Annotated in this window: 50 protein-coding genes and 1 pseudogene (1 of these 51 running past the window's edge); 27 read left to right on the top strand and 24 right to left on the bottom strand. The window is 65.5% G+C overall.

Annotation, left to right across the window (positions count from 1 at the left end):
• Together GOACH_RS12870 and GOACH_RS12865 are read right to left on the bottom strand one after the other, a co-directional pair.
• Positions 1-596, bottom strand: partial view of an FAD-binding oxidoreductase gene (locus GOACH_RS12870; RefSeq protein ID WP_005175252.1) — the 5' portion only. Its footprint begins 463 nt before the window's first position; the window shows 596 of its 1,059 coding nt (coding positions 1-596); its start codon is at positions 594-596; the stop codon falls past the left edge of the window.
• Positions 596-1,939 carry an aromatic ring-hydroxylating oxygenase subunit alpha gene (locus GOACH_RS12865; RefSeq protein ID WP_040518609.1) on the bottom strand — a complete coding sequence of 448 codons (1,344 nt, stop codon included), beginning with the start codon at positions 1,937-1,939 and terminating at the stop codon, positions 596-598. Before GOACH_RS12865 ends, GOACH_RS12870 begins: the two co-directional genes overlap by 1 nt.
• A 329-nt stretch (positions 1,940-2,268) precedes the next feature.
• Here GOACH_RS12865 and GOACH_RS12860 point away from each other — a divergent pair, with 329 nt between their 5' ends.
• Positions 2,269-3,993 (top strand): flavin-containing monooxygenase, encoded by a 1,725-nt coding sequence (locus GOACH_RS12860; protein WP_005175250.1) that lies wholly within the window; start codon positions 2,269-2,271, stop codon positions 3,991-3,993.
• 66 nt (positions 3,994-4,059) lie between these two features.
• Here GOACH_RS12860 and GOACH_RS12855 read toward each other — a convergent pair whose 3' ends face one another.
• The 11 genes and pseudogenes from GOACH_RS12855 to GOACH_RS12805 all read right to left on the bottom strand — a co-directional run bounded on the left by GOACH_RS12855 (position 4,060) and on the right by GOACH_RS12805 (position 15,614).
• Positions 4,060-4,857 carry an anti-sigma factor gene (locus GOACH_RS12855; RefSeq protein ID WP_005175248.1) on the bottom strand — a complete coding sequence of 266 codons (798 nt, stop codon included), beginning with the start codon at positions 4,855-4,857 and terminating at the stop codon, positions 4,060-4,062.
• Positions 4,850-5,419, bottom strand: a complete 570-nt coding sequence (gene sigK / locus GOACH_RS12850; RefSeq protein ID WP_005175246.1) for an ECF RNA polymerase sigma factor SigK — start codon at positions 5,417-5,419, stop codon at positions 4,850-4,852. Before sigK ends, GOACH_RS12855 begins: the two co-directional genes overlap by 8 nt.
• A gap of 92 nt (positions 5,420-5,511) precedes the next feature.
• Complete coding sequence (locus GOACH_RS12845) at positions 5,512-6,342, bottom strand: DUF1295 domain-containing protein (protein WP_005175244.1); 831 nt, start codon at positions 6,340-6,342, stop codon at positions 5,512-5,514.
• On the bottom strand, positions 6,339-7,706 hold the full coding sequence (locus GOACH_RS12840) for an SAM-dependent methyltransferase (protein WP_005175240.1): 1,368 nt from the start codon (positions 7,704-7,706) through the stop codon (positions 6,339-6,341). Before GOACH_RS12840 ends, GOACH_RS12845 begins: the two co-directional genes overlap by 4 nt.
• Complete coding sequence (locus tag GOACH_RS12835) at positions 7,703-8,503, bottom strand: DUF1365 domain-containing protein (RefSeq protein ID WP_005175239.1); 801 nt, start codon at positions 8,501-8,503, stop codon at positions 7,703-7,705. The genes GOACH_RS12840 and GOACH_RS12835 overlap by 4 nt, the downstream gene beginning before the upstream one ends.
• Positions 8,500-9,864 carry an NAD(P)/FAD-dependent oxidoreductase gene (locus tag GOACH_RS12830; protein ID WP_005175238.1) on the bottom strand — a complete coding sequence of 455 codons (1,365 nt, stop codon included), beginning with the start codon at positions 9,862-9,864 and terminating at the stop codon, positions 8,500-8,502. The genes GOACH_RS12835 and GOACH_RS12830 overlap by 4 nt, the downstream gene beginning before the upstream one ends.
• A 76-nt stretch (positions 9,865-9,940) precedes the next feature.
• Complete coding sequence (locus GOACH_RS12825; RefSeq protein WP_005175237.1) at positions 9,941-10,357, bottom strand: YccF domain-containing protein; 417 nt, start codon at positions 10,355-10,357, stop codon at positions 9,941-9,943.
• A gap of 40 nt (positions 10,358-10,397) precedes the next feature.
• A complete protein-coding gene (locus tag GOACH_RS12820) occupies positions 10,398-12,131 on the bottom strand; it encodes a dipeptide ABC transporter ATP-binding protein (RefSeq protein ID WP_005175233.1) in 1,734 nt (577 codons plus the stop codon).
• Positions 12,131-13,126, bottom strand: a complete 996-nt coding sequence (locus tag GOACH_RS12815) for an ABC transporter permease (RefSeq protein ID WP_005175231.1) — start codon at positions 13,124-13,126, stop codon at positions 12,131-12,133. The genes GOACH_RS12820 and GOACH_RS12815 overlap by 1 nt, the downstream gene beginning before the upstream one ends.
• Positions 13,119-14,045, bottom strand: coding sequence for an ABC transporter permease (locus GOACH_RS12810; RefSeq protein ID WP_005175228.1), 927 nt, complete (start codon positions 14,043-14,045; stop codon positions 13,119-13,121). Before GOACH_RS12810 ends, GOACH_RS12815 begins: the two co-directional genes overlap by 8 nt.
• Positions 14,046-14,049: 4 nt before the next feature.
• A pseudogene (locus tag GOACH_RS12805) lies at positions 14,050-15,614 on the bottom strand (peptide ABC transporter substrate-binding protein).
• A gap of 236 nt (positions 15,615-15,850) precedes the next feature.
• On the opposite strand from GOACH_RS12805, the gene GOACH_RS12800 reads away from it, so the two are divergent.
• From GOACH_RS12800 to GOACH_RS12780, 5 genes are all read left to right on the top strand, one after another.
• Positions 15,851-16,108, top strand: a complete 258-nt coding sequence (locus GOACH_RS12800; protein ID WP_005175224.1) for a hypothetical protein — start codon at positions 15,851-15,853, stop codon at positions 16,106-16,108.
• A 105-nt stretch (positions 16,109-16,213) separates the two neighbouring features.
• Positions 16,214-17,482 carry a helix-turn-helix domain-containing protein gene (locus GOACH_RS12795; RefSeq protein ID WP_040518608.1) on the top strand — a complete coding sequence of 423 codons (1,269 nt, stop codon included), beginning with the start codon at positions 16,214-16,216 and terminating at the stop codon, positions 17,480-17,482.
• Between the two features lie 176 nt (positions 17,483-17,658).
• Complete coding sequence (gene exaC / locus GOACH_RS12790; protein WP_005175218.1) at positions 17,659-19,182, top strand: acetaldehyde dehydrogenase ExaC; 1,524 nt, start codon at positions 17,659-17,661, stop codon at positions 19,180-19,182.
• A gap of 128 nt (positions 19,183-19,310) precedes the next feature.
• Entirely contained in the window at positions 19,311-19,760 is a 450-nt protein-coding gene (locus GOACH_RS12785; RefSeq protein WP_005175217.1) for a DUF779 domain-containing protein, read from the top strand.
• Between the two features lie 142 nt (positions 19,761-19,902).
• On the top strand, positions 19,903-20,613 hold the full coding sequence (locus tag GOACH_RS12780) for a hypothetical protein (protein ID WP_005175209.1): 711 nt from the start codon (positions 19,903-19,905) through the stop codon (positions 20,611-20,613).
• 39 nt (positions 20,614-20,652) lie between these two features.
• Here GOACH_RS12780 and GOACH_RS12775 read toward each other — a convergent pair whose 3' ends face one another.
• Positions 20,653-21,462, bottom strand: a complete 810-nt coding sequence (locus tag GOACH_RS12775; protein ID WP_040518633.1) for a PIG-L deacetylase family protein — start codon at positions 21,460-21,462, stop codon at positions 20,653-20,655.
• A gap of 192 nt (positions 21,463-21,654) precedes the next feature.
• Between GOACH_RS12775 and GOACH_RS12770 the strand changes: the two genes are divergently transcribed.
• The 3 genes from GOACH_RS12770 to GOACH_RS12765 are packed head-to-tail and all read left to right on the top strand — an operon-like array spanning position 21,655 to position 24,448.
• Positions 21,655-22,146 carry a hypothetical protein gene (locus GOACH_RS12770; RefSeq protein ID WP_005175205.1) on the top strand — a complete coding sequence of 164 codons (492 nt, stop codon included), beginning with the start codon at positions 21,655-21,657 and terminating at the stop codon, positions 22,144-22,146.
• A gap of 23 nt (positions 22,147-22,169) precedes the next feature.
• Positions 22,170-22,304, top strand: a complete 135-nt coding sequence (locus GOACH_RS24520; RefSeq protein WP_281168900.1) for a hypothetical protein — start codon at positions 22,170-22,172, stop codon at positions 22,302-22,304.
• Positions 22,301-24,448 carry a DUF2254 family protein gene (locus tag GOACH_RS12765; RefSeq protein WP_005175203.1) on the top strand — a complete coding sequence of 716 codons (2,148 nt, stop codon included), beginning with the start codon at positions 22,301-22,303 and terminating at the stop codon, positions 24,446-24,448. Before GOACH_RS24520 ends, GOACH_RS12765 begins: the two co-directional genes overlap by 4 nt.
• 17 nt (positions 24,449-24,465) lie before the next feature.
• On the opposite strand, the gene GOACH_RS12760 is transcribed toward GOACH_RS12765, so the two are convergent.
• Together GOACH_RS12760 and GOACH_RS12755 are read right to left on the bottom strand one after the other, a co-directional pair.
• Positions 24,466-25,731, bottom strand: coding sequence for a sensor histidine kinase (locus GOACH_RS12760; protein WP_005175201.1), 1,266 nt, complete (start codon positions 25,729-25,731; stop codon positions 24,466-24,468).
• On the bottom strand, positions 25,728-26,366 hold the full coding sequence (locus GOACH_RS12755) for a response regulator (RefSeq protein ID WP_040518630.1): 639 nt from the start codon (positions 26,364-26,366) through the stop codon (positions 25,728-25,730). Before GOACH_RS12755 ends, GOACH_RS12760 begins: the two co-directional genes overlap by 4 nt.
• Positions 26,367-26,730: 364 nt before the next feature.
• Between GOACH_RS12755 and gltB the strand changes: the two genes are divergently transcribed.
• Positions 26,731-31,314: a glutamate synthase large subunit gene (gene gltB / locus GOACH_RS12750; RefSeq protein ID WP_005175199.1), complete on the top strand. Its 4,584-nt coding sequence runs from the start codon at positions 26,731-26,733 to the stop codon at positions 31,312-31,314.
• Complete coding sequence (locus GOACH_RS12745; RefSeq protein ID WP_005175198.1) at positions 31,307-32,761, top strand: glutamate synthase subunit beta; 1,455 nt, start codon at positions 31,307-31,309, stop codon at positions 32,759-32,761. The genes gltB and GOACH_RS12745 overlap by 8 nt, the downstream gene beginning before the upstream one ends.
• Before the next feature lie 84 nt (positions 32,762-32,845).
• Here the strand turns inward: GOACH_RS12745 and GOACH_RS12740 are convergent, their stop codons facing one another.
• Positions 32,846-33,280: an SRPBCC family protein gene (locus GOACH_RS12740; RefSeq protein WP_005175197.1), complete on the bottom strand. Its 435-nt coding sequence runs from the start codon at positions 33,278-33,280 to the stop codon at positions 32,846-32,848.
• Positions 33,281-33,458: 178 nt separating this feature from the next.
• Here GOACH_RS12740 and GOACH_RS12735 point away from each other — a divergent pair, with 178 nt between their 5' ends.
• Together GOACH_RS12735 and GOACH_RS23995 are read left to right on the top strand one after the other, a co-directional pair.
• Positions 33,459-34,322 carry a cutinase family protein gene (locus GOACH_RS12735; RefSeq protein WP_085950608.1) on the top strand — a complete coding sequence of 288 codons (864 nt, stop codon included), beginning with the start codon at positions 33,459-33,461 and terminating at the stop codon, positions 34,320-34,322.
• Between the two features lie 131 nt (positions 34,323-34,453).
• The gene (locus GOACH_RS23995; RefSeq protein WP_005175194.1) at positions 34,454-34,609 is read left to right on the top strand and encodes a hypothetical protein; all 156 of its coding nucleotides are present in this window, start codon (positions 34,454-34,456) and stop codon (positions 34,607-34,609) included.
• 9 nt (positions 34,610-34,618) lie between these two features.
• Here GOACH_RS23995 and GOACH_RS12730 read toward each other — a convergent pair whose 3' ends face one another.
• Positions 34,619-34,843 carry an RNA-binding S4 domain-containing protein gene (locus GOACH_RS12730; RefSeq protein ID WP_005175193.1) on the bottom strand — a complete coding sequence of 75 codons (225 nt, stop codon included), beginning with the start codon at positions 34,841-34,843 and terminating at the stop codon, positions 34,619-34,621.
• A 67-nt stretch (positions 34,844-34,910) separates the two neighbouring features.
• On the opposite strand from GOACH_RS12730, the gene lysX reads away from it, so the two are divergent.
• Both lysX and GOACH_RS12720 read left to right on the top strand, forming a co-directional pair.
• Positions 34,911-38,321 (top strand): bifunctional lysylphosphatidylglycerol synthetase/lysine--tRNA ligase LysX, encoded by a 3,411-nt coding sequence (lysX, locus tag GOACH_RS12725; RefSeq protein ID WP_005175192.1) that lies wholly within the window; start codon positions 34,911-34,913, stop codon positions 38,319-38,321.
• A gap of 3 nt (positions 38,322-38,324) precedes the next feature.
• The gene (locus GOACH_RS12720; RefSeq protein WP_005175191.1) at positions 38,325-39,212 is read left to right on the top strand and encodes an alpha/beta fold hydrolase; all 888 of its coding nucleotides are present in this window, start codon (positions 38,325-38,327) and stop codon (positions 39,210-39,212) included.
• Between the two features lie 30 nt (positions 39,213-39,242).
• Here GOACH_RS12720 and GOACH_RS12715 read toward each other — a convergent pair whose 3' ends face one another.
• Positions 39,243-39,941, bottom strand: a complete 699-nt coding sequence (locus tag GOACH_RS12715; RefSeq protein WP_005175189.1) for a TetR/AcrR family transcriptional regulator — start codon at positions 39,939-39,941, stop codon at positions 39,243-39,245.
• Positions 39,942-39,994: 53 nt separating this feature from the next.
• Between GOACH_RS12715 and GOACH_RS12710 the strand changes: the two genes are divergently transcribed.
• A complete protein-coding gene (locus GOACH_RS12710; protein ID WP_245551892.1) occupies positions 39,995-41,563 on the top strand; it encodes a M28 family peptidase in 1,569 nt (522 codons plus the stop codon).
• Here the strand turns inward: GOACH_RS12710 and GOACH_RS24285 are convergent.
• Positions 41,541-41,822: a hypothetical protein gene (locus GOACH_RS24285; protein ID WP_245551891.1), complete on the bottom strand. Its 282-nt coding sequence runs from the start codon at positions 41,820-41,822 to the stop codon at positions 41,541-41,543. The two genes, GOACH_RS12710 and GOACH_RS24285, sit on opposite strands and share 23 nt — an antisense overlap.
• 130 nt (positions 41,823-41,952) lie before the next feature.
• Between GOACH_RS24285 and GOACH_RS12705 the strand changes: the two genes are divergently transcribed.
• The 5 genes from GOACH_RS12705 to GOACH_RS12685 all read left to right on the top strand — a co-directional run bounded on the left by GOACH_RS12705 (position 41,953) and on the right by GOACH_RS12685 (position 46,531).
• Entirely contained in the window at positions 41,953-42,786 is an 834-nt protein-coding gene (locus GOACH_RS12705; RefSeq protein WP_245551890.1) for a lipase family protein, read from the top strand.
• Between the two features lie 141 nt (positions 42,787-42,927).
• Positions 42,928-43,722: a DUF3137 domain-containing protein gene (locus GOACH_RS12700; protein WP_005175177.1), complete on the top strand. Its 795-nt coding sequence runs from the start codon at positions 42,928-42,930 to the stop codon at positions 43,720-43,722.
• 44 nt (positions 43,723-43,766) lie between these two features.
• Entirely contained in the window at positions 43,767-44,318 is a 552-nt protein-coding gene (locus tag GOACH_RS12695; protein ID WP_373279091.1) for a LemA family protein, read from the top strand.
• Between the two features lie 120 nt (positions 44,319-44,438).
• Complete coding sequence (gene rraA / locus GOACH_RS12690) at positions 44,439-44,933, top strand: ribonuclease E activity regulator RraA (protein ID WP_005175165.1); 495 nt, start codon at positions 44,439-44,441, stop codon at positions 44,931-44,933.
• Positions 44,934-44,977: 44 nt separating this feature from the next.
• Positions 44,978-46,531: a succinic semialdehyde dehydrogenase gene (locus GOACH_RS12685; RefSeq protein ID WP_005175163.1), complete on the top strand. Its 1,554-nt coding sequence runs from the start codon at positions 44,978-44,980 to the stop codon at positions 46,529-46,531.
• Positions 46,532-46,555: 24 nt separating this feature from the next.
• Here the strand turns inward: GOACH_RS12685 and GOACH_RS12680 are convergent, their stop codons facing one another.
• On the bottom strand, positions 46,556-47,113 hold the full coding sequence (locus tag GOACH_RS12680) for a hypothetical protein (RefSeq protein WP_005175161.1): 558 nt from the start codon (positions 47,111-47,113) through the stop codon (positions 46,556-46,558).
• Positions 47,114-47,251: 138 nt separating this feature from the next.
• Between GOACH_RS12680 and GOACH_RS12675 the strand changes: the two genes are divergently transcribed.
• From GOACH_RS12675 to GOACH_RS12660, 4 genes are all read left to right on the top strand, one after another.
• The gene (locus GOACH_RS12675; protein ID WP_157227698.1) at positions 47,252-48,556 is read left to right on the top strand and encodes a sensor histidine kinase; all 1,305 of its coding nucleotides are present in this window, start codon (positions 47,252-47,254) and stop codon (positions 48,554-48,556) included.
• Entirely contained in the window at positions 48,553-49,275 is a 723-nt protein-coding gene (locus tag GOACH_RS12670; protein ID WP_005175155.1) for a response regulator, read from the top strand. Before GOACH_RS12675 ends, GOACH_RS12670 begins: the two co-directional genes overlap by 4 nt.
• Before the next feature lie 93 nt (positions 49,276-49,368).
• Entirely contained in the window at positions 49,369-51,390 is a 2,022-nt protein-coding gene (locus GOACH_RS12665) for an ArnT family glycosyltransferase (RefSeq protein WP_005175153.1), read from the top strand.
• A 132-nt stretch (positions 51,391-51,522) separates the two neighbouring features.
• Complete coding sequence (locus GOACH_RS12660; protein WP_005175151.1) at positions 51,523-52,383, top strand: alpha/beta fold hydrolase; 861 nt, start codon at positions 51,523-51,525, stop codon at positions 52,381-52,383.
• A gap of 28 nt (positions 52,384-52,411) precedes the next feature.
• Here GOACH_RS12660 and GOACH_RS23745 read toward each other — a convergent pair whose 3' ends face one another.
• Together GOACH_RS23745 and GOACH_RS12650 are read right to left on the bottom strand one after the other, a co-directional pair.
• Entirely contained in the window at positions 52,412-53,032 is a 621-nt protein-coding gene (locus tag GOACH_RS23745; RefSeq protein WP_052003999.1) for a hypothetical protein, read from the bottom strand.
• Positions 53,033-53,129: 97 nt separating this feature from the next.
• Positions 53,130-53,822, bottom strand: coding sequence for a DUF6474 family protein (locus GOACH_RS12650; RefSeq protein WP_005175147.1), 693 nt, complete (start codon positions 53,820-53,822; stop codon positions 53,130-53,132).
• Positions 53,823-53,920: 98 nt separating this feature from the next.
• Here GOACH_RS12650 and GOACH_RS12645 point away from each other — a divergent pair, with 98 nt between their 5' ends.
• On the top strand, positions 53,921-55,666 hold the full coding sequence (locus GOACH_RS12645; RefSeq protein ID WP_005175138.1) for a TM0106 family RecB-like putative nuclease: 1,746 nt from the start codon (positions 53,921-53,923) through the stop codon (positions 55,664-55,666).
• On the opposite strand, the gene GOACH_RS23740 is transcribed toward GOACH_RS12645, so the two are convergent.
• On the bottom strand, positions 55,616-55,960 hold the full coding sequence (locus GOACH_RS23740; protein WP_005175137.1) for a hypothetical protein: 345 nt from the start codon (positions 55,958-55,960) through the stop codon (positions 55,616-55,618). The two genes, GOACH_RS12645 and GOACH_RS23740, sit on opposite strands and share 51 nt — an antisense overlap.
• A gap of 172 nt (positions 55,961-56,132) precedes the next feature.
• On the opposite strand from GOACH_RS23740, the gene GOACH_RS12635 reads away from it, so the two are divergent.
• Entirely contained in the window at positions 56,133-56,435 is a 303-nt protein-coding gene (locus GOACH_RS12635; RefSeq protein ID WP_005175136.1) for a hypothetical protein, read from the top strand.
• Positions 56,436-56,948: the final 513 nt, after the last annotated feature.

The following is a 56,948-nucleotide window of genomic DNA, read 5'->3' as shown; positions in this document are numbered from 1 at the left end:
CCACGGTGCCCCGACCACGCGGCGCTCGAGTCGTCGTCGACGAGCCTGGTGCACGCGAAGGCGACGGTCACCCCGGGATGCTGGACCGCCAGGTCGTCGAGTTCGGTGCGGAACGGGATGTCGTCGAGCGTGCGTGCACTGTGGATGAACACGATGTCGGAGACGGAGCCGCCGTGTCCGCGCACCGCTGCGTCGGAATCGGTGGCTGCTCGCAGCATCGACATCACCGGGGTGATACCACTGCCCGCGGAGATCAGCAGGAGCTTGGTGGCGGGCTTGTCGATGTAGCTGAACCGTCCGAGCGGCCCCGATGCGGTGAGCGTACGTCCGGGAGACATGTTGTCGTGCAACCAGTTCGACACATGGCCGCCAAGCTTGCGTTTGACCGAGATCGACAGGGTGTCCGGACGGGTCGGCGACGAGGAGATGGAGTAGCAACGTTCCACCGTGCGGCCGTCGATCTCGACACCAATTGAGAGGAACTGTCCCGGATTGAAGACGAAGGTGTAGGGCTCGACGGTGCGGAACGTGAAGGTGGCCATGTCGCGGGTGAGTTCGGTGCGGTCGACGCAGACGAGGAGGTGGTCGGTGCTCATCACGCACTCTCCGCGATCTGATCGGTGGCAGACTGCTGTTCGACGTCAAGCCCCAGGTTTGCGCGTAGCCGCGTGACGTACCAGTTGACGAAGGCCTCGACCTGGAACTCCGATGGCCCGTAGGGGCCCGGAATGTATGCGGGATCCGAGATCCCCCGATGCGCGAGCGCCACCAGGTCGGCGTCCTGCTGGTTGGTGATCTCCCAGACGCCGGTGAGTCGGTCGAGGTCGTAGTCGACGCCCTCGACCGCGGCACTGTTGACCAGCCAGGTGGTCCTCACCAGCGTCTCGGCTGGACTGATCGGGATAACCGAGAACAGCACGGCGTGGTCGCTGGTGATGTGCAGCCACATGTTGGGCTGCAGGTGCATCGAGAGCCGACCGAGTCGGCGGTCGGGGAGCTCGTCGGACAACGGACGTGTGCAGGCGATCGTTCCGTCGAGCGTGAATGACTCGCCCGCCAGATCCATCGCCTCCCGTTCGATGTGGAAACCCGTTGGGCGGGTGTCGAGTTGGGCGATCCGCGGATAGGGGAGGCCGAGACGTGTCCAGGTGTCGGTGAGCTCAGTCGTCGCCCGCCGGTAGCGATCGACCACGGCGGCGAGGCGCTCGGGGATGGCGTCGGAACTGTCGTATCCCCAGGTCGGGAAGAAGACGTTGAGGAGTTCGGGGTGACCGCCGCAGTGATAGCACTCGCGGTTGTTCTCCATCGCGAGCTTCCAGTTTCCGTTCTCGACGAGATCTGTCTGCTTGGCCACCCTGGCCTCGGCAAGCCGGTGCGGAGCGAGATACGGCTCGACGGTGCGTGCTACGTCGTCGATGTCTGCCGGTGGATCGTCGGCGAAACAGATGAATACGAGGCCGGCGATGGTGCGAACTGCGACCGACCGTAGTGAGTAGCACCGCTTGTCGAAGCCGGGCGTTTGGGCCTCGGCGTACATGAGTCTGCCGTCGGTGCCGTAGGTCCACGAGTGGTACGAGCACACGATGGTGCCGGTCGATCCGTTCGGCTGGGTGATCAGTCGGGCTCCGCGGTGTCGGCAGACGTTGTGGTGAGCACGGACGACGCCGTGGCTGTCACGCGTGACGATGACCGAACGTGTGCCGAACTCGACGGTCACGAAGTCGCCGGGTTCGGCGATCTCCGGTTCGGTGGCGACGAAGATCCACTGCTTGGCGAAGATCTCGTCGAGATCGAGGTCGAACCACTCCTGATCGGTGTAGCACTCGCCGACGAGGCTTTCGCCGCGGATTCGGGAGCTGATCACTGTCCGCAGCGGCGCATGACCTTGGACCGAACATGTTGCTGCAGTGCGGGACTCGCGGATTGCGTCAGAAGCCATCGGTGCTCGGGGCCTCTCTTGGGTCTGGCCGTGTCGAGTCGGTCGGGATGCGTGCCCGCGCCGAGACGGACCCGGGTACAGCTGGTAGTTGTGCAATACGCAACGCTGCGCGATAGATGCAACAAGTGTGGGACGTGTGTGGGGCGCTGTCAACACGGTGAGAATGTGATCTCTCGCGGAGTGACCGTTCTGGGCGGGTTGCGGAGATCGTGAAAGAGCTTGCTGACCAGGGGATCTCGCCGGCACATAGGCAACCAAGTGATGTTAGCCTTACCTAAATCTTGGATCGGGAGACGCGTCTGCGACCCCGCGGAGGTAAAGGAACTGCGATGAAGGTGTGTGTCGTGGGCGCAGGCCCGTGTGGGTTGACGACGATCAAACAACTGCGCGACGAGGGGCATGACGTCGTCTGCTTCGACAGGAACGTCGATCTCGGCGGCTTGTGGTTGCGTCACGACGACCCGCAAACGGACGCCGGCGAGATGAAGGCGTACGACACTCTGATGCTCACGATCTCCATGAAGCTGATGGCATACTCCGACCACCCGTTCGGCGACGGCCGCGTCTTCTACACGCGGGCACAGTATCTGGAGTACTTACGCGGATACGCTGATCGATTCGGGCTCGCCGAGTCTATTCGGTATGGCACCGAGGTCAACGACATCAGGCGCGACGGGCGGAGTTGGACCGTCGCGATCACGCGCGACGGCGCGGCGTCGTCGGAGACATTCGATGCAGTAGCCGTCTGCTCGGGACCCTTCATGACGCCCAACCGCGAGATCCCGGGGCTCGAGGGCTTCACCGGGGAGGTCGTGCACTCGTCGGAGTACCGCAACAGCGATCGGTGTGCGGGCAAGCGGGTCCTGGTGGTCGGTCTGGCCGAATCCGGCGCCGACCTGGTGCGCGAAATCGGCGACGTAGCAACGGAATGCACTCTGGCGATCCGCTCCTACACCTATCTTCTGCCGCGCGTGTTCAACAGGACGCGGACGACAGACAACGGAACCGTGCGCGCACACGCGCACGAGATGTGTCGACGATCGGCGGACCATCCGTTCGTGCTCGATACGGTGTGGGGTCGCAGCCCGCTGGGCAAGGGCGTGTTCTTGATGATGTCGGTAGTGCTGGGCATGTTCACCACCGCGGCCGGTGTGGTGCGGGCACTCGCGGGCCGGGCGCCGGGTGGCCGACGAGCCGTCGTACCTGCGGTGAATCCGTTGGGCCAGCCGATGGAGCCGGCGAAGATCGACATCGACACGCTCGACAACGCCGCCAACTGGGACATGATCCGCACGTGGAACCGACGGTCACATCCGGACGGCAGTTGGGCGCAGCGCGCCATCTTCTGCAAGAACGTCAGCTTTGTGCCGAGCATCGTCGACGGTCGGGTTGCATTGAACGACAGTGGGATCGCTGGATCGGACTGCTCGACGGTGCGCTTCCGCGACGGCAGTTCGGGGCAGTTCGACGTCGTCGTGTTGTGTACCGGCTTCACCACGGAGAAGTTGTCGATCGGAGATCTGCGGGTCAAGGACGGCAATGTGCGCAACCTCTACAAGCATTTCCTGCACCCCGAGCACGACGGTACGGCAGCGTTCATCGGATTCGTCAGGCCGTTCTCCGGTGGAATACCGATCTGTGCAGAGATGCAGGCGCGCTACTTCGCGCGGCTGTGCAGCGGAAAGCTGTTGTTGCCGTCGAACATCGACGAACGCATCGGTCGCGAGAAGGAGTGGGAGGAGTACTGGACCGCGTTGAGTCCGCGTCACACGGAAGCGATTCCCTCACAGGTGCTGTATCTGGACGCGCTTGCCCGCGAGATCGGCTGCCTGGTACCCGCGTGGCGAATGATGCTGAACCCCAAGCTGTTCATCCAGCTCTGGTTCGGCAGCTTCAACCAGTCGTGCTATCGGATCGTCGGTCCGCACAAGCTCGGAAAGGCTGCATTGGAGGATCTGTATTCCGAGACGGTCGAGAACCGGTGGCAGATGGCGGGAAAGCTGGCGTTACTGCAGTTGATGCCTGCCCGAGTGCACCCGAAGCATCTGATCTGACGAGTTGTGTGGGATCCACGGGTACATAAATGCCCCCCGTGGATCCCACTCAACTGCTCGGTCTGGTCAGCTCAGCGGCAACTCGGCGACGAAGGCCCCCGTTGGGGTGGTCGAACCACCCGGTGGTTCGACGCTGAACGCCAACGATCTGGCGCCACCGATGTGCTGGATCACCGCCGTCGTCGACGGCGCGACGTCCTTGTCGGTCATGGTCCCCGCCGACGTTGCTCCCTCCGGCCCGACCAGCCACATCTGGTAGACCGTGCCCGACTTGGGCGGCGGCACATCATTCATGACGAGCACGCCTGCGTCGGCGCTCTCGGAGTACGCGACTGTCGCCCTGCCCGATGCGACCGTCCCCGACGCGGTGCGGATGTCCTTCGCGTCGAACACCTGCTGTGCTGTGGTCTGCTGGGGTGTGTCGTCCGACGACGAGAGGTTGGCGCCGATGGCCCAGCCCACGGCTCCGATCGCGACCGCGACGATCGCGGCTGCGGCGAGGTAGACGAGACGACGCCGCGCCGGGAACGCGACGACCTCTCCGCTCGGGCCCGCCGGTGGCTTTGTCGGCTCGTCGTCGACCGGGGCGTGCTCCTGCGGTTCGTCGGCGATCAGGTGCAGCAGACGTGCGCGTAGTTCGGGTGGTGGAGCGGCCGAGGTGGCAGAGCTGACCGACGCCATCGTCTCGCGGGTCAGCTGCACGTCGCGGTCGAAGGCCGCGCGGTCGGTGTCCGACGCTGTCGCACGCCGGCGTCGAACCGAGTCGAGTTCGGCAGGGCCGAGCGCATCGAGACCGAGCATCGGAGCGAGGCTGACCAGGTTGTCGTCGGAAGACGCTGGCGCGGTTTTCTTTTCGTCAGACATCACGACTCCCGAGGCAGGAGCGGAGACGGATCATTCCATCGCGGATACGGCTCTTGATGGTGGGTAGCGCCACCGACAACCGTTCGGCGACCTCGCGATAGGTGAGCCCCTCGTAATAGGCGAGGCCGATCGATTCGCGCTGGACGTCGGTCAGGGTCTCGAGGCATCCCCGGACCTGTGAACTGGTTTCACGGGTGTCGACGGCCTCGCTGACCTCGTCGAAGGTCGACGTGTAGTCCTGTGCGCCGTAGGTTTCCTCGCGGCGTGTACCCGCGGTCTCCGACCGCACACGGTCGACGGCGCGCCGGTGCGCCAGCGTGATCAGCCAGCTCAGCGCGGAGCCGAGGTCGCGTCGGTACGTCGACGCCGAGCGCCAGACCTGCAGGTAGACCTCCTGCGTTGTCTCCTCGCTGTAGCCCGGATCGCGCAGCACGCGCAGCACCATGCCATAGACGCGATGGCTGGTGAGGTCGTAGAACTCGGCGAATGCGAGCTCGTCTCCGGAAGCGATCTTCTCCAGAAGTGTGGGCAGCCGGTCGCCGGCGTCGTGGTCAGCGGTCACCGACAGGCCTCTGCGTTCATCGCAAACAACCCTAATTGGCGACGTGCCGACCCTCAACCATGCCCGCGGTTCAGGGGCGGCGATCAGGAGGGTCACGGCGTATGACCCTGACTGCCGGCCCCCTCACGCTTCTTCGGCGGCAGCGGGAAGAAGTACGAGGTGCGCTGCTGATACCCGGGGTAACCGTCACGCTTGCTCATCGACTGCTCGAGCAGACGCGCTCCGGTTGCGTACACCAGGAAGTAGGTCATGACGACGGGTGACAGCACGGTCAGCACCCCGGGCCACGCCGACGCCGCGACGAGCCACATACCCCACCACACCGCGGAGTCGCCGAAGTAGTTGGGGTGGCGGGTCCACGCCCACAGCCCGCGATCCATGATGGTGCCCGTGGTGGACGGGTCGGCCTTGAATGCCTTCATCTGCGCGTCGCCGACGGCCTCGAACGTGATGCCGACAGCCCAGACCACCACGCCGATGATCAGCACGATCCACCAGAGCCCGTGCGTTGGATGCGCGACCGCGGAAACCTGAAGTGGCAGGGAGACGAACCACTGTGCAGCACCCTGGGTCGCGAAGATCTTGCGGATGACACGCGCCGGGGACGGATTGTCGCCGAGCACCTTCGCGTAGCGCGGATCCTCTCCCTTGCCACGGACTTTGCCGACCATGTGCCAGGTCAGTCGCAGACCCCAGATCGTGACGGCGATGGCCAGAATCCAGCGTCGGGTGATGTCGCCACCACCGAGGATCAGTGCGATCCAGCCGATACCGACGAAGCCGAAACCCCAGATGACGTCGACGACGTTGTAGTGCCCACGGCGACGCCCGACCGCATAGGTGACAGCCTGCAGGACGACGATGAACAGCAGCGACGCCCCGGTCACCACCCCGAAGCCCGCCCACCCGGTCAGCCCCGTCATGACCGTGCCTCCCGCGTGTCGTCGTCGCGGGTGAAGACGAGCTGATGGACGTCAAGGTAGCCCGCGCGAAAGCCTGCCTCGGAGTAGGCGAGGTAGAACTGCCACATCCGCATGAACGTCGAGTCGAAGCCGAGGGCTTCGACCTCGGCGCGTCGCGCGGTGAAGCGCTCACGCCACAGCCGTAGCGTCTCGGCGTAGTGGTTTCCCATGGCGAGGTTGTCGCGCAGGCGAAGTCGGGTGTGCGCTGCGGTGACCTCCTGCAGTGCCGACAGTGAGGTGAGCTGACCGCCGGGGAAGATGTATTTGTGTACCCAGGTGTAGGTGTTGCGGGAGGCGCGCATTCTGTCGTGGGGCATCGTGATGGCCTGGATGGCGACGCGGCCGCCGGGGGCGAGCACTCGATCGATTGTCGAGAAGTAGGTCGGCCAGTACTTCTCGCCGACCGCTTCGATCATCTCCACCGAGATCACCGCGTCGTAGGTACCGGTGACACTGCGATAGTCGAGCAGGTCGATCTGCACGCGGTCGGCGAAGCCGGCGTCCTCGACGCGCCGCATCGCCAGCTCGCGCTGCTCGCTCGAGAGTGTTACCGACCTCACGGTGGCGCCCCGCGCTGCCGCGCGCAGACACAATTCGCCCCAGCCCGTCCCTATCTCCAGCACACGGGAACCGGCTCTGACCCCGGCTGCATCGAGGAGTCGATCGACCTTGCGGCGCTGCGCCGCTGCGAGATCGTCGAATCCGATGTGCGGTGTGGCGCCCGGTCTCTGCCCGGAATCCGAATCGAGGGCGGGGTCGTCGAAGAGTGCGCTCGAATAGGTCATCGTCTCGTCGAGGAATGTCGCGAACAAATCATTGGAGAGGTCGTAGTGCCGCGCGATGTTGCTGCGCGTGTTGGCTGCCGTGTTCTCTTCGTCGGCGGGCTGGCGGGGCAGCACCAGCGCACGCAGCGTCTGGAGTGGCTTGGGGACGAGACGGGCGACGCGTTCGGCGAACGGTGTCAGAACACCGACGAGGTCGTCGGTGGTCCAGTCGCCCGCCATGAAGGACTCACCGAACCCGATCAGTCCGCCGGAGCCGACCCGACGCGCGAATGCAGCGGGGCGTCGGATGATCATGCGTGGCAACACCGTATCGGTCTTGCGGCCGCGGCGTGAACCGTCCGGGAACTCGATGCGGACCCCGATTCCGGTGGTCGCGTGTCGGAAGAGCCAGGCCGCGGCACGTCCGCGGACCCGTGCCGTGGTGCCGGTGGGTACTGCCGCGACGTCGGGCCAGCGACGGGCGTCGGCCGCCGAGAGGTCGGTGTCGAGTGCAGGCGACGACGTGCCCGACGAATCGGAGTCGGTGGTGGGGCTACTCATCGGTGACCTTTCTGGTTGAGGACGATCTCGGCGCGGCTGGTCGCGGACTGCTCGACCAGTGGTCGGGATGGTTGTGCCGGTGGCCGGGGAACGATGGGAAGTCGTCGGGCCCACAACCGGATTCCCTGGTAGCGGATGCGGGCCGAGACGACGAGCGGGGCGAATGGCGCGCGCAACTGGGTGGCCAGGATCGCGCGTGGGGTTGCCGGTTCGGTGCGACCCGACAGCGATGCGACAAACGGTTCGTGTCCTTCTCGTTCCAGCACGATCGAGACAGCGACGCGACCATCGGCGGGCGGCGGCATACGCAGCCGGTAGCGCCCCGAGACGTCGTTGAACGGCGAGACGTAGAACTCCTTCTCGACCTCGGCCCGTCCGTGATCGTCGAGTTCGACCACATAGCAGTGCCGTCCGCCATAGGTGTTGTGAACCTCGGCGACGGCGAACGCCGGTGAGCCGTCGACATGGTGGCACCAGTACACGCTCAGCGGATTGAAGACGTAACCCGCGACACGCGGCGAGGTGAGCACGAGGACGGTGCCGCCGGGCGGCTCGATCCCGACGCCGCGCAGGTGGGCGTCGAGCCTGTCGCGAAGTGTCTGTCCCTCGATGACCTGCTCGGGGAAGTGGTCGCCTGCGCGGAAGTGTGCGAGCACGCGCATCGGCCCGGAGAGCGTCGGCAGATGGTCGATGTCGACGAGCCACGAGACGCTCCGATATGTGAAGGCGTGTCGTATCGGCGTCAGTCGGGTATGCGTGATCCGGCTGTGTACCAGCTGCGTAGTGGACCCGGTCATGCCGACTCCCGTTCTGCGACTGCTGGTCTCGGTAGTTCTGCATCCCATGAGACGCCGAGACGTGCCGCCGCGCGTGCGCCCGACAGTGCGCCGTCCTCGTGGAAACCCCAACCGTGATACGCGCCCGCGAAGACGATCGAATCCGTGTCGATCTCGGGGAGGTGTTTCTGCGCTGCAACCGATTCCGTGGTGTAAACGGGGTGCTCGTAGGTCATCTCGGCAAGAACGGTCGATTCGTCGACGAGGTCGGTGCGGCCCAGGGTCACCAGCATGCGGGGGTGGTCGGCCCGCAGTCGCATGAGGCGGGTCATGTCGTAGGTGACCGCGACCTGCGACTCGTCGACGCTTCCCGAGCCGTCGTCGTGGATCTGGTAGTTCCACGACGCCCACGCCCGCCGTGCACGCGGCATCAATGAGACATCCGAGTGCAGCACAGCCTGTTTCGGTGCGTACTTGATCGCGGAGAGTGTTCGACGCTGCTCGGCGGTCGGGGCGTCGAGCAGCCGGAGTCCCTGGTGGGGGTGGGTGGCGATGACGACGGCGTCGAATCGCTGCGATCCGGCCGCCGTGGTGAGCTCGACTGTCCCATCGGGGTTCTCGCGAATGTGTCGGACCGGGGTGCTCACCTGAACCGACCCGCCGCGGCGACGGACGCCGTCGGCGACGGCCTGCACGTAGGTGTTGGAGCCGCCGACCACCGTGCGCCAGGTCGGTGAACCGAACACCGACAACATGCCGTGGTGGTCGAGGAAGGTGAAGAGGTAGCGCGCGGGGTAGCGGCCCGCGGTCGCGGCGTCGCACGACCACACCGCGGCGACGAGCGGCAGCATGAAGTGCTCGCGGAAGTAGGCGGAGAGGTTCTGGCGATCGAGGAAGTCCTCCAGGGATTCGTCGGACAGCGCGTCGTCGGAACCCGGTGTGTCGAGCAGTGCGCGCGCGGCGCGGTGGAAACGTGTCACCTCGCCGAGCATGCGGAGGTAACGCCACCGCGCGGCGTTACGCGCCGTGGGAAACAGCCCGGAGAAGCCGAGCGCGCCCGCGTACTCGAGGCCGGTCACGGCAGAGCTGACCGACATCGACATGTCGGTGTCCTGCGTCGGCACGCCGAGTTCGGCGAACAGTCGCAGCAGCGTCGGATAGGTGCGGTCGTTGTGGACGATGAAGCCGGAGTCGACGCCGACGGAGGCGCCGTCGGGCATGGTCACCGTGTGCGTGTGGGCGTGGCCACCGAGTCGGTCGTCGGCCTCGACGATCGTCACCGAGCTGTGTGAGGAGAGCACATGCGCGGCGGTCAGCCCCGCAACCCCGCTGCCGACGACAGCGACGTGCGATGGGGGGTCGGATCGTCGGCGGTTGGTCATATCCGGTGTTCGGATCCGGGTACCGGAGCGGATGGGTCAGGTCGAACGGAGTGTCTGGTCTGCATCTGCTTGATACTCAGACGGTTCTCGACGCGCCCATGACCGCATCGGTGCGTGTCGCGTCGCTCGGTACGATCCTCGCTCCGAGCGGGACGAGGGATATCGGGATCATCTTGAAACTCGCAAAACCCAACGGAATGCCGATGATCGTCAGACACATCGCGATCCCGGTCGTCAGATGCCCGAGAGCCAGCCACCAACCTGCGACGATGATCCAGATCACATTGCCGATCACCGACCATGCACCTGACTCGGGGTCGCGGACGACGCTGCGCCCGAACGGCCACAGCGCATAGTTGGCCATGCGGAAAGACGCGATTCCGAATGGGATCGTGATGATCAGGATGCAGCAGATGACACCTGCGACGACGTAACCGAGCGCCATCCAGAATCCACACAACACCAACCAGATGATGTTCAGCAGCGTTCTCATGCCTCCATTGTCGCCCTTTGACGACGCAGGCGGCGAGGGTTCACTGCTGGAGTTCGAGGTTTCGTCCTGGTATGGCCTCGAGCAGTTCACGTGTGTAGTCCGACGTCGGAGTGTCGAAGACGTCGTCGACGGTGCCGTCGTCGACGACCTTGCCCTTCTGCATGACCAGGACACGGTCGGCGATCTGGCGGACGACGGCGAGGTCGTGCGTGATGAACAGATAGGTCAGGTCGAGCTCACGCTGTAGGTCGTCGAGGAGGGTGAGGATCTGCTCCTGGACGAGCACATCGAGCGCGGACACCGCCTCGTCGCAGACGACGACCTCGGGGTTGAGGGCCAGTGCGCGTGCGATCGCGACGCGCTGGCGCTGGCCGCCGGAGAGTTCGTTGGGGAAGCGCTGCATCACCGACGACGGAAGTGCGACGAGGTCGAGGAGTTCGCGGACCCGCGCGATGCGGGAACTCTTGTCGCCGATCCCATGGACCACAAGCGGTTCGGAGATCGCGCGATAGATCGAATACATCGGGTCGAGTGAGCCGTAGGGGTTCTGGAATACCGGCTGCACGCGGCGTCGAAAAGCCTTGGCCCGGGCGCCGGACAGTGAGGTCACGTCGTCGCCGTCGAAATGGACGGTGCCCGAGGTGGGTTCGAGGAGCCCGAGCACCATGCGCGCGACCGTCGACTTGCCGGAACCGGATTCGCCGACGACGGCCGTGGTGGTGCCGCGGTCGAGGGTGAAGCTGACGTCGTCGACGGCGCGGAACGGCGATGCCTTGCGGAACGGCACCGAGCTGCGGATGGGAAAGTCCTTGACGAGGTTGGCCGCGACGACGACCTCGGCGGAGGAGGTTTCGACGCTGCTGCTGCCCCCGTTCTGCTCTACCTGCGCGGCCGATGACTCCGTTGGAAGCCCGCGATCGGCGCGGCGTGACGACAGTGAGGGTGCGGCCGCGACGAGCCGCTTGGTGTACTCGTGGTGCGGGTTGGTCAGGATCTCCTGTGCTGGACCGGATTCGACGACGCGTCCGCGGTACATGACGACGAGATGGCTCGCGCGCTCGGCGGCGAGTCCGAGGTCGTGTGTGATGAGCAGGACGGCGGTGCCGAGTTCGTCGGTGAGCCCCGCCAGGTGGTCGAGGATCTCGCGCTGCACCGTCACGTCGAGTGCGGAGGTGGGCTCATCGGCGATGAGCAGCTTGGGTTTTCCGGCGAGACCGATCGCTATGAGCGCGCGCTGCTTCATGCCGCCCGAGAACTCGTGGGGGTACTGACCTGCCCGCTTCTCGGGATCGCGCAGACCTGCCTGTCGGAGTACCTCGACGGCGCGAGTGCGGGCTTCGCCCCGTGAGGCGGCCCCGTTGGCCACGAGCGTCTCGCGGACCTGAAAGCCCACCCGCCACACCGGGTCGAGGTTGGTGTTGGGGTCCTGTGGAACGAGACCGATTCCGCTACCACGGATTTTCTCGAAGGTGCGACGCGACGCGTGCGCGAGATCGGTGCCGTCGAAGAGGATCGTGCCGTCGGTCACCGTGCCGTTGCCCGGGAGTAGCCCCAGCACTGCCGCAGCGGTCGTCGACTTGCCCGAGCCGGACTCGCCGACGATGGCGACCGTCTGGCCCGGGTAGACGGTCAGTCCGACGCCGCGCACCGCGGGAACATCACGGCCGCGGGAGCGGAAATCTACGCGCAGATCGGAGATCTCGAGGACCGGGGAGGGTGCGTTCGCCGGGTCGCCGGAAGGTGTCGCCGAGTCGACGGTGGTGTCGGTGGCCATCAGCGGGTCCTCGCCTTCGGGTCGAGCGCGTCGCGCAGTACGTCGCCGAGCATCATGAACACCAGCACGGTGATGGCAAGCGCCGCAGCGGGATAGAACAGGATCGGTTGACCCTCGCGCAGCAACTGCTGGCCGGCGGCGATGTCGATACCCCATGACACGGCCGTCGACGGCAGCCCGATTCCGAGGTACGACAGCGTCGCCTCGGTGACGATGAAGACGCCGAGCGAGATCGTCGAGATCACGATCACCGGCCCCAACGAGTTGGGGATGACGTGTGTGAACAGCGTGCGCAGCCGTGAGGAGCCCAGCGAGCGCGACGCGTCGACGAACTCCTCGTTGCGTGCCGAGATCGCGGATGAGCGCGCGATACGGGCGATTTGGGGCCAACTGAAGATCGCGAGAACGAGCACCACCGTGTAGACGGTGCGCGCCGAGATCATCTGCATGGTGACCACAGCCGCGAGGATCAGCGGGATGGCGAAGAAGATGTCGGCGAGTCGCGAGATGAGCGAGTCGAGCCAGCCGCCGTAGAAGCCCGCGAACACGCCGAGTAGTCCGCCGACGATCACGACCGCCAGGGTGGTCAGGATGCCGACGAGAACCGAGTCGCGCGCACCGTAGATCACCCGCGAGTAGATGTCGTGGCCCTGCAGATCGGTACCGAACCAGTGTGCGGAACTCGGTGAGAGCAGCGAGTCCTCGAGGTTCGCGTATTGCGGATCCTGGTGCGCGAACAGACCGGGGAACGCGACGATCGCCAGGATGATGATCAGCAGGATCATCGAGATGATGAACACCGGCTTGGTGCGGATCTCCTGCCACGCCGACTTCCAGAAGCCCGCGGGGTCGACGTCGTCGACGAACTCGTCGACCTTGAGCAACTCGACGTCCTCGGCGTCGGCGACGAACCGATCCTGGCCGGGGAAGATGCTGCGGGCGGCGTTGGGGGCCTCGCCCTTCTCGAGTGCATCGGTGCGTGGTGTGTCAGGCATAGCGAATCCTCGGATCGAGTGCGGCATAGAGCAAGTCGACGACGATGTTGCAGACGAGGTAGATGAGCACGAGCACGGTGACGAAGGAGACGACCGTCGGCGCCTCGCCGCGGATGACCGCCTGATAGATCGTTCCGCCGACGCCGGGGATGTTGAAGATGCCCTCGGTCACGACGGCGCCGCCCATCAGCACCCCGACGTCGGTACCGATGAACGTGACCACCGGGATCAGCGAGTTCCGCAGGACGTGCACGGTGATGACACGCGGCCGTCGGAGCCCCTTCGCCGACGCTGTGCGCACATAGTCTGCGGTGAGGTTGTCGGCGACCTCGGAGCGCGTGAGACGCACGATGTAGGCGAAAGAGACTGCGCCGAGCACGAATCCGGGAAGCAGCAGGTGGTAGAAGTCGAGGTTGCCGCCGACCGTGACCGGGAACAAGTGCCATTTCACGCCGAGCAGATACTGCGCGACGAAGCCCAGCACGAAGATCGGTATTGCGATGATGATCAGCGTGATGATCAGGATCGCGGTGTCATACCAGCGCCCCTTGTTCAGGCCCGAGATCACACCGAACACCACGCCACCGATCGTCTCCACGACCAGCGCGATCAGCGTCAGGTTCACCGTCACAGGGAATGCCCGCTTCATCACGTCGAACACCGGTTGCCCGGAGAACGACGTGCCGAAGTCGAGGTGGAACACCCCGCCGATGTAGTTGAAGTACTGGACGTAGAACGGTTGGTCGAGGTGATACTGCGACCGCAGCTGTGCGATCAGCGCAGGCGACATCGGCTTACCGCCGCCGAGCGCCGCGATGGGATCGGAGGGAACCAGAAAGACCATCGCGTAGATGAGGAACGTGGCGCCGAAGAACACGATCACCATCTGGCCGAGGCGGATCAGGAGATATCTCGTCACCGGCTCACTCCTTCGCTTCCTTGGTGATGCCCGGGTAATCGGGCAGGCCGTTCCAGGACAGTTGGGCCGTGACCTCCGACGCCGTTCCGCCCGCGCCGATGTAGTCCCAGAGTGGGATGTTGGGTAGATCCTGCAGCAGGGTTTCCTGGGCGACATTGGTGAGTTTGTAGGACTCGTCGTCGGAGCGTGCCCGCTGTGCAGCGTTCAACTCTGAGTCGAATGTGGGTGATACGTACTGCGAGTCGTTGGAACCTGCACCCGTGACGAAGATCGGCGCGAGGAACTCCAGCATCGACGGGTAATCGCCCTGCCAGCCGGTCCGCGCTGCGGTCTTGATCGTCTTCGCGGTGATCTCCGATCGGATTTGCTTGAACGTCGGTTGCGGCGCCCCGTGCGAGTCGATGCCGAGAGTGTTCTTGATCTGGTTGCACACTGCGTCGACCCAGACCTGGTGATCACCGTCGGAGTTGTACGCGATCTGGAAGGACCCGTTCCACGGTGAGATGGCGTTGGCCTCCTGCCAGAGTTGCTTAGCCTTCTCCGGGTTGTAGTCGAGCACGTCGCTGCCCGGGATGTCACCGCTCCAACCGGGGAGGGACCGCGCGGTGAAGTCTCTCGACGGCGTGCGGGCACCCCGGAAGACCACCTTGGTGACCTCGGGACGGTTGATGGCCATCGAGATCGCTGCACGACGCAGCTGTCCCTCGCGTCCCGCGGCGAAATGAGGCAGGTAGTAGGGGATGGCGATCTGCTGGTTGGAGGCCGTCGGCTTGGTCAGTGCGTGTGCGCCGAGGCCTTCTTGTAGGAGTTGAGTGCGCTGACCGGAATGGTGTCGGTGACGTCGAGGTTGCCGGAGGTGAGGTCGGTGTAGGCGGTGTCGAGGCTGGAGTACAGCACGAAGTCGATTCCACCGTTACGCGGCTTGTCGGGACCCTTGTAGTCGTCGTTGCGCACCACGTTGATCTGGACGTTGTGCCGCCAGGCATCTGGCCCCGCCATCTTGTAGGCGCCGTTGCCTATCGGGTGCTCACCGAATTCCTTTGCCCCCTCGGTGAAGAAGACGTCGGGTAGGGGCTTGAACGGTGTGAAGCCGAGGCCGAGCTTGAAGTCGATGTTCGGTTGTGTCAGCCGAACCGTGAAGGTGTAGTCGTCGACGACCTTCAGACCGGACATCTCGTCGGCTGTCGAATTCTCTCCTGCGACAACGTCATAACCCTCGATCGGTTCGAAGAAGCTCTGTTGTAGCTGCGCGTTCTTGGTTGCGGCGCCGAAATTCCATGCGCGGACGTAGTTCTCGGCCTTGACGGGAGTGCCGTCGGTGAACTTCCAGTCCTTCTTGAGGTGGATCGTGTAGTTCTGGTTGTCGGTGGTGTCGACCGATTCCGCGTTCGCCAACTGCGGCTTGCCGTCGGCGTCGTAGGCGTAGAGGCCGGTGAACAACGCGTCCACCACGCGGCCACCGCCGTTCTCCGCGGTGTTCGTCGTGAGGAGGCCATTTTGTGGCTCGGTGCCGTTGACGCTGATGATCGCGTTCGGTCCGGTCGTGTTGACCGTACGCGCGCCGTCCATGCTGCAGCCCGTGGCGACCAGTGCGGTTGCCGAAGCGAGTGCGGACAGAACGAGCGCGACGTGCCGGCGTGGACGATGTCGGCGTCGCAAACGAGCCTCCCCCGGATCATTGTGTTGTAGACATTCCTACTGACTCTACGACCTCGAAAGTTAGACCGGCTCACCAAAAAGTACGAATCGGACAACGAACTTGGTGCGGCCCTGCTCACGTCGCGAAACACGGATACCCTGGTGCGGTGAATGCCAACTCATCCGAGCAGACCAGGGTCGTCCTGTGGTCGGTGGTCACCACGCTGGTCCTCATCGTTCGCTTTCTCGCTGTACTGCTGACCGTCGTGTGTGTCATCGCGTGGGCGATCGCCATGCTGCGCGATTCGTGGAACAACGTCTTCTTCATCCCGGCGATCGTCTCCGCTGCCGCGCTGATCGTCAGTACCTATCTCTACAGCTACCTGCGCGCTCGCTACCCCAGGAGAAACGGTCGGCTCCTGTAAACAAGTGCGCGGACTCCGGTCCGCATGCGGCACCCCGTTGTTGCTGAGATCACACCATCCACGGCACAATCGGAGGAACGTCGGGGTGATCAACGGAGGGCGCGCATGAGAGATGCTGCAGCGGTGTCCTCGTCGATCCGTCGGGCGTACGAGCAGTTCCTGGCCGGAGGTGCCGTGCCCGAGACCGTCCGATCGGTCGTCCGCGACTCGTGGGCGCGCTCGCTTGAACGCGGCGTCGACCCTGGAGCGGGCGGCACGTCACCACTGGAAATGAGTGACGAGGAGTTCGCACGCTATCGGGAGGCGCACCCGATCACCGCGGTGCGGCCCGTCGTCCAATCGCTCATGCTCGACGACATCGCCGATTCCGGTGTCGTACTGGCGCTGACCGACAATGTCGGCAGGTTGCTGTGGGTCGAAGGCGAGTCCTCTGCGCGCGACCGGGCCAGCCGCATCAACTTCGTCGAGGGCTCGGTGTGGAGCGAAGAGGTCGTCGGCACCAACGCGCCCGGCCTCGCCCTCGCCACCGGAAAGAGTGTGCAAGTCGTTGGACCCGAACACTTCTCCAGTCCGGTGCAGGAGTGGAGTTGCGCCGCCGCACCCGTGCACGATCCGGCAACGGGGCACGTCATCGGCGTGATCGATGTGACCGGCGGCCGCGAGGTGGCTGCGCCGTTCGCCCTCGCGGCGGTGCGGTCGGTGGTCGCCGTCGTCGAACGCGAGCTGAAGGCGCGGGCCGTCGATCTGTCGCAGGCGTCGACGTTCGACACCGGTTCACAGGCTCGGCTGACGGTGCTCGCCGACAACTCATATCGATGGCAGCGTGGTGTCGGTGCGCCGGGCGGCCGGGCACTGTCGCGGCGGCACGCGGAGATCCTGCTGCTGTTGCAGCACTATCCCGAGGGTCTCAACACCGAACAGCTCGCGTTGATGCTGGCCGACGACGGCGTGGACCCGGTCACCGTTCGCGCCGAGATCTCCCGGCTGCGCCGCGATCTGGGAAACGACGTGATCGAGTCGCGTCCGTACCGGCTGACCGTCGAGTTGTCCTCTGATGTCGGCGACCTGCGGGAGCAGATCGCCAACCACGGCGATCTGGTTCCGGTGATCGAGGCGATCGGCCGCGGAGGACTGCTGGTGGAATCCAACGCCCCGGGCATCTCGGAGATCTTCGAGGAACTCCGGGAGGACGTGCGCTCGCGGGTCATCGCCGAGGGGCAGGTTGCGGCACTGCGGGCCTGGACGTCGTCGGTCCACGGCCGAGACGACCTCGCCGCCTGGCGCAGGCTGGAACACCGACTCCCGGTGGGGCACCCCGATCGCGCGCTCGTCGGCGGCCGGATCAGGATTCTCGATCGCCGCTACGGCGTGTGATTCGACGGCGCCCGCCCCCACCTAGCCTTCTGAGCTGCGGTTTCTCCGTCATGCAACGTTGCAAACGCTCCTGCAACGTGTCTGCAACCACACAACTCCTACTGTGTGCAGCAGATCACACACGGCCCATCGGCGGCTTGTGTGGCAACGAGAACACCGCACTGAGGAGCGACACAATGACTGTCTACGCAAAGCCGGGCACTGACGGCTCGGTGATGTCCTACGAGTCCCGCTACGACAACTGGATCGGTGGCCAGTGGGTCCCGCCGGTAAAGGGACAGTACTTCGAGAACCCGTCGCCGGTCGACGGCAAGACCTTCTGCGAGGTCGCGCGCTCGACCGCTGAGGACATCGACCTCGCACTCGACGCAGCGCACAAGGCCGCCCCCGAGTGGGGCAAGACGTCCGTCGCCGAGCGCGCGCTGGTGCTGCTGCGCATCGCAGATCGCCTCGAGGAGAATCTCGAGAAGATCGCCATCGCCGAGACCTGGGACAACGGCAAGGCTGTCCGGGAGACCCTGGCCGCAGACATCCCGCTGGCAATCGACCACTTCCGCTATTTCGCCGGCGCGTTGCGTGCCCAGCAGGGTTCGATCTCGGAGGTCGACGAAGACACCGTCGCCTACCACTTCCATGAGCCGCTCGGCGTCGTCGGCCAGATCATCCCGTGGAACTTCCCGATCCTCATGGCGGTCTGGAAGCTCGCTCCGGCTCTCGCCGCGGGCAACGCGGTGGTGTTGAAGCCCGCTGAGCAGACCCCGGCGTCGATCCTGTACGTCATGAGCCTCATCGCCGACCTGGTTCCCGCCGGTGTCATCAATGTGGTCAACGGTTTCGGCGTCGAGGCCGGCAAGCCGCTCGCGTCGAGCAACCGCATCCGCAAGATCGCCTTCACCGGTGAGACCACCACCGGTCGACTGATCATGCAGTACGCGTCGGAGAACCTGATCCCGGTCACCCTGGAACTCGGTGGCAAGAGCCCGAACATCTTCTTCAATGACGTCATGGCAGCCGACGACGGCTTCTTCGACCGTGCGCTCGAGGGCTTCTCGATGTTCGCGCTCAACCAGGGCGAGGTGTGTACCTGCCCGAGCCGCGCGCTCATCCAGGAGGACATCTACAACGACTTCATCGACAAGGCGGTCGATCGGGTCTCGAAGATCAAACAGGGCAACCCACTCGACACCGACACCATGATGGGCGCCCAGGCGTCGAACGACCAGTTCGAGAAGATCCAGTCGTACCTCGCGATCGGCAAGGACGAGGGCGCCAAGGTCCTCATCGGCGGCGAGGCGGCACACCTCGGCGGCGACCTCGAGGGCGGCTACTACATCAAACCGACGGTGTTCGCGGGCCAGAACAGCATGCGCATCTTCCAGGAGGAGATCTTCGGTCCGGTGCTGGCGGTCACAACCTTCAAGGACTACGCCGACGCCATCCACATCGCCAATGACACCCTCTACGGGCTCGGTGCGGGTGTGTGGAGCCGGGACGGTGCGACCGCCTACCGCGCGGGCCGCGAGATCCAGGCCGGTCGCGTGTGGACGAACACCTACCACGACTACCCGGCACACGCCGCCTTCGGCGGGTACAAGCAGTCGGGTATCGGTCGAGAGAACCATCTGATGATGCTCGAGCACTACCAGCAGACCAAGAACCTGCTGGTCGGGTACGCGCAGAACGCCAAGGGCTTCTTCTGATCCCTGATAAGACGACGAACGCCGCCGCGCACCTTTTCCCAGGTTGTGCGGCGGCGTTCGTCGTGTGCAACGCGCCTGCAACCGGAAAGCGACTAGTCTGTGGTTCAGATCACAGTGAGAGGTACATGATGAGCAGTGCAGAGTCCAGCACGCCTTCCGCCGACGCGGAGGTTCCCGATCGAGTGATCGCCACAGACGCCGCCGTGCAGCTCCTGACCAAGTTGTCGGAGCTGCACGGCGGGCTCATGATCCACCAGTCCGGCGGATGCTGCGATGGGTCGGCGCCCATGTGTTATCCGGTGGGCGATTACCGCGTTGGCCAGCGCGATGTCCTCGTCGGAACCATTGATCTGCCCGAGCCGCTGCCGAATGTGCGGGTCTGGATCAACGGCGATCAGTTCGAGTTGTGGAAGCACACCCAGCTGATTCTCGACGTGGTGAAGGGGCGCGGCGCGGGCTTCAGTCTCGAGGCTCCCGAAGGGGTGCGGTTCATCTCCCGCGCGAGGGCTTTCACTGAGGACGAGAACGCGGTTCTCGCGGCGAATCCGCCGCTGACCGGGGCTTCCGTCGACGCCTGATCGCTCGGGCGTTCGTTTCCGCTCCGCCTGATGAGTCCAATTTCGTATTCGCTGCAATTGTCGGTCCTTTGGTCTGCTAGCTTGCTCACATCGTCAGAGACGAAGTGGTCGGGAACACAAAGTCAGAACAGAGGAAGTACAGATGAACCGCAAGATCAGTTGCTCAGTCGCGTGTGCAGCCGTGGCGGGTGCCGCGACATTCGCAATACCCGCTACCGCGTCTGCCGCCCCGGTGTCGTCGACGAACTGCGCCAGGATCTCCACTCCGTTCAGTCCGAATGGTTGGGGGAACAGTGTGCCCGACGAGCGCGGGCAGGCTGGCAAGATCACGTCCGCCAAGGCGGTGGATGACGACGGCTCGTTGCAGTTGGAGACCTCGGCATCGAAGCCGAAACGGGCGTCGTATCACTCGGCGGGCAAGCTGCCGTTGGCCGACATCGCGAACACGCCCCTCAGCTTCGAGAAGTCTGCGGGCAATGCCAATTGGCAGATCCGTATCACCGGCGCCAACACCGGTGAGTCCAGTGGCTTCGCGACGCTGGTGTGGTCGGCGCCCGATAATGCGGGCAAGGTGGACGCGGCGTCGTCGAATCAGTGGTGGGCGACGCGGGACCTGCCCGGTATTGCGCGCGGACACAACGTGACCTTGAGCGACCTGATCGCGGCCGCGAACTCGAACGGCAAGAAGGCTGTCGTCGACCTGTACGGAATTTCCAGCCAGCCGGGCGGTACGGCTGACGCGAAGGTCAACGTCGACCAGGTGACCTTCCACGGCTGCACGACCAACTTCGCGGTCTCCAAGGGCGGAAACGGGTCACTCGGCTTCGAACTGCCGAGCTTCGGGTCCTCCTAGTCTCCGGGCGGCCCACAGTACGTGTCACCTAGCCAGGCATCAGACCCGGTCGAGCCACCAACCCCGCACCATGCCGGGCGGCCGACCGGGTTCGATGTAGTGCTCGGTGCCGAATACGAACGGAAACACCTCGGCGGGTAGGGCCAGGAGCTGACGAACGTCGCTCTGGCTGGCGTGACAGGCGAGCGCTTCACGCTTGGCGGTCACGTCGTCGCCGAGGTCGACGGCCCAGTGCAATTCGGCCTCGGGTGTCCCAATCGGATTGCCGTCGTCGCCTGCGGTGTCGGGGTCCATTTCGCTCGGATCCATGCCGGCGGTCATCCCCAATTCGGAAGCGAGAGCGACCAACTGCCGCATGAGGTCACGGTTCATCGTGACTTCGAGATAACGCGGCCGCTTGGCGGCGAGTTCTGTCGCAGCTCGGGTGGTGCGGTGCAGCATGACGTGGTCGGGATGGCCGTAGCCGCCGTGCCAGTCGTAGCCGACGACGACGTCGGCGTCCTCCTCGTCGAGGATGTCGGCGAGACGACGAGCCGCTTCGTCGAGGGGTGCTCGCGAGAAGACGCCGTCGGCGTCGTTCTGTGCCCAGCCGGTCATCCCGGAGTCGCCGTACCCGAGCCACGCCACGCGCGCGGTGCCGGTGATCGCCGCCGACGCCTCCGCCTCGCCGCGTCGTCTACTCACCACCGTCTCGCCGGGTGCGAGATCGTCGGGAACGTCGCCGGGATCGCCGTCGGTGCAGTAGACGACGACCACTCTATGCCCCTCCCGCGACGCACGGATCATGCTTCCCGCGGTGGCCGTTCCCTCATCGTCGGGGTGGGCGTGGACGAAGACGAGTGTGCTCACGCCCTCCAGCATCTCAGGTCGTGTGTCTGGATGCTGCAGAGATCGACACCCGCGCATCCCCCGATCGGTGGATGACCGCTCATCCATCGGATCAACCGCACAGCGGATGGGGGACAGGGGGTTTCGGCAGCAGACTCAATGGTGTTCAAGGAAACAGCATCGGTCGCGGGACCGAGATTCGAGGAAGTCACCATGTTCACCACCGCTCAAGACCGCATCAACACCACCGCCGGCACCGTGGCTCCGACGAACCCCATCCGCCGCCGGAAGCTGGTGGTCGGAATCGTCGCAGGACTGGCCCTTGTCATCGCCGTCATCGCCGGAGCGCTGATTCTCGGCCATGGAGGTTCGACGCACGCCGCCACCGCGCCGTACAGCGCATCCTCATCGACGGGTGGCGGATCGTCGCAGCCGTCCAACGGCACCGGTACGGTGTCGCCTGCTGTGCCGTCGACTCCGACGAACGACGTCTCTCCTGCACAGCCGTCGACTCCGACGAACGATGTCTCTCCTGCACAGCCGTCGACTCCGACGAACGATGTCTCTCCTGCACAGCCGTCGACTCCGACGAACAACGTCTCGCCCGCTCAGCCGTCGACTCCGACGAACGACGTCTCGCCCGCTCAGCCGTCGACTCCGACGAGTGCAAGCGGCTCCTCGACGACGATGTCGTCAGCAGCCTGAGCGACGTCGAGCGCACGACGGCCGTGGCCACTGTGGTCGCGGCCCTCGTGCTTTCGGCTGCCGTGTTGTCGGTGATCGCCCCTGCAGGCGGCAGCATCGGCAGTAGGCTCATCGACATCGAGACGACGTTGTGGGCGCAGGCGAAGGCGCTGCGATGACGGCCTGGTTCCATCATTCGATCGTTGAGCCGGGCCGTCTTCCGCTGTTCCTGTTCCTCATCGCGTTCATCGTGACCTTCCTGTTCATCAGGATCAGTGTGCGGTTGATCCGCGCCGAAGTGAGTTGGTGGCCCGGCAATGTGGCTCCGGGTGGCCTCCACCTGCATCACGAGTTCTTCGGCGTGATCGTCATGGTGTTGTCGGGTTTCGGTCTGATCGCTGTGGCGCGCTTCGACACCCCGATCGCCGACTGCGTGCTGGCCGCAGTATTCGGGGTGGGGTGCGCTCTCGTCCTCGACGAGTTCGCACTCATCCTGCATCTGCGAGACGTCTACTGGGAGAAGGAGGGCAGGGCGTCGGTCGACGCCGTGTTCGTCGCCATCGCGATCGGGGCCTTGTTCCTGATGGGGTTCCGCCCACTCGATCTCACCTCGGCCGCAGACGAATTCAGAGACGATCCCAATGTTGCGGCACGGATCGTGGTGGTCGCGGGTATCGCGGTGAACGTCGTCCTGGCGGCCATCACACTCGCAAAGGGCAAGCTGTGGACCGGTCTGGTCGGGATGTTCATTCCGGTTCTGCTCGTTGTCGGCGCGATTCGGATCGCGCGCCCATCGTCGCCGTGGGCGCGGTGGTTCTACGGCACTCGAGAGGGTAAGTACGACAAGGCGGTACGTCGTGAACAGCGGCTTCGTGAACCGCTGATCCGGTGGAAGATCGTCGTGCAGGAGGCGCTCGCGGGCAGATTCGGCGTGCCCGACCGGCCGCCGGACGTGCTGACCGAAGGCATCGGCACGGAATCGCCTGTGACCACACCTGCAGAGGTCACCGTCCCCAGCAGGGTTGCGACGGCGGTGCGATGGCGACGGACACGGCGTCGACTGCGCGTCGTCCCCACGTGGCGGCTTCCCGTCGTACTCGTGGTGTGCGCGATCGTCGCGGCGGTCCTGTGCATCACGATCGACGAGAATCTCGGTCTCGACGTCGACTCGGGAACACTGGCGACCGTGCTGGGCGTGATCGCCGGTGCCACGGCCACTCTCACCGGTTTGGTGTTCACCGCGGTGACGCTCGCGATGCAATTCGGCGCGTCGCAGATCTCGGTCCGTGTCATCCCGATGCTGCAGCGCGAACCGGTGATGCGCTGGTCCATCGGGTTCTTTCTCGCGACATTCGTGTTCAGTGTGATCGTCGCGATGGATCTCGCACTGTCGGGCCCCGACGACGGGACTCCCGGCGCGTCGACCGCGATCGCTGCCTTCTTGACCGTGGTCTCTGCGATGCTCTTCATCGCGCTGATCGCCAAGGTCGGTTCGGTTCTCAACGTCGCACAGTTGATGAGATGGATTGCGGCTGACGGCCGGGCCTCGATTCGACGCCTCTATCCGGCGACACACGCCCGGGTGGCGACAGCGCGGACGACGCCCGACAGGACCTTCGATGACGAACCGAGGCACGTCATCACGCTGCGCGAGTTCGGGTCCAGAGGCCGAGTCCTCCTCGCGGTCAACGTGCCGATGCTCGAACGCTACGCCGCGACGTGGGGCGTGCGGTTCGATCTGCTCGTGATGGTCGGCGACAACGTGCCGCACAACGTCGGCGTGATCGCGGTGGTCGGGCAACCACGCGGCGGTCCGATCGCTGAATACAAAGTGTTGCGGTGCCTGCTGTTCGGCGATCTACATCAGCCGTCGGTGAGTCCGGTCGCCGCGCTGCAGGCCATCTCGGATATCGCGCTGAAGGCCATCTCTACTGCGGGCAACGATCCGAGCACCGTCGTCCTGGCTCTCGACCACATCGAGGACCTGCTGTTGATGCTCGCGCCGCGCGTCCACGCAGACGCGATCACGCGGTCGCCTGCGGTGCGCGGCTACCGACGCACCTGGGCGGACTATGTTGCGATCGGCACCGACGAGATACGCCGACACAGTCACGGGCAGGCACAGGTGCACCGTCGGCTGCGGGCACTGTTCGTCACCGTGGCCGGACAGTGCTCCGCTGACCAGCAGTCGCCCATCCTTGCGCGACTCGAAGCGCTCGACGAGCAGGTCGGCCACGAGTGGCCGATCGCGTTGGACCGCCGCCTGGCATCGGAACCGGACCGACAGGGCTATGGGTCGGAGCGCGGCTCGACGCTCGAGTGAGCGGACCCTACCTTGTCCTACGCGCTGGTTGCCGGTACCTCGGCGATCGCGGCGGTACCACCACCGGGGCGTCGGGTGACGGTCAAGGAGCCGCCCTGCTGTTCGAGGCGCACACGCCGCGCCACCAGCCCGATGTGCCCCTCGGCGACTCTCCGGTCGAGCATTGCGTCGTCGACGCCACGCCCGTCATCGACGACGACGACCCTGGCCATCCCATCGTCGAATTCGACCGACAGCTCGACGTTGCGCGCGTCGGCGTGCTTGACAACGTTCGTGAGCAGCTCGCGTGCCGCGGCGAACAGCATCGGGTCCGACGTGGTGCGCAGCTCGGCGGGCCAGCCCACGGTGTCGACCGAGATACGCAGCGCCGTGCGGCGTTCCACCGAGACCGCGAGGTCGGTGATCGCGGCGGCGAGCCCCGCTTGTTCGAGCACCGCGGGGTGCAGTTCGCCCAGGGTCGAGCGCAGTAGTCGCGACGCTTCGCGGAGCGCGTCGTCGGCTCTGTCGAGTGCGCCGGGGTCGGCACCGGCGCGCACCGAGTCGAGCTCCTGTCGTGCGCCCAGCACATACTGCAGCGCGCCGTCGTGGAGATGCTCGGCCAGTTCTCGACGCTCCCGCTCCTCGATGCGCACGGTGTCGTCGAGCAGTCGAGCACGTTGTGCCGCAAGTGTTCCGATGGTCGAGACCCTCGAACGCTGAACGGTCGAGAGCATCACCGCGCCCAGACCGAGAGTCGCGACGACCCACGTGCGCATCGCGATCAGAGACCACGGCTCCCCGTTGGGGACACGGGCCAGTGCGCTCGCGATGAAGTAGACGACGACGGTCGGGACGACAACCAGCGCACAGATTTTCGGTCGCAGTTGGGTCGCGGCGATCATCGGCACGACGACGAACCCGTTGACGAGGACGTCAGAGGTCCAACTCGTCTGGTCGGAGCGGCTCGCGACGACCGCAAGGACCACCAGCACAGCGAGATCGACGAAGAGCGCGAGCCACGCGAACCGGATCATCCCGATCCGGATCCGGGAGACCGCGATGAGTCCGACCGCGCACCAGACCGCGTAGAGCACCGCGACGACGATGCAGAGCGCGGCTCCGTCGGCGGGCGGGTCGAGCAACACCGTGGCGAGCACGAACACCGCGAGCAGCATGCGCAGCACCACCTGCACGCGAATGCCGCGTAGCGCGTGGTCGACGAGGATCTCGGAGATGTGGGGCTCGTCGACCAACTCGGTCAGGCCCAGGAGTGGACCCGCGGTCGTCTTCCCCCGCATGATCATTCGAGCAGGCCGCGACGCATCGCCTCGGCGACGGCCGCGGCGCGGTCGGACACCCCGAGCTTCTCGTAGAGGTGCTGCGCATGTGTCTTGACCGTGGATGCGCCGATGAAGAGTTCTCCCGCAACCTGCGGAATGGACAGACCGCGCGCGAATCCCTCGAGTACCTGCCGCTCGCGCTCACTCAGGGTGGGTCCGTCTCCCCGGGCATGTGCCCTGATCTCACCGACGAGTCCCGCTGCCAGTTCGGCGGGGACCACCGTCTCGCCCTTGGCGACCCGTGTGACGGCTCCGACGATCTCATCGCGCCCCGACTCCTTGCTCAGGTATCCCGCTGCGCCCTTCTCCAGTGCGGCAAAGACGATCGGGGCGTCGGTGACTGCGGACAGCAGCAGGACGCGCGTCGGTAGCCCGTCACGGGTGACGGCATGCGCGACGTCGACGCCTGTCAGCCCCGGCATCTGATAGTCGACGACCGCGACGTCGGGTCGCTCATCGCGGATCAGCTCGAGGCCCGCGGGGCCGTCACCCGCCTCGCCGACCACCCGGACGCGGCCGCTCTGGGTGAGTCCGCGGGATATGCCGTCACGAAAGAACGGGTGATCATCGACGACCACGGCCGTCACAAGCGATTCCACCGGCTCAGAATAGGCGTCCGACGTCGTTGTGAGTCCGCGATACACGTAGCGGCCCGAGAACCCGTGTTTGTCGCGCGTATCCTGCATTTTCAGCGTCGATGTGGTAGCCGGATTTCGATACTGGGCACCCCCCGTGAGAAAATATCCGACAATGCTCATGAAGCAGTGGGGTGTCAGCGCGATCGCAGGGTCGGCGCACCCCCGCCAGCAACGGCGCTGGCACGAGGCAGCCGCCAAGCGATCACAGGATCAGCCCAGGTCAGCCCACGATGAGGGTCGATTCTGTTGGTTCGGGTGCGCTGCTGTCCACGACGAATACGGGTGACAACTCTGCGCAATGTCGCGCACCTAGTGAGGCGAATACATGAAGCACGCTCCGGGCCCCGTTGGGCTCTATGACCCGGCCAACGAGCACGATTCGTGCGGTGTCGCGTTTGTCGTCGATATGCACGGTCGGCGCAGCCGCGACATCGTCGACAAGGCCATCACGGCGCTGATCAACCTCGAGCATCGCGGTGCCGCGGGCGCTGAGCCGAACACCGGCGACGGTGCGGGCATCATGATCCAGGTTCCCGACCGCTTCCTGCGCGAGGTCGTCGACTTCGAGTTGCCCGAGGAGGGCAGTTACGCCACCGGCATCGCATTCCTGCCGCAGGGCTCGAACGACGCCGCGACGGCGGCCGAGGGTGTCGAGAAGATCATCGAGTCCGAGGGTCTGTCGGTGCTCGGCTGGCGTGAGGTACCCACCAACGAGAACGGACTCGGTGCGCTCGCCCGCGACGCGATGCCGACCTTCCGCCAGGTGTTCCTCGCCGGAGCGTCGGGCATGGAACTCGAGCGCAAGGCATTCGTCGTGCGCAAGCGTGTCCAGCACGAGCTCGGCAACAAGGGCGCCGGTGCCGACGGCCCGGGCCGCGAGACCGTCTACTTCCCGAGCCTGTCGGGCACGACCTTCGTCTACAAGGGCATGCTCACCACGCCGCAGCTGCGCGAGTTCTATCTCGACCTGCAGGACTCCCGGGTGGAGAGCGCGCTGGGACTCGTGCACTCGCGGTTCTCCACCAACACCTTCCCCTCGTGGCCGCTGGCCCATCCCTTCCGCCGGGTCGCCCACAACGGTGAGATCAACACCGTCACCGGCAACGAGAACTGGATGCGTGCCCGCGAGGCACTGATCGACACCTCGCTGTTCGGCGACGGCGCAGCGCAGAAGATCTTCCCGGTGTGTACGCCGGGCGCATCGGACACGGCACGCTTCGACGAAGTACTCGAGATGCTGCATCTCGGTGGCCGCAGCCTGCCGCACGCGGTGCTGATGATGATCCCGGAGGCCTGGGAGCGTCAGGAGGCCATGAAACCAGAGCACCGCGCGTTCTACGAGTATCACGCGGCGCTCATGGAGCCATGGGACGGACCGGCGTCGGTGTGCTTCACCGACGGCACCGTCGTCGGAGCGGTGCTCGACCGAAATGGTCTGCGCCCCAGCCGAATCTGGGTGACCAAGGACGGCCTCGTCGTGATGGCGTCGGAGGTCGGTGTCCTCGACATCGACCAGGCCGACGTGGTCCAGAAGATGCGGCTGCAGCCCGGCCGCATGTTCCTCGTCGACACCGCTGCGGGGCGCATCGTCGACGACGAGGAGATCAAGGACGAACTGGCCGCCGAGCACCCGTATGCGGAGTGGCTCGAGAAGGGTCTCGTCCACATCGACAAGGTCAAGGCGCTGCCGCACGAGCACATGTCCCATCATCGGGTCACGTTGCGCCAGTTGGTCTTCGGTTACACCATCGAGGAACTCAACCTTCTCGTGGCACCCATGGCGAAGACCGGTGCCGAAGCGATCGGCTCGATGGGCACCGATACGCCGATCGCCGTGTTGTCGGCCCGGCCGCGCATGCTGTTCGACTACTTCCAGCAGCTCTTCGCGCAGGTGACCAACCCGCCGCTCGACGCGATCCGCGAGGAAATCGTCACCAGCATCGGCGGGACAATCGGTTCGGAGGCAGACCTGCTGCACCCCGGCCCGGAATCGTGCCGCCAGATCGTGCTTCCGTCGCCGGTTCTCGACAACGACACGTTGGCCAAGCTCGTGCGGATCAACGACGACGATGCACTCCCGGACTTCCGCAGCATCCAGATCCACGGCCTCTACCCGGTCGCGGAAGGCGGTGCGGGACTGCGCAAGGCGCTCGACGAGATTCGTGCGAAGGTCAGCGCTGCCATCGACGACGGCGTGTCGCTCGTCGTGCTCAGCGACCGTGAATCCGACGAGACCCTCGCGCCGATCCCGTCGCTGTTGTTGACCGCTGCGGTGCACCATCACCTGGTGCGCGAGCGCAAGCGCACCCGCGTCGGCCTGATCGTCGAGTCGGGCGACTGCCGCGAGGTTCACCATGTGGCCACCCTGGTGGGATTCGGTGCCGCAGCGGTCAATCCGTACATGGCATTCGAGTCGATCGAGGACATGGTCGAGCGCGGAATGCTCGGCGACATCGACTTCGAGACCGCCCGCACCAACTACATCAAGGCCGCGGGCAAGGGCGTCCTCAAGGTGATGAGCAAGATGGGCATCTCCACCGTCGCCTCGTACACCGGCGCGCAACTCTTCCAGGTGATCGGCCTCGATCAATCGTGCGTCGACGAGTACTTCAGCGGTATGAACAGCCAGCTCGGCGGCGTCGGGCTGGACGAGATCGCCGCAGACGTCGCAACCCGGCATTCGCTGGCCTTCAGTGAGCGTCCCAGCGAGCGCGCACACCGCGAGCTCCCGGTTGGCGGCGAGTACCAGTGGCGTCGTGAGGGTGAGTACCACCTGTTCAACCCTGACACCGTGTTCAAGCTCCAGCACTCGACGCGCACCGGGCAGTACAAGGTGTTCAAGGAGTACACCAAGATGGTCGACGACCAGTCGGCCCGAATGGCAACTCTGCGTGGACTGTTCGACTTCAACTTCGGGGATCGGGATCCGATCCCGATCGAGAAGGTCGAGCCGGCCAGCGAGATCGTCAAGCGCTTCTCCACCGGCGCGATGAGTTTCGGCTCGATCTCGGCGGAGGCACACGAGACGCTCGCCATCGCGATGAACAGGCTCGGCGGCCGATCGAATTCGGGTGAGGGCGGCGAGGATCCGCGGCGCTTCCACCACGACGAGAACGGTGATTGGCGGCGCAGCGCGATCAAGCAGGTCGCGTCGGGTCGCTTCGGTGTCACTTCGCACTACCTGAGCAACTGCACCGACATCCAGATCAAGATGGCGCAGGGCGCCAAGCCCGGTGAGGGCGGCCAGCTTCCGCCGCACAAGGTCTACCCGTGGGTGGCCGAGGTGCGTGGTTCGACGCCGGGCGTAGGCCTCATCTCGCCGCCGCCGCACCACGACATCTACTCGATCGAGGATCTCGCACAGCTGATCCACGACCTGAAGAACGCCAATCCGCAGGCGCGCGTGCACGTCAAACTCGTCAGCGAGCTCGGTGTGGGCACTGTCGCCGCCGGTGTGTCGAAGGCGCACGCCGACGTCGTGCTGATCTCCGGTCACGACGGTGGTACCGGCGCGTCACCGCTGACGTCGCTGAAGCACGCAGGTGCGCCGTGGGAGATCGGTCTGGCCGAGACGCAGCAGACGTTGCTGCTCAACGGACTTCGTGATCGCATCTCCGTGCAGGTCGACGGTCAGCTCAAGACCGGCCGCGATGTGGTGGTCGGTGCGCTGCTCGGTGCCGAGGAGTTCGGCTTCGCGACGGCTCCGCTGGTCGTCTCGGGCTGTGTCATGATGCGCGTCTGCCATCTCGACACCTGCCCGGTCGGCGTCGCCACCCAGAATCCGCTGCTGCGTGAGCGTTTCACCGGCAAGCCGGAGTTCGTCGAGAACTTCTTCATGTTCATCGCCGAGGAGGTGCGCGAGCTGCTGGCACGTCTGGGCTTCCGCACCCTGCAGGAGGCGGTCGGTCACGTCGAGGCGCTCGATACGACCAAGGCACTTGCGCACTGGAAGTCGTCGAAGGCGGGCAAGCTCGATCTGTCGCCGATCCTCTCGATGCCGGAGTCGCCGTTCATGAACCAGGACCTGTACTGCTCCGGCGTGCAGGACCACGGGCTCGAGAAGGCGCTCGACCAGCAGCTCATCGCGCAGAGTCGCGAGGCGATCGACCACGGTACGAGGGTGTCGTTCACGTCGAAAATCACCAACGTCAACCGCACGGTCGGCACGATGCTCGGCCACGAGGTCACCAAGACCCATGGCGCCCAAGGGCTTCCCGAGGGCACGATCATCATCGACTTCACCGGTTCGGCGGGCAACAGCTTCGGTGCCTTCGTCCCGAAGGGCATCACGCTGCGGCTCGAGGGCGACGCCAACGACTTCGTCGGCAAGGGACTCTCGGGCGGACGCATCGTGGTGCGACCGCCGGCGAATGCGGCCGAAGGCTTTGTCGCCGAAGACAACATCATCGCCGGAAACGTGATCGGCTTCGGCGCCACCAAGGGAAAGATCTTCCTGCGCGGCGTCGTCGGCGAGCGCTTCTGTGTCCGCAACTCGGGCGCGACGGCAGTTGTCGAGGGAGTCGGCGATCACGGGTGCGAGTACATGACCGGCGGGCGCGTCGTCGTCCTCGGTGATACCGGACGCAACTTCGCGGCCGGAATGTCGGGCGGTATCGCCTACGTGTACGACCCGCAGAACAATCTGCCGAGCAATCTGAACCCGGAACTCGTCGACCTCGAGCCTCTCGACGACGACGACATCGAGTTCTTGTCCGGCATCATCGGCGAGCATCGCGGAGAGACCGCGTCGCCGATCGCCGCTGCGATCCTCGACGACTGGGACAACACCCAGAAGTCGTTCGCCAAGGTCATGCCGCGCGACTTCAAGCGTGTGCTGGCCGCGATCGATGCCGCAGAGAAGACCGGACGAGACGTGAACGAAGCGATCATGGAGGCCGCACGTGGCTGACCCCAGAGGATTCCTCAAGCACACCGAACGCGAACTGCCCGAGCGGCGCCCCGTCGACCTGCGGTTGATGGACTGGAAAGAGGTATACACCGACTTCGCCAAGGCTGAGCTGCAGACGCAGGCGAGCCGCTGCATGGACTGCGGTATCCCGTTCTGCCACAACGGTTGTCCGCTGGGCAACCTGATCCCCGAGTGGAATGATCTGGTGTACCGGGATCAGTGGAAAGAGGGCATCGAACGCCTGCACGCGACCAACAACTTCCCGGAGTTCACCGGTCGCCTGTGCCCTGCGCCGTGCGAGGCGTCGTGCGTGCTCGGTATCAACCAGCCCGCCGTGACGATCAAACAGGTCGAGGTCGAGCTGATCGACAACGCCTTCGACAGCGGCTGGGTGCAGCCCGTGCTGCCGAGTGAGCGCACCGGCAAGTCGGTTGCCGTCGTCGGTTCGGGGCCCGCGGGACTCGCAGCGGCGCAACAGCTCACCCGCGCTGGCCACACGGTCTACGTGTACGAGCGTGCCGACCGCATCGGCGGACTGCTGCGCTACGGCATCCCCGAGTTCAAGATGGAGAAGCGGCACATCGACCGTCGTCTCGAGCAGATGAAGGCCGAGGGCACCGTCTTCCGCACCGGCGTCAACGTCGGCGTCGACATCTCCGTCGCGCAGCTACGCGAGGACTTCGACGCCGTGGTGCTTGCGATGGGCTCGACGATCGGGCGCGATCTGCCGATTCCCGGCCGGGAACTCGACGGCATCCACCAGGCGATGGAGTTCTTGCCGCAGGCCAACAGGATTCAGCTCGGCGACACGGTCGAGAACCAGATCACCGCACGCGGCAAGAAGGTCGTGATCATCGGTGGCGGCGACACCGGTGCGGACTGCCTCGGCACGTCGCTGCGGCAGGGCGCCGAGATCGTGCATCAGTTCGAGATCATGCCCAAGCCTCCGACCGAACGTGCCGAGTCGACTCCATGGCCGACGTACCCGCTGATGTACCGCGTGTCCTCGGCTCACGAGGAGGGCGGCGAACGCGTCTTCTCGGTCAACACCGAGCAGTTCGTCGGAGAGAACGGCAAGGTCACCGCGCTCAAGGCGCACGAGGTCGTCATGCGCGACGGTCGGTTCGAGAAGGTCGAGGGCAGCGACTTCGACCTCGAGTGCGACCTGGTGCTGCTCGCGATGGGCTTCGTCGGCCCTGAGCGTGCGGACCTGCTCGACAAGCTCGGCGTCGACTACGACCAACGCGGCAACATCAAGCGCGACAACGATTTCGCTGCTGTCGGCCAGGAGGGGGTGTTCGTGGCGGGCGACGCAGGCCGCGGACAGTCACTGATCGTGTGGGCCATCGCGGAAGGCCGATCGGCTGCGGCTGCGGCCGACCGCTACCTCGCCGGAGCGTCGGATCTGCCTGCACCGATCGTGCCGACGCAGGTCGCGCAGCGCTGAGCCGACCGTAGGCACTACCCGTTTCACGAGCCCCGTCAGCCGGTCCACGTTCGACCGGCGGGCGGGGCTTGTCCGTTACCGGGCTCAGAGCTTCTCGAGGACGCTCGTCATCTGCTCGGGCACCGAGTCGGCGAGCTTGCCGAAGATGAATCCGAACAGTGGTTCGCCGATGAATCCGAACCGGTGGAACTCGACGAGCGCGCGGTAGGTGACGCTTGTCGTCCCGTCGCCCTTGTCGGCGAAGGAGAGGTCGTCGGAGGTTGTTGCGGTCTTGTTCGAGCCGGAGAACACGATGTGGTCGGGATCGTCGCGGGTGAGCTCGTAGGTGAGCTCGGTCGAGATCCCGTAGAGCTTGGTCTTGTTGTGCCAGCGGGTGCCGAGAGCGATCGGACCGTCGTCTTCCTGCGTGCATTCGACGGTGCCCGGGTCCCACTGCTCGGCATGGGCGAAGTCGCGCAGATAGGCGACGACCACCTCTCGTGGTTGTCGAACGGTGAAGGTGCGTGAGACGTCGACCACCCTGGTCTCCTCATGTGTTGGACAACTCGGTTCTGTGAGACAAACGTTCTATAGGAGTTCGGCGGGACGACGCTGCCGGATGGGTGCAACCCTGTTTACACTCACGTGGTCAGACCACGGCCGGTGCGTCGTGGGTGGGTAGTCGTGAAGGGGCAGGTCTGTGCGCAGGCTTTTCGGAATGGCAGTGTCGGTGGTGCTCGCGGTGTGCGGGGTTGGGGTCGCCTTCGCGGGATCGGCATCGGCGGCGCCGAGTACGTGTCCGAAGGTGTACGTCCTCGCGATTCCGGGCACCTGGGCCGACGGTCCCGGTCTGCTCGGAGCCGTGACGTCTGGTCTGGGGCCGGACACCAAGGTCTCCTACGTCGGCTACGACGCGACCGCGTTTCCCTGGGAGAGCGCCGTGTACGGCAAGTCGAAGGCGCAGGCAGTGGCCAACGCCAAGGGGCTCGCGCTGACGATGCTCAAGCGCTGCCCGGGTACCAAGATCGCACTCACCGGATACAGCCAGGGCGCAGACGCCGCGGGCGACGTGGCCTCCGAGATCGGTACCGGGCGCGAGAAGATCCGTCCGCAGCAGGTCGCCGGTGTCGTGCTCATCGCAGATCCGCGCCGGTCGTCGAAAGACAATCTCGTCGGTCCGCCCGCGACGGGGCAGGGCAGCGGTGGCCCGCGATTGGACGGGATGGGCTACGTCCTGCCCCGCGCCTTCACGATCTGTGCTCCGAAGGATCTCTACTGCAACGTTCCGCGTGAGTATTACGTGACACGCGTGATCGGCTACCTCGCCGAAACCAGCGATCCGACGCCCAGCCAGGTCGGTCAGTATCAGGCCGAGGCCGGCGCGATCGTGAACGAGATGCTGACCAGGGGAGGACCGGGCAACGCTCTCAACGAACTCAGCAACGCGCGGGCGCGACAGCAGATCATCGAGTTCAACCGCTTCCTGCAGTCCGGCTCGCACGGCGACTACGGACGCTTCGAGGTCAAGCCCGGTGTGACCGCGGTGGCCTGGGCTCACCAGTTCCTCGCCGGACTCGGGTGATCCGCGCGTCGGTCTCCCGTCGGTAACGAAACCTGTGTGACGATCGATACGTAAGGGTGAGTTGCGCCGAAGAACTCGGCAATACAAGATAGTAAAGATCGAATCCGTTCTGACGCAGGAAACGTATCGTCATGAAGCTGGCAGCAACGTTCCAGACACCCCGTCGACACTCGATGCTGAGTGCCATCACCGGTGGCCGCTTTGGCCGCCACCGTGTGGCCCAGCGGTTCCCCGCGGAGGCCGAGCGCCTGGTCACCGCGGCCGAACTCAAGCGGCTGACCGCCTGAGCCTGCGGGTCACCCGGCGGTGACCCGCGCCGCCGTGCCGCCGAGCGCGACCACATCGCCGACGGCCAACTGTCTACCGCGACGTGTCTCCACGTCTCCGTTGACCGTGACCAGTCCGTCGGAGGTCACTTCCTTGGCCTCCGCGCCGGACTCGATGAGGTTGGCCAGCTTCAAGAACTGACCGAGCCTGATTCCGTCGCCCCGCACGGGAACATCGAATGCGTCCTCTCCCATGGCTGAGATACTGCCCGAGCGGCGGTGGGTACGCACCATCGATCCGCCGGTGAACTACCTTTGATCCATGGCGGTCGAGTCCCCATCACAGGCGCTCCGAAGTGCTCCCACGCACCCCGACACCGCAGGAGAGCGGCCGGAGCGGGCGGAGGCGGATCGTCGTTCGGCCGATCTGCTCGAGCGCATCCGGCATCCGCGCGGGTTCGGCAGTCACGCGCCCCGCATCGCAGGCCTCGTCGTCGGGGTCATGGCGACCATCGCGCTGTTGTCGAGCATCTTTCCGTTCTTCCGGCACTGGATTCACGTGCCGCGCGACTACGTCGACGACTTCATCATCTCGATGCCCGACACGAGCTTCGCGTGGTCGTTCGTGCTGGCACTCGTCGCCATCGCGTTGACCGCGCGCAAGCGCATCGCGTGGTGGATCTGCGTCATCTACCTGCTGTTGTTCATGGCGGGCAACGCGCTGCTGCTGTGGCAGCCGGTCGCCGACGACTTCGACGTCGACGACGCCGAACGCATGAACATCGCGATCGGCCTCGGCATCGACCTGGTCGCGCTCATCTTCCTTCTCGTCACCTATCGGCAGTTCTACACGCGGGTCCGGCGTGCGGCGCTGCTGCGAGCGCTCGTGGTGTTGGTGGTGGGTCTGGCGGTCGCGACCGGAGTAGGGTTCGCGCTGGTGTGGCTGTTCCCGGGCAGCCTCGAGCGGACGGAGCGTCTGCCGTATGCGTTCAACCGGGTGGTCGCCTTCGCGGCGATCGACCAGCGCACCTTCGATGGACACCACACGTATCCACCGGTCAACGGTGCGCTGGGGCTGTTCGGCGCACTCGCACTCATCGTCGCGGCATCGGTGCTGTTCCGATCGCAACGGCTCAAATCATTGATGACGGCGTCCGACGAGCGGCTGATCCGCGCGTTGATCACGCGGTTCAACGACGACGACTCGTTGGCCTACTTCTCGACGCGTCGCGACAAGGCGGTTGTCTTCTCCCGCGATGCGCGGGCAGCGATCACCTACCGTGTCGAATTGGGTGTAGGCCTTGTCGGTGGCGATCCGATCGGCGACCCGGAGTCGTGGCCGGACGCGATCGCCGAATTCCTGGTGCTCTGCGAGCGCTACGGATGGCATCCCGCGGCGATGGGGTCGAGCGAGCGAGGCGCGGCAGCATTCGATGCCGCGGGATTCACCTCGCTGAACATCGGCGACGAGGCCATCCTTCACACCCGGCAATACACGATCAGCGGACCGACGATGAAGGGCGTGCGTCAGGCCGTCACCCGAACCCGACGCGCAGGCGTCACCACCCGCGTCCGCCGACACCGCGATATCCCGCCGAGGGAGATGGCCGACGTCATCGCGCGCGCCGACGCCTGGCGGGACACCGAGGAGGAGCGCGGTTTCGCGATGGCGCTGTCACGACTGGGGGACCCAGCCGACGGTGACTGCCTGCTCGTGGAGGCGGTACTCAACGAGGGGTCTGCGGACGAGAAGGTCGTCGGCATGCTCTCGTTTGTGCCGTGGGGGCGTCGTGGCGTCTCGCTGGACCTGATGCGACGTGACCGCAGCGGCATCAACGGTGTCGTCGAGACGATGGTCAGTGATCTGTGCCGCGACTCGGAGAACTTCGGGATCACCGAGATCTCGCTCAACTTCGCGACGTTCCGTGCCGTGTTCGAAAAGGGGCAGGAGATCGGTGCCGGACCCGTCATGCGCGGGAGCTACGCCGTATTGATGTTCGGTTCGAGGTTCTTCCAGATGGAGTCGCTCTACCGTTCCAACGCGAAGTACCTGCCCGACTGGCAGCCGCGGTTCCTGTGTTTCGAGGACACCCGCATCCTGGCACGCGCCGGTCTGGCCGCCGTCGTCACCGAGGGATTCGTCCGGTTGCCGCGGTTCGGTCGTAAGGAGCAGTACACCGCTGGGCAATCGTCGATACCCGCAGGCATCGATGTGGACGCGTTGATCGCAGAACTCGACGACGAGGCGGCCGCGCAGCACTCTGTGGCCGCTCACCGCCCGGAGCAGGTCAGGGTGCGACTTGCGAAGCTGGACAGGATGATCGACGACGGTGTCGACGCCTATCCACCCGCAGACCCGCCATCACACTCGATCGCCGAGGCCGTCGCAGCGCCTGCAGGTACACCGGTGTCGGTCGCCGGACGCATCACCCGGATGCGTGACTTCGGCAAGGTGGTCTTCGCCGACGTCCACGACTGGTCGGGGCAGGTGCAGATCCTGGTCGAGGCGTCGCGTCTTGATCCCGGATCACGCGACTTCGCCTCCGATGTCGATCTCGGTGATCTGGTCGAGGTCCACGGCGAGATGGGTACCAGCCGCACGGGTGAGATCTCGGTGCTGGTGGATCGCTGGGCGATGATCGGCAAGTCCCTGCGGCCGCTACCCGACAAGTGGGCGGGGCTGACCGATCCGGAAGCACGTGTGCGGCAACGGTATGTCGATCTGGCGATCAACCCGCGCTCGAGGCAGTTGTTGGCCACTCGCAGTGCCGTGGTGAAAGCGCTGCGTGATTTCCTCTCCGCCCGCGGGTATCTCGAAGTCGAGACCCCGATACTGCAGCGAATCCACGGCGGCGCGAACGCGACCCCGTTCACCACACACATCAACGCCTACAATCTCGACCTCTATCTCCGCATCGCCCCGGAGCTGTACCTCAAGCGGCTGTGCGTCGGCGGGGTGGAGAAGGTGTTCGAGATCGGCCGGAACTTCCGCAACGAGGGCGTCGACTTCAGTCACAATCCGGAGTTCACGAGTCTGGAAGCCTATGAGGCGCATAGTGATTATCTGAAGATGCTCGACCTCACCCGCGAGATGATCCAGTTCGCTGCGACTGCTGCGCACGGCGAGCCGGTGATCGTGCGCTACGACGATGAGGGGAACGAGCAGAGGATCGACATCTCCGGACAGTGGCCGGTGAAGACGGTCTACGGTGTGGTGTCTGAGGGGGCTGGTGAGCCGATCACGCCCGAGACATCGGTGGAGCATCTACGCGAGATCTGCAAGCGACTCGGCATCGCCTTTCGGCCGGATTGGGACGCGGGGGCGATTGTGGCCGAGCTCTACGAGCATCTCGGTGAGGACCGCACCACGTTCCCGACGTTCTACTGCGACTTCCCGACGTCGGTGTCGCCGTTGACACGTGCGCATCGCAGTGAACCGGGTGTGGCCGAGCGGTGGGACCTGGTGGCATGGGGCGTCGAACTCGGTACCGCGTACACGGAGCTGACCGATCCGGTGGAACAGCGGAAAAGGCTTACCGCGCAATCGATTCTCGCCGCGGACGGTGATCCTGAGGCAATGGAGCTCGACGAGGACTTCCTGCAGGCGCTCGAGTACGCGATGCCGCCGACGGGCGGGCTCGGAGTCGGCGTCGACCGTGTGGTCATGTTGATCACGGGTCAGTCGATTCGTGAATCGCTGGCCTTCCCGCTGGCCAAACCGCAGGAGAATTGAGTAGTGCCGGACGGTCGGGATGAACGCGAATGCCCGCCGCCGGGGCGGTTCGTCGACGTCGACGGGCAGCGCATCCATGTCATCGACGAAGGTTCGGGTACGCCGCTGCTGCTGATGGCCGCGATGGGCAGCAATTGGTTCGACCTCGACCATCTCGCCGTCCGACTCGTGGAGCGCGGCTGGCGGGTGATCCGCTTCGACCGCCCGGGATACGGCCTGTCGGAACCGCTTCCGCGTGGCCGGGTGCTGACACTGCGGCTCGAGGTGTCATGGATGGTCGGAGTACTCGACGAACTAGGGATCGTCGAGCCGGTCACCGTCGTCGGCCATTCGGTCGCGTCGCTGTATGCAGAGGCGTTCGCCAGGGCGCAGCCGGCACGTACGGCAGGCGTGGCGATGCTCGACGGATCGTACGTACTGCTGCCCTGGCGGGTGATACCGCTGGGGGCGCGAATCAGCAGCGCGCACAGGGCTGTGGATGCCGGGCGTGCGGTCACGGGCCGTCTTCGGTTGCCCCGCCGTGGATTCTCCCGGGTTCGCAGTGCTGTCCTACCGACGCCGCCGGAAGGCTTCTACGATCACGAACACTATTGGGCCGGGCGGGTATTCGGCGGCTGGCCGATGCTGTTGGCCACCCTGGTGGAGAACGCCGCCTTCCCGACGCTCAACGCCTCCCTGCGTCGCATGCGTACGAGGTATCCGCTGCCGGATGTTCGGATCGTCGTCGTGGCTGCGTTGTCGGGTCCGGCACCGTGGCAGCGGTTCTGGTTGTGGAAGCAGGGGCGCTATGCGCGCCTGCTCGGCGGGCAGCTGGTGAGCGTCGTCGCAAGCCATTTCGTGGTCCTCGAGGTTCCTGATGAGATCGCCGATGTCATCGATCGGCTTCGCTGACCCAGGGGAAGGTTGCTCGAGCCCGGCTACTCAGCTGCGCTGTAGTCCCCGCGTCAGCCAACCCGACAGCAGCGGTTCCAACGCGGTGAGATCGACGTGGCCGTCCGCATCGAGCCTGTCTGTGTCGAGCCAGTCCGAAGCGACCTGGCGGACGGCGTAGACGGCGGCGAGAAAGACCTCTGGAGCGAGATCGGGATCGAGTGTCGGGTCGGTCTCGGCGAGGGCTGTGTGTTCTGCGCGCAGGGCATCGGCGATGAACGTCAACGCTTCGCGACGTCGTCGACGTGCCGTCGCGCCCCTGGCGTCGAACTCGAGTTGGAAGGTGCGCGCCGTGACGAGATCGGCCGAGAGACAGTCGAGATAGGCCCGCACGATCAGCGGGATGTCGCGGCTGACCCGGGTGCGTGTGATCCGGGTGGTCATCTGCTGTACCAGGACCTCGATGAAACGCGCGTACGCGGCGTCGGCGCAGGCGTCGCGATTCTCGAAGCATCGGTAGAAAGCTGTGCGCGACACCCCGCTTCGCGCGACGATCTCCGCGACACCGACCTCGTGAAAACCTCGCGCGGCAACGAGTTCGGTGAACGCGATCATGACACGCTCTCGGTGATTGGCGACGACCTCGTCGGGCGTGAGTTGATGCGGGCCGCGGGGGAGCGGGGGTGGAGTGGTGAAGAAGAGTCCCTCGGTGACCCGGGGGATTTCCGATTTCGACGATTCCGCACGCATGGAGCCAGTCTATCCGAGTAAAGTACGCCAACGTACCGCACTCGTGTGCGGTCGTGCGCGCAGTCGTGGTGGTTGCGGAGAGAAGGGGTGTACTTGTGAAGTCGTATGTGGTGCGGCGGTTGTTCGTCGCCGGGGGACTGGTGGTGTCAGCCGTGTTCGGGCCGACGACAGGGGTACCGGCTGCCGATGCGGCGCCGTCGTCGGCGGCATTGAGCGCGGATCGGATCTACTCGTCGGTGCAGGACCTGGTTCACATGGCGCCGCGGCGGACCGGTTCCGTGGGCGGAGAGCGCGCCGCCGACTATGTGGCACAAAGGTTCCAGAAGGCGGGCCTCACCGATGTCCACGTCGAGCGGGTGACGTCGTACGACTGGAATCCCTCGAACTTCGGCCTGCACGTCGGAGGGAAGGCCATCGATGCCTACCCGGTGTCTCACTCGTTCATTCCGGCCGACGCGGGCGCCGGTCACCGCAGTACCGGCTCTACTGGTCTTCGCGCACCGGTCGTCGACATCGGCGCCGGGAAGGTTGCCGGTCACGACGTGCGCGGCAAGATCGTGCTGTTCGATCTGAGCTTCTACCTCCCGACCGCGGGTCTTCTTCCGCTGGCCGAGTACATCCACGATCCCGACAACTCGCGGTTCGACCCCCAGACCATGTTGACCGCCAACCCGTACCTCACATCGTTGGAGTCGACGGTGCGCGACGCGCAGCGAGCCGGAGCTGTCGGGTTCGTCGGTGTGCTGAAGGACTACTTCGACTCGAATCGCTATCACAACGAGTACTACCGTCGCCTCGCGATGACCATCCCGGGCATGTGGGTGACTCGTGCGGATGGCGTGCGACTCCGACAGGCGTTGTCTGCCAACGCCAACCGGGCACGAATCGATCTGACGGTCGATCGTCGGGAAGTGGTCGGGCGCACCGTGGTCGGCATGCTCGCGGGCCGCAGCCGCGACACGGTGATGGTTCAGTCGCACCACGATTCGATCGGTCCGGGCGCCGTAGAGGATGCGACAGGTACCGCGGAGGTGCTTGCGCTCGCAGATCACTATGGGGCGCAGGCTCGCCGACCGGGCTATCGCCAGCGTGAGAAGAGCCTGATGTTCGTCACCTTCGACACGCACTTCACGGGATACCAGGCGCATCAGGCATTCGTCGACAAGTACATCGCGCATCGACGCACACCGTGGCGGATCGTCGCGAACACGACCGTCGAGCATGTGGGCAAGCATGCGCGCACGAGTGCGTCCGGACGCCTGATCACGACCGATGATCCCGAACCCAAGGGGGTGTTCGAGAATGTCTCACTGGGCCTCAAAGCTGCACTCGCGCAGGCGATCGACAGAAACGACGTGCGCGCGACGACAATGCTCAACGCGGCGCCCTTCCAGTTCAGCGCGACGGGTATTCCCACCGACGCGTCGTTCGTTCTCGTCGCCGGGGTCCCGGTGGTGAGCTTCATCGCAGGCCCGCTCTATATGTACGACGACGCCGACACGATTGACAAGGTCGACCGCAGTCAGTTGGCCCCTGTGGCCGGATTCTTCGCCGACACACTCGACCGACTCGATTCGACGCCCAGCGGGTCGATCGCGCTCACCGGCGGCACGACGCGGTGAGTGGTCGGCGACGACGGGTGCCCGGCCGCGTGCTCGTGAAGGTCATTGCGGCGACGATCATCGCGGTCACGGTGCTCGGATCGGGAAGTGCCGGCGCGCAGCCTGTCTCGACCCCGCCCACAGTGCAGGACTCGCCGCGTGTGCTCTCGGCGACGCGCGTTGCCGCACCACCCGTCGCGTTGCCGGAAGCGGCCAGCACGCTGCTGGTCAGATACTCGTCGCTCTCGGTCCGCGGGACGTCGACCTGGATGACAGCCACCCTGCTGCTGCCGAAGCGACCTCCACCACGATCGGGGTGGCCGCTTGCGGTCTGGAGCCACATGACAACGGGCGCCGCGGACCGATGCGCCCCGTCCACGGCGCGACCCGGGGATCGCGAACTGACGCACATGACGTCGGGTGACCGGATCGTCGGCGGACTGCTGAAGAGTGGATTCGCCGTGATGCGTCCGGACTTCGAGGGGATCGGTGGTCCGGGGCCACACCCCTATCTCATCGGAGAGTCGTTGGCGCGCTCGGTGATCGACGCCGCACGTGCTGTGACCGCGTTCGACAGACGCATCGGGCGAGACGTGGTGGTTGCAGGCCATTCGGAAGGTGCGGTCGCATCGCTGTTCGCGGCAGCTGCACCTGCTGCCCAGTGGTCGGGTCTGAGACTTCGTGCGGTGTCGGCGGTGACACCGCCCACGCAGATGGGGCGCATCGTCGACCTGGTGGGCGGTGTTCGAGTCGCAGGGCCCGCAACGCGTGATCTCGTCGGCCTCGCTGCGCTCATGATCGCCGGGGGCGTGGCTGCCGACCCCGACTTCGCGCGCGCCATCGCTTCGGGCGGACTGAGCGAGCGTGCACGTTCGCTGCTACCACAGGTGCAGACGCGCTGCTACGAGGAGCTGTCGGGGGAGGACTCGTTCGGGGGGCTTGCCCCGGCCGCCCTGCTCGGCCCACGCGGAGGGGTGGCCAAGAAGGCGCTCGTCGCCATCGCCGACCGCAACGACGTCTCGCACCTGAAGTTGAACGCGCGTCTGCCGGTGCGCATCGACGCGGGCAGCTACGACGCTGTCGCACCGTTGCCGCTCGTTCGTGGACTCGCCGACGCATATCGCCGCGACGGAGTGCGTGTCTGGTTCAACGTTCACCCAGCCGGGCACACTCCGGTGCCGCTCGATGCCGCGACGGCTGCGGATATCTCGCGATGGTTGGCGAGTTTCCTACCCGTCGGATAACCAGAGCTGCCCATGACCGCGGATGGCGAGTATTTATCGGCAGGACGATCTCAGTGTTGCGGAGCGCACCACGCCGTGCAGACGTTCACGTGACTGACAGGTCGCGGGTGACCGAAGGGCTTGGCCGCTAGGGTGTTCCGCATGACATCGGCGGGACCGTTCTGGTCGAGATCCTGGTTCACCTCGCTGATCACGGCGGCCACATTTGTCGGATTGGTCGTTTTTCACGTCTGGTGGTGGATGGGCCATGGAAAGCCGCTCGCATGGGTACTTCTGCTCGGCACGCCCTTTCTCGCATTCCTGCCTGCTGGGGTGATTGCCAAGCTGTCGCAGCGACGGTGGGCGCGAGAGTGGGCGCAGGCCAACGGATTCGCGTACTTTCCGGAAACGAATTGGCCGGTTCCGACATGGGATTTCCCGCCCTTCTCGACGGGACGCGCACGTGCCAAGCGTGTCCGCGACGGGATGAGCGGAATGGTGGGCACCCATCCGGCCACCTTCTTTCGATACACCTGGATCAACAACAACCGAGTGCAGATCACGACGCATCAGCGCAGCGTGTTCGTGCTGCGGCTACCGACGGCTCTTCCGCGGTTGACCCTCGGAACCACCATGGACCTGTCGACCGGGAAACGCGTCGAGTTCGAGTCCGAGGACTTCAACAGCAGGTTCTTCGTCCACTCGACCGACCCCGGCTTCGCGCATGCGGTGTTCACGCCCAGGACGATCGACGCCTTGATGTCGTTGCGCAAGGCGCGTGGTGCGCTGCTGGTGACCAAGATCGAGATCGCGGGCAGTGAGCTTGTCGCGACCTCGACGATGGCCAGCAGACCGGAGGCCATCACCGCGGTATTCGAGGTGATGCGCATCATCGCCGACGGTATTCCGCGCTACCTATGGAGTGATCGAGGCCAGAACGAAAGGGCGTGGCAGTGAGTACGTGGGTCATCGTCGTGGTGGTCGTCGTGGCGGCGCTTGTCATGATCACCTGGTACTTCTCGTCTTTCAACAGCTTTGTGCGCCTGCGTAATCTGGTCGACGAGTCGTGGCGACAGGTCGATGTGGAACTGCAGCGGCGGCACGACCTGGTGCCGAACCTGGTAGCGACCGTGTCTGCGTCGGCTGCTTTTGAACAAACGACCCTCGAAACGGTCACCAAGGCGCGCGCGGCCGCACTGAGTCTCGGTCAGGGCGCCGACGTAGCTGCGATCGCCTCCGCCGAGAATCTGTTGTCGGCCGCATTGTCGAGACTGCAGGCGCTGACAGAGCGGTATCCGGAACTTCAGGCAGTGCGGGCCTACGACGCGCTGCTCCGGGAACTCGAGGACACGGAGGACAGGATCGCGGCATCGCGTCGGCTCTACAACGCGAACGTGCGTGCGCTGAACACGCGGATCGGGTCAATGCCTGCGTCGTTGGTTGCATCGGTGCACCACGTACCGTTGGCCGAGTACTTCGAGATCAGCGAGCCCGCACGGCATGCCGTCTATGTCGCGGGTCTGCTCAATCCGGACAGGGACGAGGACCGTTGACACGGTGTCGGTGCATTGGGACCTTGACGCGGCCGCCGTCCGGCCGCGGATATCGCGCGGTGGTTGGCGAGTTCCCTACCGTCGGGTAACCACAGGTACCCATGACTACGCGTCACACCTATGCTGTACGTCATGGCAGAACTCACCTTCACGCCCACGGCCGATCTCGTCGATGAGATCGGTGCGGATGTCCGTAGCTGCGATCTCCAGTTCACCCAGTACGGCGGGGTACGTGAGTTCGTGGGAACCGTGACCACGGTCCGGTGCTTCCAGGACAATGCCCTGCTCAAATCGATCCTCGGCGAGTCGAACCCGGGCGGGGTACTGGTCATCGACGGCGATGCCTCGCTGCACACCGCACTCGTCGGCGACATCATCGCGGAGCTCGGACGCTCGAACGGCTGGGTAGGGATCATCGCCAACGGAGCGATCCGTGACGCCAAGACCATTGGTGGCATGGAGATCGGCGTGAAGGCGCTCGGCACCAACCCGCGCAAGTCCACCAAGACCGGAGCGGGTGAGCGCGATGTACCGATCACTCTCGGTTCGGTCACCTTCAGCCCCGGTGACACCGTCTATTCCGACGACGACGGCATCGTGCTCGTCGCGCCCTGACCTGATCCTTCCGCCACTACTCGCTCACGCACCAGGAGGCCCCGATGCCCAAGCCAACGACCGACTACTTCGAACGCCTCGGCGCACTGGTCGCGATCGACAACGCGGCCGCACGCCCCACCCGCTCCATTCTCGAGGCATTCAGCGGCGTCGAGATGGCGACCATCCCGATCGGTACGGCAGAAGATCTCGAGACCGCGGTGTCGCGTGCTCGTGCCGCTCAGCAGGGGTGGGCACAACAGTCGCCCGCAGAGCGCGCGAAGGTGCTCAAGAAGTTCTCCGAGCTGGTGCACTCCAACGCGGCGTCGTTGATGGACATCGCGCAGGCCGAGACCGGTAAGGCGCGTTCCTATGCGCAGGAAGAGGTCATCGACGTCGCGCTCACCGCCCGCTATTACGCGACGCATGGCCCGAAGATGCTCGCAGAGCGCAAGGTCCAGGGCATGCTGCCCGGCGCCACCAAGGTGCGCGTCAGATACCAGCCCAAGGGAATCGTCGGCGTCATCAGTCCGTGGAATTATCCGCTGACGCTTGCGGTGTCGGATGCGGTGGCTGCTCTCCTCGCGGGCAACGGCGTGGTCATCAAGCCCGACAGCCAAACCCCTTACTGCGCACTCGCACTGGCCGAGCTGCTCTACGAGGCAGGTCTGCCGCCAGCACTGTTCGCCGTGGTGCCGGGACCGGGAAGTGTTGTGGGACAGGCCATCGTCGCCAACTGCGACTACGTGATGTTCACCGGTTCGTCGGAAACCGGTGCGGCGCTCGCCGAGCAGGCGGGACGTCGACTCATCGGATTCTCAGCAGAGCTCGGTGGCAAGAACCCGATGATCGTGACGGCCAACGCCAAGATCGACCACGCCGTCGAAGGCGCTGCGCGGGCCTGCTATTCGAACTCCGGTCAATTGTGTATCTCGATCGAGCGGCTCTACGTCGACAAGGCGATCTCCGACGAGTTCACCGAGAAGTTCGGTGATTTCGTGCGCAACATGAAACTCGGCGCGAACTACGACTTCAGCGTCGACATGGGATCGTTGGCGTCTGCTGCACAGGTCGAAACGGCAGAGGCGCACGTCGACGACGCGGTGTCGAAAGGCGCAACGGTGATCGCGGGCGGCAAGCGTCGCGCGGATCTCGGCCCCTTCTTCTTCGAGCCGACGGTGCTGTCGGGCGTGACCGACGAGATGACCTGCTTCCGCAACGAGACGTTCGGCCCGGTGGTGTCCGTCTATCCCGTCGACTCCACCGACGAGGCGACCAAGCTGGCCAACGACACCGACTACGGACTCAACGCGAGCGTGTTCGCCGGGAGCAGTGAGGAAGCGCAGGCCATCGCCGAGCAGTTGCGTGCTGGAACCGTCAACATCAACGAGGGGTACGCCGCCGCGTGGGCGTCGACCGCTGCTCCGATGGGCGGCATGGGCATCTCGGGAGTCGGCAGACGACACGGCGAGGAGGGACTGCTCAAGTACACCGAGCCGCAGACGATCGCCGAGCAGCGATTCATCGGTATCGACAAGGCACCCGGCGTACCCAAGAGCGTCTACCGCGCGGTGACGCCGCTGGCGGTTCGGTCGCTGAAGTTCTTGCCGGGACGGTAGTCGGCGTAGGAGCCCACGGGGTGGTCAGTCGTCGGAGGCGCTGAACATCGCCCAGACGGGCCCGGTCAGCAACCAGATCACCGTGATCACGCCGAGCATCGGGAACATGCCGCGCAGCGATTCGGCCTGGTGCGGATTCGCGACCGTGACGGTGAGCAGTAGTGCTGCTCCGGCGGCAACGGCTGCGGCGAGAAGCCAACGACCGAAGTCGGCGATCTCCTTGCGTAGCGCTACGGGTCCTCCCTTGGGAGCTTTGGCCGGGGCGGGGCCTCCCGCGAAGCGGTAGGCGAACCGGGCGTCGGCCCAGCGGATGACGGAATGCCCGAACGCGACGGTGACACCGAGATAGACCCCCGCGATCTTGTGCACGGTGGTGACATCGCTGCCGCGGGCGAGGTCGACGGCCACCGCGACGAGCAACATGAGGTCGACGAGCGGGAGTAGCAGCAGGATCAGCGACGACGCGCGCCGTCGTCGCAGGAGGTACCGTACCGACAATCCGCAGATCAGAAGCGCCCAGAAGCCGACCTCGCATCCGAGGATCGCCCACGTTATCGGTGACTCGAGAAGATTGAAGCCCATGCCACTCACGATGCGCGGCGCGAGCGGGATAGGTCATCGGCAGAACTGACGAGACGTCGTGGGCCAGGCGCACTCATCCTTTTGTCGGATGATTGCGACCTGCGGTCGTGTCACGATGGGCACATGTGGCGTGTCCCGATGCCCCGAACCCTGATCAACGACGTCGCGTTGACGGTGCTGTTCGTCGGCCTCGGTGTCGCCATCTATGCGGCCGGATTCGCGCACATCGGCAACCCCGATGACGCACTGGGGCCGTCCTGGTTTCCGCTGCTCGTCCTGGGTGTCGCGGGATGTTTCGAACTATGTCGCTCCACGCACCCGGCCGTTGCGCTCGCAGGCGTCACGTCACTGTTGGTGGTGGATACCGTCGTTGCGCCGTCGGTGCCGATCTGGCTGATGTTCTCCGACGTCGTCTACGCGGTATGCGTCTACGGCGGAGCGCGGCTGGTGCATCTGATGTTCGGGATCTGCGCCTTCGTGGCAGCCGGTGTGCTCACCCTCGTCGCGGCGTTTCCGGAGACGGCGGGCTGGCAATTCCTGTTCATCTGTGTGCTGTGGTTGATCGCCTTCGTTGCCTCACCGCTCGCGTACGGCTGGGCGGTGCGCGAGCACCGGACCGCGCTGCACCTCGAACGTGCGCATTCGCAGACGCTCTCTGCCCTGGCTGCTCGCGAGAAACTCGACGCCGTCGTGGCCGAGCGTCGCAGGCTGGCCCGCGAACTGCACGACGTGATCGCTGGCCGGTTGTCGGCGATCGCGATGCATTCGGCTGCGGCGCAACAGTATCCCGACAATGCGGAGATCAACACGACGGCACTCGCGGCGATCCGCACCAGCAGCGTCGACGCGCTCACCGAGATGCGCGGACTGATCGATCTGCTCGCTGCCGACGAGCCCGACAGTGGGTCAGAACCCGGCGCCGCCGAGCGAGAAGCGGCCGGACTCCGTCGCCTCGACCGGCTGATCGCACCGATTCGCATGTCGGGTACCGCCGTCGATCTCACGCATCCGACCCACGCGTCGATGGCCGCACTCGCCGACGAACTTCCCGCCGTCGTCGACATCGCCGCGCATCGGATTCTCGCCGAGGCACTCACCAACGCGGTGACTCACGCTCCCGGACAACCGATTTCGCTCACCATAGAGCTCGACGACGATGCGCTGAGCATAGAAGTCTGCAACCTTCTCGACGCGCACGACGCGTCGCCGTCGCGCGAGAATGCCCACCGCGGCCGCGGAATCGAGAACATGACCACTCGTGCCCGCATCGTCGGCGGCCACCTGGCCGCGAGCCCGGTGGGGGAGCGGTTCGTGGTGGCGGCCCGCCTGCCCACAAATCCGGTGCCGACCTCGGACGCCCCCGAAGGGGATCATGCCGGCCGCGACGAGTCCACCGGGGCTCGGGACCATCGCGAACCAACCACGAGAGTGCCGCATCCATGACCGACTCATTGCCGACCAGAGTGTTGATTGCCGACGATCACACCGCGATCCGAGCGGGGATCACGATGATGCTCGCACCTGCGGCAGGCGTCGACGTGGTGGGTGAAGCCTCCGACGGTGACGAAGCGGTGATCGCAGCTGACGCACTGCGTCCGGACGTGGTGCTGATGGACGTGCGCATGCCGGGCACTGACGGCATCACGGCGACGGACCGGATCGTGCGCGCCGGCTCGTGTCGCGTGATCGTGCTGACCACTTTCGATCTCGACGACTACGTCTTCGGCGCACTGCGCGCCGGGGCCAGTGGGTTCCTGTTGAAGACCGCGTCGGCCGAGGCGATCGTCGAGGCGATCCGCGCTGTGGCACGCGGCGATGCCGCGCTCGCGCCGGAAGTCACCCTGCGTGTCCTCGAATCATTTCGCGGCGGTGACACGTCCGGCCGGCCGCCGTCGACGTCCCCCTCTGCGGCAGTGGCTCCCGCGGGTTCGACGGGTCCCGCGACGTCGACGGCTCACCAGCGTCGGTTCGACGACCTGACGAACCGTGAGCGCGACGTACTCCGATGCCTCGCCGCCGGGATGGCGAACGTCGACATCGCTCGAACACTGTTCATCACCGAAACCACCGTGAAGACACACGTGTCGCGGGTCCTGATGAAACTCGATGTCCGCTCCCGCGTTCAGGCGGCGATACTCGCTCGCGAGAGCGGAGAGGTCTAGGTCTCACAGACTTCTCCCAGCAAGGGTCCAGGGTTGCGGTAGCGAGGTCTCGGACTCTGGTAGTCGAACCCATACTCGACTTCTGGAGGAATGATGACCGCAGTTCTGGAGCGGCCGGACGTGTCGCCGCCCGCCGACGACTCACCGCCGACACACAGACGTGCCCGTAGCTCTCGACGTCCCGTGCGGTGGAGTCCGTTCGCGCTCGTCGGGTTGCTCGCGGCCACCGCAGTGCTCTACCTGTGGAATCTGTCGGCGAGTGGCTACGGCAACACGTTCTATGCCGCCGCGGCGTGGGCGGGATCGGAAAGTTGGAAGGCCTGGTTCTTCGGCGCGCTCGACCCGTCGAACTTCATCACCGTCGACAAGCCCCCTGCCTCGTTGTGGGTGACCGGATTGTCGGTGCGCATCTTCGGCATGAACAGTTGGGCCGTGTTGGTGCCGCAGGCGCTCATGGGGGTTGCGGCCGTGGCACTGATGTACGCGACGATGCGTCGGGTGATCACTGATCCACGGCAGGGGACCGTTGCGGGACTGATCGCCGGTGCGGTGCTGGCCTTCACACCCGCCGCAGCACTGATGTTCCGTTTCAACAACCCCGACGCCCTGCTGGTGCTGCTCATGGTTGCGGCAGGCTACTGCCTGGCGCGCGCGATCGCCACGAACTCCGGCCGCTGGCTCGCCCTGGTAGGTGTCGCGCTGGGATTCGCCTTCCTCACCAAGATGTTGCAGGGCCTGCTGGTACTGCCCGCATTCGGACTCGCATACCTGCTCTTCGCAAACAACGGGTGGCTCAGAAGGATTGCGCAGTTGCTCGGTGCCGCTGTGGCTCTCGTCGTGTCCGCAGGGTGGTTCGTCGTCGCGACGATTCTGACGCCCGCGAGCTCGCGCCCCTACATCGGCGGCTCGACGGACAATTCGTTCATGGACCTCGTGTGGGGCTACAACGGCGTCGGACGGATCAGCGGTGGTTCAGGTGGCGGACCGGGCGGAGGAGGTGCGGGAGGCTCCTTCGGCGGCTCGACCGGCCTGAGTCGACTCTTCAGTTCGGAGATGGGTAATGAGATCTCGTGGCTGCTCCCGGTAGCGCTGTTCGCGATCGCGTTCTGTGTGTATCTGATTGTCCGTAGCTTCCCGATCTTCAGCTACCGCAACGGCATTCACCGTACAGAAGCGGGGGCGGTGGTCGCGTGGGGCGGGTGGTTGCTGGTGACGGCGATGATCTTCAGCTACATGAGCGGCACCATCCATCCCTACTACACCGTCGCCCTGGCGCCTGCCGTCGCAGCGATGGTTGCGCTCGGCGGGGTGTTCGCGTGGCGACGTCGCGCCGGCTGGGATGGGCGAATCGCATTGAGTGCCATGATCGGATTGGCCGCATGGTGGTCGATCGTCTTGCTCGATCGCAACGAGTGGGGGCCACTGTGGTGCCGGTGGATGATCGGGATCGTCGGCGCACTCGCTGTGATCGGTGTACTCGCAGGCGGCGCACTCGGACTCAAGAGGCTGTTCGCTGCCTCGGTGATCGCAGGTGCTATCACGGGATTCGCTGGGACAGCAACATTCTCGATCGCTACGGCGGCGACCGCCCATCATGGGTCGATCCCGACCGCGGTGCAGACGACCGGAGTCCAGGGCGGCATGGGTGGTCCCGGCGGTGGCCCCGGCGGCAACCGCGGCAGCACAGGCCAGAGCGGCACCGGGCAGCAGGAAGGCGCCGCGCAGCAGAGCGGCACGCCACCGCAGAACAGCGCGACGCGCAGCGGCGGCATGGGAATGGGCGGACCGGGCGGCGAGTCGTCGACCAACACCGAGCTGGCCACATTGCTCCAGAACACCACCACCGCCTGGGCGGCGGCGACCAACGGTTCGCAGTCGGCGTCGACCATCGAGATCGCTTCGGGTAAGGCCGTGATGGCTATCGGCGGGTGGAGCGGCGATCCTGCGCCGACGCTCGACGAGTTCAAGCAGTACGTCAAGGAAGGCAAGATCGCCTACTACATCGGCGGCGGTGGCCAGGGCGGCCCCGGCGGCAACTCGGCGATCTCCACCTGGGTGGCGCAGAACTTCACTGCCACGACGGTCGGCGGCACCACGGTCTACAAGCTGATCTGACCAGACGGCGTCTACCGGTCGGGAACGTCGAGACGTATTGTCGAAGGACCAGCGGCGGCTCGTCCTCGTGCTCAGCGCGGGGGTGGGCCGCCGCTGATGTCAGGGAAGCATCAGTCGCGAATCGGAGAACCCATGTCCCGCAAGGTCACTCAGGTCAACCGCGACGGATGGGTCTTCGACGTCGTGGATTCCGGCCCGCAATCGGCGGAGACGTCGGAGATCCCGGTCGTCTTGCTGCACGGTTTTCCCGAGCGCGCCTCCTGCTGGACAGGCGTCACCGCACTACTCAATGAGCACGGATTACGAACTGTCGCACCGGATCAGCGCGGGTACTCGCGCGGTGCACGGCCACAACCCATACGTGACTATCGCATGGACGAGCTGATTGATGACGTGATTGCGCTCGCCGACGCGCTCGATGCCCCGCGCTTCCATCTGGTCGGACACGACTGGGGCGCCTGCGTCGCGTATCTGGTGGCCGCCAGGTATCCCGATCGTGTGACCACGCTGACGACACTGGCCGTCCCGCACCCGGCAGCCTTCATCCGCGCAATGCCGCACGGGCAGGCGGTCAAGTCGTGGTACATGGCATTTTTTCAACTACCCAAGCTGCCCGAGCGGGCACTCACCTACCTCGCGAGGAGTGGCGGTGGTCCCGGGCGGCGGTTCGAGCTCTACCCCGGCTATTGCGAGTACCTGTCGCGGGAGATCGTCGACGACGGCGCGCTCACCGGTGGTCTCAACTGGTACAGGGCGATGCGCTACCAATCGATGCGCTCGCTCGCCGACGCGGTGGTCCGCGTGCCGACCACCTACGTCTACGGCGACAAGGACTCGTTCCTCAGCAAGGCAGGAGCGCGTGGATGTGCTGCATTCATCGACGCTCCCTACGAGTTCATCGTTGCCGACGGTGTCGACCACTGGATGCCGGAGCGTGTGCCGGAACTGATCGCCGACGCGATCGTCGCGCGCGTGACATCGGTGCCGAACTGAACCGCATCGGTGCCGAACTGAACCGGGGCTAGCGACGGCGGTGCCGCCGCCAACGCAGGACGATCAGTAGTGCAATCGCCAGTGCCGTGAGGGCACCGCCGACAGCTCCAAACGCGATCGGCATGGCCGGGTTGGTCGCGGGGACCTCGGACCTACCTGAACTGATGCGTGCGAAACCTGCCCTCGCGGCGTCGGTTTCGGCGACGGGATCGGAGGAGGCCTGCGGCGTTGCACTCGATACAGCTGCAGAGGTCGTCGTCGGTTCAGGCGCTGGTGCGGAACCCGACGTCGCGTCCGCCTCGAACAACGTTGGTTCGTCTGTGAGAGTGGGCGGAGCGGCTTTCGGGGGCGCCTTCTTGTCGGCCACCTTGGTCGGTGGCGCCTTCTTTGCTGGAGTGGTCTTCTTGGCGGCGCCGGTCTTCTTGGCGGGAGCAGCCTTCTTTGCCGGCGTGGTCTTTTTCGCCGGAGCGGACTTCTTGGCTGCGGCGGCCTTCTTCGCCGGAGCAGCCTTGCCGTCGGGCGTGGTGTTCTTGGCTGCGGCGGCCTTCTTCGCCGGCGGCGCCTTCTCGGTGGAGCTGCGCGGGGCGTCGCCCGCCGGCGTGGCCGACGCGTCGTCGGACGGTGTGTCGTCGGAAGTCGGGTCTGTCATGTCGGGACGCCCCCTGGGGTCGGTGTGGTTGGTCCTGAGCACGGCGCAGGCACCTCAGCGGAGTTCGACGCCGTGCGCGGGGTCGAGTGCGTTGCGGCTAGGTGCGCACGCCGAGTCGGGCCATGACGTCGGCATCGATGGCACCCAACTCGTTCTCGACCGCCTTGTGTGCGGTCTTGCGCTGCGGAGCAGGCATTGATTCGGAGGCGTCGACGGCGATGGCGAGATTGTCGAGCCGAGTGGTCATGGCGTCGACGAACTGCGTGGTATCCGACGACGAGTCCTGTGCGGATACCTTCTGCAACGACGTGCGCAGAGATTCGATACGAGCCAGCAGGGGCGCACCGTTGCCCGAGTACTTGACCAACTGTGCCGGCGACACGCCGATGCGCTTCGCCTGGAGTTCGGTGATCTTGCCGCGACCGGCGACTGCCGCCCGGTAGACCACGGGGACTGCGATCGGCGCGACAAGGCGGGCCACGGTGAGGAATCGCTTGACACTCGCAGGGCTGAACGGCTTGGCGTCTGCGTCGGCTTTCGCCTTTGCGGCAACGGTTTTCACGTCGGCCTTGGCAACCTTCTTGGCCGCCTTGGCCTCGGCTTTGAAGGTCTTGCGCCTGGCCTTGAGTTCTTTTTCGACGATCTTCGAGCGCGATTTGTGCAGCTCCTTGGACGCCTTGCGCCTGTCTTTCGCAGCCAGCTTCGCTTCGAGCTTCGCCTTGGCTTTGAGCGCCTTGGTTTCTGCACGTCGCTGAGCACGAGTCTTACCGTCGGACGAGAACAATCCCATGCGGGCACCTTTCCCTGCGCGAGTTTGCTACAAGCATTGCATAGGCTCGACACAGACCGATCACATCCGTCACACCGGCGGTGCGATCGACAGCCCAGATGTCTGATGAGCCGGTGAGAATCGAGGTGTGTGTGGCCGCGGCCGTGTTGCATCCACGCGACCTGGCAGGGTGCGAGCATCGGGTTGCGCTGGACTTCAGCCATCCCGAGCTCGTCCGCGATCGGGGCGATACCCCCGAAGCCGCGCGTCGCAAGGAATCGGCCCAACTCCGTCGGGAACGCATCCGCGTCCTGCTGACCGGACTCCACAGCGATGAGCCGCCCGGCACCTTCGTCGTCGTCGACGACGGTCCGCATGCGCGCCGGGTCGCGGCAACCCGCGACGCGTGCGCTGCGCAGGCCACCTGGATCTGGAATGCCACGCTGCCAACCGACCGAGAGCACGGACGACGAGGGCATTCCGAGCTGCTGCTGCGTGTGGGTGCAGCCGACGACGCGGCGTCGGGGTATCTCCCGATCATCGTGGTCAACCATCGCGTGACCTACCCGGCGAAGAATCCGAGGCTGCACTCGGCTGAGCCGCCGACGCTCGTCACCAGTCCGTTGTGGGGATGGGTTCCCGCACCCGACCCGTTCCGCTCGCCCCGCAGCAATCGCCGCGATCAGCTGCGGCTGGCGCACCTCACGCAGATGCTCCTCGACGAGGGGCTCTCCCCGGACGTTCCGGTGAACGAACTGCGCGCGGGGGTGATCGGACTCGACGCCGATTGCATCGTCGTGCATCCGGTCGGGGCATCGCTGCCCGATTACCGCGAGGTCTTCGAGCGCAGGCAGCTCATCGCTGCGGGGGAGATCCCGACGACGCCGCGCAGAATCGGCGAGTGCCGGGGATGTCCGTGGTGGGTCAGGTGCGGGCCTGAGTTGGAAGAACGACGCGACGTCAGCCTCGTCGCCAATGGAAATCAGGGCGACGCGCTGCGGGCGGTCGGGATCACGACGATCGATCAACTCGCACACTTCGAGTTCGCCCCGCCACCCGACTGGCCCGCCAACCAGAATTTCGACGACGCCGTGGTCGGTGCCATCGCATGGCTCGCCGACATCCCGCTGATTCGCCGCGTCGAGGTGCCCACCGTCGCCAGAGCCGACGTCGAGGTGGATGTCGACATGGAGAGTTTCGGCGAGGACGGCGCGTATCTGTGGGGCACACTGCTGACCGACAACACCGATGACTCTCGGGAGGTGGTCTATCGGGCCTTCGCCACCTGGACGCCGCTGCCGACGCGCGACGAGGGACGGGCATTCGCCGAGTTCTGGACATGGCTGATGGCGGAGCGCGCCGACGCCCACTCGACGGGCAAGACGTTTGCCGCGTACTGCTATTCGCAGCAGGCGGAGAACAGATGGCTGCTGGCGTCCGCCGACAGGTTCGGCGACGAACCGGGCGTCCCGACGCGCACCGAGGTCGAGGAGTTCATCGCCTCAGACGAGTGGGTCGACATCTTCGAAGCGGTGGGCCGAAACTTCATCGCGCCCAACGGCAAAGGGCTCAAGCGTGTTGCGCCCGTGGCAGGTTTCGGGTGGCGCGATTCCGAGGCCGGTGGCGAGGCGTCGATGGACTGGTACCGGCAGGCGGTCGGGATCGGGAACACCGAGGTCGATCTCACCCAGCGTGACCGACTGCTGGAGTACAACGAGGACGACGTGCGTGCCACGAAGGTCTTGCGCGAGTGGATGGATGGTACTGCCGTGCGACAACTACCTCTGGCCGACGATCTCCTGGCTTTCCGGCGTTCAGGCGCGGGTCGACCGGAGCGCATCGAGGAACGAACCGCTCCCGAGTAAGGCCACAGCGCCGAGAAGGAGCAGCGCGCCCGGAGCGACGTCGGCGACGAACCCCATGGCGCTCCTCAGCGTGATTCCGCCAGATTCGACGGTCGTCGACGCTGCGTTCTTGTCGGCGGCGTTCTTGTTGGCGGGAGGTTGGCCGGGGCCGGACTGTGATCCGTGTGGCGTGGACGACTGTGCGTCCGCGGCGGAATCGCCCGTGGCCGTGTCCGAGGAGGTTGAGCCCGGGCTCGAGGAGCCCTGCGACTGAGCGGCAGGCGCCGGCGCTGCGCCCGCGGGGGGCGGAGCCATCGGGACAGCGAGCGCGGCTGCTGGAGGGGCGGCAGGCGCCGGTCCCGAGCGGCCCGGAGATCCAGATCCCGGCACGGCGGGTGCCTGGGGGGCCGGGTTGCCGCCCGGTAGCGCCCCGGAACCGGTTCCGGGACCGGGTGGTGGGCCCGCTGACGGGGTGACGGGCGGAACGATGACCGGGCCTGCGCCGGAGTGCGTCGTCGAGGTGCTGGATTCGCCACTCGTCGTCGCGCTGCTCGGGGTGGAACCGTTGCTCGGGGTGGAATCACCCGTGGTGGTTTCCGGCGTGGTCTCCGACGACTCGCCCGGCTCTGTCGGTTCCGTGCTCGGCGTCGGCTCGGGGGCTTCTGTCGGCTCGGTGGTCACCGGCGGGCCGTTGGTTTCGGTGGTTTCGGGGAGCTCGGTGCTCGGCGTCGACCCGGTCTCTCCTGTTGGCTCGGTGGTCACCGGCGGGGTCGCCGAGTGGGTGTGGTGATGGTCATGCCCCGACCAGCCCTGCTCGGAACCGTCATGGTCGGAGTCTGGCTCCGACTCCCCGTGCCCGGAGTTGTCCCCGTGTCCGGAGTTGTCCCCGTGTCCGGAGTTGTCACTGTGGTGCGACGAGCCGCCCGGTGACGAGCCGCTGGTGCCCTCCGGTTCGTCGGCCCGGCCGATGCCGCCACCGAGACACAGGAGCCCCACGACACATAGTGCGAGAATGGCTGCAGACACACGCCCTCGCACGGGGCGGCGATTGTCGCTGACGCGGTGCGCCATTCTGCACTCCTGACGGTTTCCTGACCGAGATCTCCGAGCAAACGGTACCGTGGTCCGCATAATGGAGGACGCTGTGATCAGATTGAAATAGAATGTTCACCCACGGGGAGGTGTTCGTGATCAAACTGTGAATAATGCCACAAGCACGTCAGGTGGCCGCGTCGTGGCTGGCTGCCAGCTCATCGGCTGGGTCACAGTGTTCGTATCGCCACCGCATCGTTGCATCGGGGGG

This window comes from Gordonia aichiensis NBRC 108223, from assembly GCF_000332975.1.
Classification (GTDB): domain Bacteria; phylum Actinomycetota; class Actinomycetes; order Mycobacteriales; family Mycobacteriaceae; genus Gordonia; species Gordonia aichiensis.
Note: the sequence above shows the minus strand (reverse complement) of the source record. Positions and strands in the feature narration are given on the sequence as shown.

What these genes read in the sequence shown, in the direction of transcription:
- GOACH_RS12865 (WP_040518609.1), bottom strand. Translation starts at nt 1,939, where the DNA reads ATGGCTTCTGACGCAATCCGCGAGTCCCGCACTGCAGCAACATGTTCG.
- GOACH_RS12860 (WP_005175250.1), top strand. Translation starts at nt 2,269, where the DNA reads ATGAAGGTGTGTGTCGTGGGCGCAGGCCCGTGTGGGTTGACGACGATC.
- GOACH_RS12855 (WP_005175248.1), bottom strand. Translation starts at nt 4,857, where the DNA reads ATGTCTGACGAAAAGAAAACCGCGCCAGCGTCTTCCGACGACAACCTG.
- GOACH_RS12845 (WP_005175244.1), bottom strand. Translation starts at nt 6,342, where the DNA reads ATGACGGGGCTGACCGGGTGGGCGGGCTTCGGGGTGGTGACCGGGGCG.
- GOACH_RS12840 (WP_005175240.1), bottom strand. Translation starts at nt 7,706, where the DNA reads ATGAGTAGCCCCACCACCGACTCCGATTCGTCGGGCACGTCGTCGCCT.
- GOACH_RS12835 (WP_005175239.1), bottom strand. Translation starts at nt 8,503, where the DNA reads ATGACCGGGTCCACTACGCAGCTGGTACACAGCCGGATCACGCATACC.
- GOACH_RS12830 (WP_005175238.1), bottom strand. Translation starts at nt 9,864, where the DNA reads ATGACCAACCGCCGACGATCCGACCCCCCATCGCACGTCGCTGTCGTC.
- GOACH_RS12825 (WP_005175237.1), bottom strand. Translation starts at nt 10,357, where the DNA reads ATGAGAACGCTGCTGAACATCATCTGGTTGGTGTTGTGTGGATTCTGG.
- GOACH_RS12820 (WP_005175233.1), bottom strand. Translation starts at nt 12,131, where the DNA reads ATGGCCACCGACACCACCGTCGACTCGGCGACACCTTCCGGCGACCCG.
- GOACH_RS12815 (WP_005175231.1), bottom strand. Translation starts at nt 13,126, where the DNA reads ATGCCTGACACACCACGCACCGATGCACTCGAGAAGGGCGAGGCCCCC.
- GOACH_RS12795 (WP_040518608.1), top strand. Translation starts at nt 16,214, where the DNA reads ATGAGAGATGCTGCAGCGGTGTCCTCGTCGATCCGTCGGGCGTACGAG.
- exaC (WP_005175218.1), top strand. Translation starts at nt 17,659, where the DNA reads ATGACTGTCTACGCAAAGCCGGGCACTGACGGCTCGGTGATGTCCTAC.
- GOACH_RS12785 (WP_005175217.1), top strand. Translation starts at nt 19,311, where the DNA reads ATGAGCAGTGCAGAGTCCAGCACGCCTTCCGCCGACGCGGAGGTTCCC.
- GOACH_RS12780 (WP_005175209.1), top strand. Translation starts at nt 19,903, where the DNA reads ATGAACCGCAAGATCAGTTGCTCAGTCGCGTGTGCAGCCGTGGCGGGT.
- GOACH_RS12770 (WP_005175205.1), top strand. Translation starts at nt 21,655, where the DNA reads ATGTTCACCACCGCTCAAGACCGCATCAACACCACCGCCGGCACCGTG.
- GOACH_RS12765 (WP_005175203.1), top strand. Translation starts at nt 22,301, where the DNA reads ATGACGGCCTGGTTCCATCATTCGATCGTTGAGCCGGGCCGTCTTCCG.
- GOACH_RS12760 (WP_005175201.1), bottom strand. Translation starts at nt 25,731, where the DNA reads ATGATCATGCGGGGGAAGACGACCGCGGGTCCACTCCTGGGCCTGACC.
- gltB (WP_005175199.1), top strand. Translation starts at nt 26,731, where the DNA reads ATGAAGCACGCTCCGGGCCCCGTTGGGCTCTATGACCCGGCCAACGAG.
- GOACH_RS12735 (WP_085950608.1), top strand. Translation starts at nt 33,459, where the DNA reads ATGGCAGTGTCGGTGGTGCTCGCGGTGTGCGGGGTTGGGGTCGCCTTC.
- GOACH_RS23995 (WP_005175194.1), top strand. Translation starts at nt 34,454, where the DNA reads ATGAAGCTGGCAGCAACGTTCCAGACACCCCGTCGACACTCGATGCTG.
- GOACH_RS12730 (WP_005175193.1), bottom strand. Translation starts at nt 34,843, where the DNA reads ATGGGAGAGGACGCATTCGATGTTCCCGTGCGGGGCGACGGAATCAGG.
- lysX (WP_005175192.1), top strand. Translation starts at nt 34,911, where the DNA reads ATGGCGGTCGAGTCCCCATCACAGGCGCTCCGAAGTGCTCCCACGCAC.
- GOACH_RS12715 (WP_005175189.1), bottom strand. Translation starts at nt 39,941, where the DNA reads ATGCGTGCGGAATCGTCGAAATCGGAAATCCCCCGGGTCACCGAGGGA.
- GOACH_RS12705 (WP_245551890.1), top strand. Translation starts at nt 41,953, where the DNA reads ATGACGTCGGGTGACCGGATCGTCGGCGGACTGCTGAAGAGTGGATTC.
- GOACH_RS12700 (WP_005175177.1), top strand. Translation starts at nt 42,928, where the DNA reads ATGACATCGGCGGGACCGTTCTGGTCGAGATCCTGGTTCACCTCGCTG.
- GOACH_RS12695 (WP_373279091.1), top strand. Translation starts at nt 43,767, where the DNA reads ATGATCACCTGGTACTTCTCGTCTTTCAACAGCTTTGTGCGCCTGCGT.
- rraA (WP_005175165.1), top strand. Translation starts at nt 44,439, where the DNA reads ATGCTGTACGTCATGGCAGAACTCACCTTCACGCCCACGGCCGATCTC.
- GOACH_RS12685 (WP_005175163.1), top strand. Translation starts at nt 44,978, where the DNA reads ATGCCCAAGCCAACGACCGACTACTTCGAACGCCTCGGCGCACTGGTC.
- GOACH_RS12680 (WP_005175161.1), bottom strand. Translation starts at nt 47,113, where the DNA reads ATGGGCTTCAATCTTCTCGAGTCACCGATAACGTGGGCGATCCTCGGA.
- GOACH_RS12675 (WP_157227698.1), top strand. Translation starts at nt 47,252, where the DNA reads ATGCCCCGAACCCTGATCAACGACGTCGCGTTGACGGTGCTGTTCGTC.
- GOACH_RS12670 (WP_005175155.1), top strand. Translation starts at nt 48,553, where the DNA reads ATGACCGACTCATTGCCGACCAGAGTGTTGATTGCCGACGATCACACC.
- GOACH_RS12665 (WP_005175153.1), top strand. Translation starts at nt 49,369, where the DNA reads ATGACCGCAGTTCTGGAGCGGCCGGACGTGTCGCCGCCCGCCGACGAC.
- GOACH_RS12660 (WP_005175151.1), top strand. Translation starts at nt 51,523, where the DNA reads ATGTCCCGCAAGGTCACTCAGGTCAACCGCGACGGATGGGTCTTCGAC.
- GOACH_RS23745 (WP_052003999.1), bottom strand. Translation starts at nt 53,032, where the DNA reads ATGACAGACCCGACTTCCGACGACACACCGTCCGACGACGCGTCGGCC.
- GOACH_RS12650 (WP_005175147.1), bottom strand. Translation starts at nt 53,822, where the DNA reads ATGGGATTGTTCTCGTCCGACGGTAAGACTCGTGCTCAGCGACGTGCA.
- GOACH_RS12645 (WP_005175138.1), top strand. Translation starts at nt 53,921, where the DNA reads ATGTCTGATGAGCCGGTGAGAATCGAGGTGTGTGTGGCCGCGGCCGTG.
- GOACH_RS23740 (WP_005175137.1), bottom strand. Translation starts at nt 55,960, where the DNA reads ATGGCTCCGCCCCCCGCGGGCGCAGCGCCGGCGCCTGCCGCTCAGTCG.
- GOACH_RS12635 (WP_005175136.1), top strand. Translation starts at nt 56,133, where the DNA reads ATGACCGGGCCTGCGCCGGAGTGCGTCGTCGAGGTGCTGGATTCGCCA.